The following is a 57,671-nucleotide window of genomic DNA, read 5'->3' as shown; positions in this document are numbered from 1 at the left end:
TCGAACGCGTCCGAGGTGACCGAGATGCCCTGGCTGGTGCTGCCGTCCACGGCCTTGCCGGCGGCCGCGTCGTCACGCAGCTTCTCGTACATCGGGCCGCCCGCGATGATGATGGTCAGCGCGGTCATGGTGCAGATGACGACGGTGTCGATGAACGGCTCGATCATGGCGACCAGCCCCTCCGTCGCCGGGTGCTTGGTCTTCACCGCCGCGTGCGCCGTGGGCGCCGAGCCGATGCCGGCCTCGTTGGAGAAGGCGGCCCGCTGGAATCCGACGATCAGTGCGCCGACCAGGCCGCCGGCCACGCCCTCGGGGTTGAAGGCCTCGCTGATGATGGTGCTGAAGGCACTGGGCACGTCACCGATGTTGAAGCCGATGACGGTCAGGCAGGCGATCACGTAGACGATGGCCATGGCGGGCACCAGGCGGGCGGTGACGGCACCGATGGAGCGGATCCCGCCGAGCAGGACGAGCGCGACCAGCACGGCGATGACCACGCCGTACACGAACCCGCCCGTGGACTCGTTGAAGAAGCTGTCGTCCTTGCCGGTCACGGCGACGAGCTGCTCCAGGGACTGGTTGACCTGGAAGAGGTTGCCGCCGAAGAAGGTGAAGAAGAGGAGCATGGCGCACGAGCCGATGGCCAGGACCTTGCCGAGGTTCGGCAGTCCGCGCTCCGCCATGCCCTTGCGCAGGTACTTCATCGGGCCGCCGGAGACGGTGCCGTCCTCGTGCACGTCCCGGTACTTCACGCCGAGAGTGCACTCCACGAACTTCGTGGCCATGCCCAGGAGTCCGCAGAGAATCATCCAGAACGTGGCGCCGGGACCGCCGATGGAGACGGCGATGGCCACACCGGCGATGTTGCCGAGCCCGACCGTGCCGGAGACGGCGGAGGTCAGCGCCTGGAAGTGGCTGATCTCACCGGGAGCGTCCTTCTGGTCGTACTTGCCGCGCACCAGGTTGAAGGCGGTCCTCAGATGACGTACCTGGGCGAATCCGAAGTACGTGGTGAAGATCGCGCCGGCCAGCACCAGCCAGCCCACGATGAGCGGGAAATCAGTGTCAAAGATGTGGACGTCGTAGAAGACGATCTCGCTCGCCTTCGTCGAGACGGGCTCGAAGAAGTCGTTGAGATTCTTGTCGACTTTGTCGGTCCAGGATTCACTCGCCATGGATTTCCTCTGGCTCTGCGGCTGCGGGGGAACGGTGAGCAGGAGACTCCCTGCCCGGATCAGCCAGGGCGACTTTTCCGGTGCCGGTCGGAGGACCCGGACACTGCGGTCCGGCTTGATGTCTCCGTGACTTTTCCTCGGGAGTTCCTATCACGCAGAGCTACCGGGGCCGTGTGTCGAAGTCCGCACAGTCCCATCACGTGGAAGTAACGGCAGTCGACCTTCCATGGCAATTCCGGCATTCCATCCGAAGAACGTGCGCCATGCACGATTAACGGGCACGGTGCTTTACGTACGGTGACGGGTGACCGGTCGGCCGGCTCAGTCCGCGAGCGTCTCGATCAGGGTCTCCTGGAGCGCGCCGAGCCACAGATACGCCATCACCATCGGCTTCCGCGGATCCTCGTTCGGCAGGTCGTACAGCCCGCCGCCGTTCTCGTCGTCCGTCACCTCGAGCCGGGTGCCGATGGCGAGCCGGAGGTCGTTGAGCGTGCCCAGCCACCGCTGCGAGTCGGGCCCGGTGAGCGTCAGCACGGCGCCGCCCTCGCCGCGCGCCGTGAGCCCGTCCAGCGCGCGGACGACCGCGAGGGCGTTCTCGCGCTTGCCGGTGCGCAGGTCGTTCTCCGTGTAGCGGCGGAAGTCCGCGGAGGCCGTACGGGCGTCCTCGTCCTCGTCGCCCGGCTTGGTGTCCGGATCGCGGTACGCGTCGGGGAACAGGCGGGCGAGCGCCGGATCGGACGGCGGCTCGCTCGGGCCCTCCGCGAACAGCGCGGCGAGCGGGTCGTCGCCCTCGGCGGGCTCCTCGCCCGGACCGATCAGTTCCAGCAGCTGGACGGCGAGGCTGCGCAGGATCGAGATCTCCACCTCGTCGAGGGCGATCGCCGCGCCCCCGTCCCCGGTGGGTTCGAAGTGCCCGGCCATCAGCGGTCCTGGGTGAGGGTCGCCCACAGGCCGTACCCGTGCATCGCCTGCACGTCTCGCTCCATCTCCTCGCGACTCCCGGTGGAGACGACCGCGCGGCCCTTGTGGTGGACGTCCATCATCAGCTTCTTCGCCTTTTCCTTCGGATAGCCGAAGTAGCTCTGGAAGACGTAGGTCACGTAACTCATCAGGTTCACGGGGTCGTTGTGCACGACCGTCGCCCAGGGGACGTCCGGCTCAGGCACCTCGACAGGCGCCTCGCTCGACTCCGGACGCTCGATCTCCGTGGGGGCAACACTCACGTGTTCCATGCTGCCACCCCGAGGGGCCCGGCGCGCAAACGGCTCCCGCGCGTCCCCTCCCGCCGGGCCGCCCGTGCGACCCCCGACGAATATCGTCACTCTGACGAGATCTGAGGTAGCATGCGCCGTATGAACACAGCGGATCTGGAACTGCCGGTGTCCGTGCCGTCCACGGCGCTCTTCACCGACCAGTACGAGCTCACGATGCTGCAGGCCGCGCTCCGTTCCGGTACGGCGCACCGGCGGTCCGTCTTCGAGGTCTTCACGCGGCGGCTCCCGGAAGGCCGCCGGTACGGCGTCGTGGCGGGCACCGGCCGGGTGCTGGACGCGGTGGAGAACTTCCGCTTCGACGCGAATGTGCTGGACTTCCTCCGCGCGCGCGACGTCGTGGACGAGGCCACCCTGCGCTGGCTCGCCGACTACCGCTTCAGCGGCGACATCCACGGCTACCCCGAGGGCGAGGTCTACTTCCCCGGCTCCCCGATCCTGCGCGTCGAGGGCAGCTTCGCGGAGTGCGTGCTGCTCGAGACCGTTGTCCTGTCGATCCTCAACCACGACTCGGCCGTCGCCGCCGCCGCGTCCCGCATGGCCGTCGCGGCCGGCGACCGGCCACTCGTCGAGATGGGCGCGCGGCGCACGCACGAGCTGGCGGCGGTGGCGGCGTCACGCGCGGCGTACGTCGGCGGGTTCACCAAGACCTCGGACCTGGCGGCCGGTTTCCGCTACGGCATCCCCACCGCGGGCACCAGCGCGCACGCGTTCACGCTGCTGCACGACAGCGAGCGGGACGCATTCACCGCCCAGGTCGAGTCGCTGGGCAGCGGCACCACGCTGCTGGTGGACACGTACGACATCGCCGAGGCCGTCCGTACGGCAGTGGAGGTCGCCGGCCCCGGACTGGGCGCCGTACGGATCGACTCCGGCGACCTGCTGCTCATCGCGCACCGGGTGCGGCAGCAGCTGGACGAACTGGGCGCCAAGAACACCCGGATCGTGGTGACGAGCGACCTGGACGAGTACGCCATCGCCTCGTTGGCGGCGGCACCCGTCGACTCGTACGGCGTGGGCACGCAGTTGGTGACCGGCAGCGGCCATCCGACCTGCTCGATGGTCTACAAGCTGGTGGCGCGTGGCGAGAACGGCGAAGGCGGTACGGAGGGCGCGGGCGACGGCCGTACGGAGGTGCTGCGGCCCGTCGCCAAGAAGGGCCTCGGGGGCAAGTCCACCGTGGGCGGCGCGAAATGGGCCGCGCGCCCGCGCGACGCGGACGGCATCGCGCAGGCGGAGATGATCGGCACGGGCCCCGTGCCGGACGAACTGGCCGACGCGCAGCTCCAGGTGCCGCTGGTGCTGGGCGGGCGCACGGTCGGCCGCGAACCGCTGGACACGGCCCGTGACCGGCACCGCAGGGCGCTGGCGGGGCTGCCGCTGTCCGCGACGCAGCTGTCTCGGGGCGAGCCGGTGCTGCCGACGGAGCAGGCGTGACGGGCGGCACGTGGTGGCCCGTGGCGCGACTCCTGGTGCGACCCGTGGTGCGGCGGATTCCGTTGGGGCCGCACGGGTGCCGCGGGGAGTCGTGGGGTACGGACTCCCGTAAGTGACATGGAGTGACTAGTCTCGGACACGGTGGCTGACCGAACCGCCCCTACCTCGGCCGAAAGGTGTGCACCATGCACCGGGCACTGATCATCGTCGACGTGCAGAACGACTTCTGCGAGGGCGGCAGCCTCGCGGTCGCGGGCGGCGCGGACGTCGCCGCGGCCATCACCGAGCTCATCGGCGACGCGACCGCGGGCTACCGCCACGTCGTGGCCACCCGCGACCTCCACATCGCGCCGGGCGACCACTTCTCCGACCGGCCGGACTTCGAGCACTCCTGGCCCCCGCACTGCGTCGCGGGCACGGAGGGCGTCGGATTCCACCCCAACTTCTCCCCGGCCGTGGCCTCGGGCGCCATCGACGCGGTCTTCGACAAGGGCGCGTACACGGCGGCGTACAGCGGCTTCGAGGGCGTCGACGAGAACGGCCTGCCGCTCGCCGACTGGCTGCGGGAGCGCGACGTACAGGAGGTGGACGTGGTGGGCATCGCCACGGACCACTGCGTACGGGCCACCGCGCAGGACGCGGCGGCCGAGGGCTTCCGCACGCACGTGCTCCTGGACCTCACGGCGGGGGTCGCACCGGCGACGACGGAGCGGGCGCTGGAAGGGTTGCGCGAGGCGGGTGTGGCCCTCACGGGCAAGCCGGTCCTGCGCTGACGGCTTTGCCTGCCGGCCCGTCCGCCACCTCAAGCCCGTCCGGCGTTCGTGGACGGCCCTTGCCCGTTCCCGGACCGCGGTTGAGGGCGGAACATCCGCCGCATCAAGCCCGTCCGGCGATTGAGGACGAACGCCCGCCCATTCCCGGGCGGCACCCCGGCACGATGGCGTGACCCGTGACCAGCATCTGCCGCCCGTCGCGGGCTGAGGGCCGTCCTCAAACGCCGGACGGGCTTGAGGTGCGGACGGCTTGAGGGTGCGGGCTCGTCAGAGCTGGGGGTGCGGGCCCGACGGGCCCGAGGGGGCCGGAGGGCCGGACTTCGCCGGCGTCCGCACGTGGTGGCGGAGCAGCGTGGCTATCGGGTGCCAGGCCTCCGTGTCGTCCCCCGGCGTCGCCCGCCACACCAGCCCCTCCGGGTGGTGCAGCACCGCCGTGATCTCGTCGGGCGTGGGCGGCTCCGTGTTCCCCCGGAGGTACACCGCGCGGAGGCCGAGGTTCCGGAGCCGGGTCAGGGCTCGGGCTCGGTTTCCGGCGTGTACGAGCACCCGTACGCGCGGCTCCTCGCCGCCGGGCGCTCCGGGCGCCCCCGTACGCGGCGCGGCGGCGCGCACCGTGTGGGCCTCGTCCGCGTGGGCGGACCAGCGGCGCCGTTCGGGCGCCCAGTGGTCGACCAGCGACGTACGCCGCCGCCACGGCCACGCGGCGCCCTGCTGTGCCCCGCCGGCGACCGTACGGCGGTCGCCGCGGGCGTGTGCGGCCGCCGTGACGGCGCGCACGTCGCCGCCGGAGCCGCCCGGGCCGCCCTGTGCGGGCGGACCGCCAGGGCCCCCGCCCGCGCCCGCCCAGGCGCCGCCAGAGGCGCCTGGGGCGGCAGGCGCCGCGCCCGCCGCACCCGTCGTGCCGCCGTGCGGCGCACCCGGACGCGGCAGCGACAGCGCGACGATCACACTGCCGTCCGGAAGCTGGGCGAAACCGCCTACAGCCATGATCAACAACTCCCCCGCGGACTGGTCGTCAGAAGAACCTCGTGAGGGCATCTAAACGTGATCGGCCGCTCCCCGCCAGGGGGTAACGGCCGATCATGTTTTGACCTGCAACGATGCAAATTAACTCGTCGAGGGCCCCACTCCGACTGTGATCGTCTTACCACTGAAGGGCTGCTTCAGGATCTTGATCCGGGTGTTTGTATCCGGCACCTTCACACCCGCCTGCGGGTTGCTCTCGTACCAGTACGTCCCCTTGTGGTCGTCGAATACCGGTGTGCCCCACTTCGGCCAGACAACTGTCTTCTTGCCGTCGTTGTGGAGCTTCATCCCGTTCGAGGGGTACCAGCTGAACGGCGAGTCGTACGCCTGGATGCGTCCGCGCATCAGACTGTCGTCGTTGCTCCAGCGCTCCGGCTTCGCGTGCGCGTCAACCGGCAGGATCAGCCCCTCACCTGGGTGAACGCCGACATTGTTGTCCGCCTGCGAGGTGTCCCAGAGCCAGATCAGCAGGCCCTTCTGGTAGTCGTAGCGCTCCACCCAGTCGGGCCGTGTCGAGGGCCAGCCGAAGTTGTACGGGCCGTGCGCGAGCGACTTGTCGTACCCCACGTGCTGCCGGTTCTCGGCGATGTAGAACTGCTCGTAGTCCTTCGTGAAGGACTCGCCGATGCGCGAAAACCCGTCCGCGGTCCAGCCGTTGTCGTCTCCCTCGGCGCCGTCCTCGAAGACCTTCTCGCCGTCCGCGGTGACCGAAACGGCGTCCGCGGCAAAGCCCTTCTGGGCCACTCCGCCGTCGGTGAGATAACGGAAGCGAAGATCAACCTTCTTGCCCGCGTACTCGTCCAGCGGGTACGAGAGGTCGCGGTACGACTCCGACACACCGCTCAGCGCGGGCCGGTCGCCGCCGTCCCGCGGAATGGGTTCGCCGTCCGCTGTGCCGTCCAGGGGCGTCCAGTTGGCGCCGCCGTCGGTGGAGACCTCGGTGTAGAGGTAGTCGTAGTTCTCCTCGATGTCCCACCAGCCCTTGAGATCCAGCGAGGCGCTGGACTTGCCGGTGAGATCGACGGAACGGCTCATCGTGTTCCGCAGGTTGTCGCCGCTGCCGCTCCACCACTGCTTGTCGCCCTCCGCGGGCTTGGTGATGGTGGTGGTGACCTTCTTCTTGGGCAACTCGACGATGAGCGCCTGCGGGTTCTTCGTCTGATAGCTCTGAGACCCCAGCGTGTGCGTGGACTTGGTGGCCGCCTTCGCGGTTTCGTAGTCCAGCCAGCCCAGCTGGAACTTGTCCCAGGCGTTCAGGTCGCCGGCCGAGTCGCCGATCGCGTCCTTGCCCTTGTTGAGCCAGGAGCCCGAGGACATCAGGGACCAGAAGCCGACGGAGTTCTCGCCGGTGCCCGTGGTGTCGTAGTGGTCCGGCAGGCCCAGGTCGTGACCGTACTCGTGGGCGAAGACGCCGAGTCCGCCGTTCTCCGGCTGCGCGGTGTAGTCGCCGACCCAGATGCCGGTGTCACCGATCTCGGTGCCGCCCGACTTGTTGCCGTCGGGGCCGGTGTGGCCCGCGTCGGTGCCGTACGCGTACCAGCGGTGCGCCCAGATCGCGTCCTCGCCCTGCTCGCCGCCGCCGGCGGACTCGTCCTCGCCGGCGTGGATGAACTGGAAGTGGTCGATGTAGCCGTCCGACTCGTTGAAGTCGCCGTCACCGTCGAAGTCGTAGCGGTCCCACTCGTCGTACTCGGAGATGAGCTGCGCTATCTCGTCGTCGGTCTTGCCGTCCGCCTTCTGGTCCGCGATCCAGGACTCGACGCCGTCGCGTATCGCGTCCCACACGGTCGGACAGGTGGTGTCGCCGCAGTAGTTGGAGCCGTAGCGGGCCTCGTTGTGGTCGACCTTCACCCAGTCGGAGACGGTGCCCTCGACGGAGTAGCGGCCGGAGGACTGCTTCTCGTAGTACGTCTTGAGCGAGTCCTCGGTGTCCTCGCCGAAGTAGAGGTCCGTGAAGTGCTCGCGGTTGAAGTCCTCCTTCCAGTACGTCGAGTTGTCGTCCTTGCGGTCCGGCTTCTTGATCTGGTTGTGCAGCGGGCCGGGGGTGCCGCCGTACTTGGGGTCGACCTTGTCGCCGAACTCCACCAGGATGGTGAAGATCTTGTCCGTCTTCTCCCGCGCCAGCTCGACGTACTTCTCGTCGCCGAGCTTCATCACCTTGGAGTCGTCCCGCGAGAAGGTGTCGGCCTGCCCCTTCTCACCGTCCCCTGAGGCGAGCTTCTGCAGTGCCGCCTGACGTTCCGTGCGCTGCTCCGCGCTGAACGGTCCGTCCAGATTGTGGCTGGGCTGCTGCTTCTCGGCCGGGTCGGCCTTGCCCCGTTCGGCCTGGGTGTCGGCCTGCTGCTTCGGCTGCGGATCCGGCTGGGCCTGCGCGCTGTTGGCGGGCAGCAGCACTGCCGCCCCGAGCGCCGCGACCGCGGTGGCCAGGGCTGCCGATCTGGATCTTATGGATCTCCGTCTGCTGTTCACTTGTCGGTGTCCTCCCCTGCAAGCGCAGTGACTTGACGGGAAGTATTCGACCGGAGTGACGCGGGAAAAGACAGACCTTGATTCGTTACGGAGCACAGCAGTAGGTTGCTGCGTCCATCTGTTGGGATCGCCGAGACCTCGTGCGCCCGTGCGCCCCCTGTGCAACAGCGGCGTGGGTTAGGTCACGCTTACCCCGCTACCGGGTGGGCAGTTCGCATCGTAGAGTCGTTCGACGGCGTGCACTTCATACCGACTCGTATGACTCCGCGTACCCCCGACAGCCCCCCGAGGACGGATCCCGCCATGCCGCGTCCGACCCCCGCACAGCTCGCTTACGGTTCGGTCACCGTCGTTTTCTCGACCTTCGCCATGCTGCTGCTCTCGGGGGTCACCTCGGGCGCCGGGATCATGGTGATAGCCGTGGCGGCGCTGGGACTGGGGCTGCTCGTCGCCCTCACCGCTCCCATGGCCCGTACGGCCCGTACAGCCCGTGCAGAGCACGGCCGCACGGCCGCCTCCGCTTCGGCCTCCACCCCCGCTTCCGCTTCGGCTTCCGCCGTCCCGGCGTCGTCGCCGGCCGCGGGCGCTTCCGGGAGTTGGACAACGGCCACGGAGCCGCTGGTACCGCTGCGCCGCGGGCGTCCCGCCGGGGCGCGGCCGCAGGTGTCGCTGCGCCGCTGACCGGTCAGCCGGCCCGAAGCGCCCTTCCCCTCGGGCTCCGCCCTGGGGAGACCCCACTCCTCGGGCTCCGCCCTGGGGAGGCCCCACTCCTCAGGCTTCGCCCTGGGGAGACCCGTCCCCTCGGGCTCCGCCCTGGGGAGGGCCCCACGGCCCGCTCCTCAACTCGCCGCCACGGCGACGGTCTTGGCCGCCTTGTCGTGGAGGCACTGCCGGTACGGCTGGTCCCAGGTGCAGAACAACACGTTCACCAGCCAGAAGAGCGACCCCAGACAGGGCACCAGCGTGGGCAGTTGGTAGACGGCTGCCCTCGACCAGCCCGGGGAGCCGGCGGGCACCGAGCCGTCGCGCAGCATCGCCACCCGGATGTTCATGACCTTCTTGCCGATGGTCTGGCCGGACTTGGACAGCAGCACGCCCTCGTAGAGGAAGTAGACGATGGTGTAGACGCCGCCCTGCCAGAAGTTGGCGCTGTTGTTGTCGTACTCGAAGCCCGCGATGAGCCCCATGACGACGCCGACCGGGATGCCGACGATCAGCGCGTCGATGATCCGGGCCAGCAGCCGCTTGCCGCGCGACGCCAGCGGCGGCATCCCGGCGAGCGGGTCGGTGGCACCGCCCGCGTGCCCGTACGGGCTGCCACCGTACGGATCGCCCCCGCCCGGCGGGGGCGGCGGTGGCGCGCCACCGTACGGGGAGCCGCTGCCGTACGGGGAGCCGCTGCCCGGCGCCGGTTCACCGTACGGTGAACCGGCGGACGGCTGCTGCGGCGGGGGCTCGGACGGCGGCGGTTTCCGGAACGGGTCGTTCTCCGGCTGTTCGGTGCTCATGCCATCGAGTGGAACGCGCCCCCCGGCGGGCCGCATCCCGCACCGTCCGTTGGAGGGACGCGGGATGCGTACGGGGCGTCCGTGCCGGGTGCGTACGGGGCGGCGCCGCGCGTGGTGCGGGGCGCCGCGTACCTGGTGCGGGGCGCCGCGTACGGCGGCCCGCCGTCACTTCCCCGCGACGAACGTACGGGCCGCCTTGTCGTGCCAGCACTGCCGCCACGGCCGGTCGAACAGACACCACACCGCGTTGACCACGCCGATCACCAGCACCATCAGCACGTTGTACGTCAGCCAGCGGACCACCGCCGCGCGACCGCCGGGGGTGTCCTGGCGCTCGACGTCCAGCACCCTGAGGCCGAACAGCCTCTTGCCGAGCGTGCGGCCCCAACGGGCGGTGGGCAGCGCTTCGTAGAGCAGCCCGAAGACCAGGAACGCGCCGAGGACGAGGGCCAGATAGCCGCCGGTCGTCCCGTCGATCAGCCAGACCTGGCGCGTCACGCCGGCCTGCTCGGCCGCGTCGATCTTCCCCTGGATGTGGTCGTCGGCCTTGCCGACGAACGGGAAGGCCACCGCGGCCGCCACCCCGAACACGAAGATGCCGTCGACCACCCGCGCGGCGAACCGCTTGCCGAGCCCCGCGGGCCGCGCCTGCTGCTGCGCGGCCTGCAGGAACGGGTCGGAGGCGGGCGGCCGCCAGGGCGCCACGGCGTCCGGGCCGCCGCTGTGCGGCTGCGCGGGCAGGCCGCCTGCGGCGGGCTGCTGCGCCAGGTCGTGCACCTGCTGGGCCCACGGAGGGCGCGCCGCGGGGTCCGGGGCGGGTTCCGGGCGTTCGGTTTCGGGCCGTTCGGGGTCCTGCGAGTCCGTCATGGGGGTGAGCGTACGGCCGCTGTGCGCACCCGCATACCCGGCGGTAACCAGTCTTCACCGCTCGTTTACAACTGCGCCAGCGATCACTGGCACGATCGGCGCCGAGCGGGGCCTCCTGGCGGTCGGCGGTAGATGTCGCAATCCACACCGAACCCAGAAGGCCCTCACCTGTTCAACAACCCGGCCCGCGTGTCACCAACGTCCCGAGACAACACACCTAGACCCGGGGGAAGCGCCCGCACCACCCCAAGCCGGTCCGGCGGGGCTTCAAGCCTGTCCGGCGTTTGAGGACGGCCCCCGGCCACGAGGCGCGTGCGCGTGGTCACGCGCACGCGCCACGCCCTCACCGCGCACTGAGATCAGTTTCGCCAATCACCCTTCCGATCTCTGTGCCCGCCCGTACCCTGAGCGTGATGCACACCACCGGTGGGGGTTCCGGTGTCGATCAGGGGGCGAGACAGCCGGGTGCGACGCCCGGGTCGGGGCAGCGGCGGAGCCGGCGGTGACCGGTCGGCGCAGGGAACCCGAGCCGGACGCCGTATCCCTCCGTGAGGGGGTGTCATGCAACGGATCCGGGTGCTGGTCGTCGACGACCACCGCATATTCGCCGAGTCGCTCGCCGCCGCGCTGGCGGCCGAACAGGACGTAGAGGTGGCGGCCGCCGGAAGCGGTCCGGCCGCCGTGCGCTGTCTGGAGCGGGCGGTCGCCGAGGGGCGCGACTTCGGCGTGCTGCTGATCGACGCGGACCTGGGCGAACCGCCCGGCCCCGCCGCGACCGTACCCGCGGCCCGGCCGCCGGCGGCGGCCGTCAACGGCGCGGCGCACAGCGCCCCTTCACCGGCCGCCTCCGCAACGGTCACCGCGCCCGCCGCCACCGTCACCGCCCCGGCCGTCCCCGAGCCGGCCGAGGTGGGCAGCCGGAACGGCTTCCTCGCGGCGCAGACGGGCGGCATCGCGCTCGTCGGCCGGGTCCGCGCCGAATACCCGGCGATGCGCACCGTGGTGCTCGCCGAACGCGACGACCCGCGCCACGCGGCCGCCGCGCTCCAGGCGGGGGCCGCGGGCTGGGTGGCGAAGGACTGCTCCCTCTCGCGTCTGCTCCAGGTCATCCGCGGCGTGCTGAAGGACGAGACGCATCTGCCTCCCGCGCTCCTCACGGGCGTCCTGCGCGAGCTGACGGCGACGCGCAAGCACCGTACGGAGAGCGAACGGCTCGTCGAGGCCCTGACGCCGCGCGAGCACGAGGTGCTCCGCTGCATGGTCGCGGGGCTGGGCCGCAAGGCGGTGGCCGAACGGCTCTACCTCTCCCCGCACACCGTCCGTACGCACATGCAGAACGTGCTGGGCAAGCTCGAAGTGCACTCGACGCTGGCGGCGGTGGCGCTGGCGCGGCGGGCGGGTGTGGGGCCGGTCGACCTGGACCGCGCGGAGCCGGTGCCGCCGCCCGCTCACTGAGGCCCGCCGTCGCCGTACGGAAGCTCATCGGCGGCGTGAGGGCTCGCCCTCCCCAGCCCGTCCGGCGTTTGAGGACGGCCGGGAGCGGCCACGGCCGTTACGGGACCAAGCCGCGCGGGCCAGCGCACGGGCTTCGTGGCCGAGGGCCGTCCTCAAATCGCCGGACGGGCTTGATTCGGCAGGGGCTCGTGCCCATGTGCCGGATGGGGCTCCGACGGCGCCGGCTGGACGCGGCCGGGCGCGTCAGATCGAGGCGTCAGATCGGGGTGTTGTCGAACGGCGCCGTCAACTGCCGTAGCAGACCCGCCAGTTCCCCCCGCTGCGCCGTCGACAGCTCGGCCAGGATCGCGCGTTCCTGGGCCAGCAGGCCGGCCAGTGTGCCGTCGGCGCGGCGGCGGCCCTCCGCGGTGAGGCGTACGAGGACGCCGCGCCGGTCGCTGGGGTCGGGCAGCCGCTCGACCAGGCCGCTCTTGGCCAGCCGGTCGATGCGGTTGGTCATGGTGCCGGACGTGACCAGGGTCTGGGTGAGCAGCTGGCCGGGCGACAGCTGGTACGGGGCGCCCGCGCGCCGCAGAGCCGTGAGGACGTCGAACTCCCACGGCTCCAGGCCGTGTTCCGCGAACGCGATCCGGCGTGCCCGGTCCAGATGCCGCGCCAGTCTGCTGACCCGGCTCAGGACCTCCAACGGCTCCACGTCGAGGTCCGGGCGCTCGCGGCGCCATGCTGCAACCAGTCGGTCGACCTCGTCCTCCATGCCGATCAGTGTAGTAGTTCTGTCGACATGAAGTCTCTTGACATCAAGATATACCTCTCGGGACCATACGCCCATGGATTCTCCCGAACCGTCACCGTCCTGGGCGCCGGACCAGTACCTCCGCTTCGAGGCCCTGCGCGCCCGCCCGCTGCGCGACCTGCTGGCCGGTGTGCCGGGCGTGCCCGGCGAGCCCGCGCCGCGCGTCGCCGACCTCGGCTGCGGGCCCGGCAACTCCACGGCGCTCCTCGCCGAGCGGTGGCCCGCCGCCCACATCACCGGCTACGACAACTCCCCGCACATGCTGGAGCAGGCGTACCGGCTCGAAGGCAGCGCGCGGCACGGCGGCCGGCTGGACTTCACGTACGCCGACCTGAACGACTGGCGCCCGCCCGACGCCGAGCACTTCGGCCTGGTCGTCGCCAACGCCGCCCTCCAGTGGGTGCCGGACCACCGCGCGTACTTCGGGGAGTGGCTCGGCACGCTCGCCGCACGCGGCGTCTTCGCCTTCCAGGTGCCGGGCAACTTCCGTTCGCCGAGCCACACCACGCTGGCCGGCCTGTGTACGGCGCCGCGCTGGCGCGACCGGCTCGGTGATCTCGCGGCACGGCCGGACACCGTCGCGGGCCCGGCCGGGTACATCGCGGACCTGGAGCGGCTGGACTGCGACGTGGACGCGTGGGAGACCACGTACCACCAGCTGCTGCCCGGCCCGGACGCCGTACTGGAGTGGGTGAAGGGCACCGCGCTGCGCCCCGTCCTGAGCCGCCTCGAGGGCGACGGCGCGGCGCGCGACGCCTTCCTGGAGGAGTACCGCGCCGCGCTCGCCGCCGCCTATCCGGCGACGGACCGAGGGACGCGGTTCCCGTTCCGCCGCGTCTTCGTCGTGGCGGTAAAGCGGTAACGCGGTACGCGCCGAAGCGTCGAAGCAGCACCCGTACGGCACCCGTACGGCGCCCGTTCGGCACCCGTACGGCGCCCGCTCACAGCCTCCGGTGCCCGATCAGCCGCGGCTTCTGCTCCAGCCCGTCCAGCCCGTGCCAGGCCAGGTTCACCAGGTGGGCGGCGACCTCGGCCTTCTTCGGCTTGCGCGCGTTGAGCCACCACTGCCCGGTGAGCGCGACCATGCCCACCAGGGCCTGGGCGTAGAGGGGCGAGAGCTTCGGGTCGAAGCCGCGGTTCTTGAACTCGCGGCCCAGGATGTCCTCGACCTGGGTCGCGATGTCGCTGATCAGCGAGGCGAAGGTGCCGGTCGACTGGGCCACCGGCGAGTCCCGTACGAGGATGCGGAACCCGTCCGTGTACTGCTCGATGTAGTCGAGCAGCGCGAACGCCGCCTGCTCCAGCAGCTCGCGCGGGTGGCCGCCGGTGAGCGCGCCGGTCACCATGTCCAGCAGCTGGCGCATCTCGCGGTCGACCACCACCGCGTACAGCCCTTCCTTGCCGCCGAAGTGCTCGTAGACGACCGGCTTGGAGACCCCGGCCTTCGCCGCGATCTCCTCCACCGAGGTGGCCTCGAAGCCGCGCTCGGCGAACAGTGTCCGGCCGATGTCCAGGAGCTGCTCCCGGCGTTCCTTGCCGGTCATACGGCGGCGGGCGCGCCGGGAGCCTGACGGAGCAGACGTAGGAGGTTTGTCCTTCTTACTCGTCGCGTTCGTTCGGTCATCGGTCGGCACGGGATCCATCATGCCGCGTCGGCGGGCTGCTCCTTGCGGCGGGCGTCGATCCGGTCACGCTTCGGCCAGCGTACGTCGTACGCCCAGCCCGCCTTCTCGAACCAGCGGATGATCCGGGCGCTGGAGTCCAGCTGCCCGCGCTCGACGCCGTGACGTGCGCACGTCGGGTCGGCGTGGTGCAGATTGTGCCAGGACTCGCCGCACGAGAGGACGGCCAGCCACCACACGTTCCCGGACTTGTCGCGGGACTGGAAGGGGCGCTTGCCGGCCGCGTGGCAGATGGAGTTGATCGACCACGTGACGTGGTGCAGCAACGCCACCCGGACGAGTGAACCCCAGAAGAACGCCGTCAGCGCCCCCTGCCAGGACATCGTGACCAGTCCGCCCACCAGCGGGGGGAGGGCCAGCGAGACGACCGTCCACAGCACGAACTGCCGCGAGACGGCGCGGATCGCCGGGTCCTTGATCAGGTCCGGCGCGTACTTGTGCTGCGGCGTCTGCTCCTCGTCGAACATCCAGCCCATGTGGGCCCACCACAGGCCCTTCAGCAGGGCCGGGACGCTCTCGCCGTACCGCCACGGCGAGTGCGGGTCGCCCTCGGCGTCCGAGAACTTGTGGTGCTTGCGGTGGTCGGCCACCCATCTGACCAGCGGTCCCTCGACGGCCAGCGAGCCCATGACGGCGAGCGCGATGCGCAGCGGGCGCTTCGCCTTGAACGAGCCGTGGGTGAAGTAGCGGTGGAAGCCGATCGTGATGCCGTGGCAGCCCACGTAGTACATGCCGACCAGGAGGCCCAGGTCGAGCCAGCTCACGCCCCATCCCCAGGCCAGCGGCACGGCCGCGACCAGGGCCAGGAACGGGACGGTGATGAAGAGCAGGAGCGTGATCTGCTCGAGTGAGCGGCGCTGCTCACCGCCCAGGGTGGCGGAGGGGAGTGGGGAGTCTTCGGATGCCTTGAGCGGGGTGCTCGCGTTCGTCTCGAGCACATCCTGGCTACGGGTCATGACGCTGTCCTCATCGGGACCGGGGGCGGGCGGGGACTGAGGCTACGGAACCGTAACCTACGGGGACGTAACTATCGCAGGCTCCCTCGCGGGAGCAAGAGGACAGGTACCCCGCCCCGGCGTGACCATCACCTGGACGCCGTGTCACGCGGGCAGTGCCTCGACCTATCCTGGGTCCGTCGGACAGCGCGGTCCGTGACCTGCCTCGAGCACCCCGGAGCCGAGCACCGGGATACCCAGCACCGGAAGCCAGAAGCCGCAAGGAGCCGCACCTGTGAGCAGCGCCGAGTCCGCCGCCGAGACCCGTACCGAGACCTCCGCCGGGCCGCCCGCCGGCCGCGGTGACCGGCCGGCGAGCGCGCCGGCGGACCGGGCGGCGGCCCCGCCCGCGGACCAGCCGGGCCAGGCGTCCCAGCCGGCGAGCCAGGCGGAGACCTCCGCGCTGCGGGCCGACATCCGGCGCCTCGGCGACCTCCTCGGCGAGACCCTCGTCCGCCAGGAGGGCCCCGAGCTCCTCGAACTCGTCGAGCGCGTGCGCGCGCTGACGCGCAGCGACGGCGAGGCCGCCGCCGCCCTGCTCGCGCGGACCGACCTGGAGACGGCGGCGAAGCTCGTACGGGCCTTCTCCACGTACTTCCACCTGGCGAACGTCACCGAACAGGTGCACCGCGGCCGCGAGTTCCGGGCCCGCCGCGCCGCCGAGGGCGGCAACCTGTCGCGTACGGCCGACATGCTGAAGGACGCCGACGAGCGGCACCTCGCCGAGACCGCCCGGAACCTCGGCGTCCGCCCGGTGTTCACCGCCCACCCGACGGAGGCCGCGCGCCGCTCGGTGCTCACCAAGCTGCGGAAGATCGCCGGGCTGCTGGAGCGTACGGAGACCGCCGACCGGCGCCGTACGGATCTGCGGCTCGCCGAGAACATCGACCTGGTGTGGCAGACCGACGAGCTCCGCGTCGTACGCCCCGAGCCCGCCGACGAGGCGCGGAACGCCGTCTACTACCTCGACGAGCTGCACCGCGGCGCCGTCGGCGACGTGCTGGAGGACCTGGCCGCGGAGCTGGAGCGGGCGGGCGCACCGCTGCCGTCCGGCACCCGGCCGCTGACGTTCGGCACCTGGATCGGCGGCGACCGCGACGGCAACCCGAACGTCACCCCGCAGGTCACCTGGGACGTGCTGCTGCTCCAGCACGAGCACGGCATCACCGACGCGCTGGAGCACGTCGACGAGCTGCGCGGCGCCCTCTCCAACTCCATCCGGAACTGCGGCGCCACCCCCGAGCTGCTCCAGTCGCTCGACGCCGACCTGGACCGGCTGCCCGAGATCAGCCCCCGCTACAAGCGCCTCAACGCCGAGGAGCCGTACCGCCTCAAGGCCACCTGCGTCCGGCAGAAGCTCCTCAACACCCGCGACCGGCTGGCCAACGACACCCCGCACGCCCCCGGCCGCGACTACCTCGGCACGGGCGAGCTGCTCGCCGATCTGACCCTGCTGCAGGACTCGCTGCGCGAGCACCGCGGCGGCCTCGTCGCCGACGGGCACCTGGAGCGCGTGCTGCGCACCCTGGCCGCGTTCGGGCTGCAGCTGGCCACCATGGACGTACGGGAGCACGCCGACGCGCACCACCACGCCCTCGGGCAGCTCTTCGACCGGCTCGGCGAGGAGTCGTGGCGCTACCTCGACATGCCGCGGGACTACCGGCAGCGGCTGCTCGCCAAGGAGCTGCGGTCGCGGCGCCCGCTGGCCCCGAGCCCGCCGCCGCTGGACGACGCGGGCGCGCGCACGCTCGGCGTCTTCCAGACGGTCCGCAAGGCGCTGGACACCTTCGGTCCGGAGGTCATCGAGTCGTACATCATCTCCATGTGCCAGGGTGCCGACGACGTGTTCGCGGCGGCCGTGCTCGCGCGCGAGGCCGGCCTGGTCGACCTGCACGGCGGCTGGGCGCGGATCGGCATCGTGCCGCTGCTGGAGACCACCGACGAGCTGCGGATCGCGGACGAGCTGCTGGACGCGATGCTGTCCGACCCGTCCTACCGGCGGCTGGTCGCGCTCCGCGGTGACCGGCAGGAGGTCATGCTCGGGTACTCGGACTCGTCGAAGTTCGGCGGCATCACCACCTCGCAGTGGGAGATCCACCGGGCGCAGCGGCGGCTGCGCGACGTGGCGCACCGGCACGGCGTACGGCTCCGGCTGTTCCACGGCCGCGGCGGCACCGTCGGGCGCGGTGGCGGCCCCACGCACGACGCGATCCTCGCGCAGCCCTGGGGCACCCTGGAGGGCGAGATCAAGCTGACCGAGCAGGGCGAGGTCATCTCCGACAAGTACCTGGTGCCGTCGCTGGCGCGGGAGAACCTCGAACTCACCGTCGCCGCCACCCTCCAGGCGTCCGCGCTGCACACCGCGCCCCGGCAGTCCGACGAGGCGCTGGCCCGCTGGGACGCCGCCATGGACACCGTGTCCGACGCGGCGCACGGCGCGTACCGGCGGCTGGTCGAGGACCCGGACCTGCCCGCGTACTTCTTCGCGTCCACGCCCGTCGACCAGCTCGCCGAGCTGCACCTCGGCTCGCGGCCCTCCCGCCGCCCGGACAGCGGCGCGGGCCTGGACGGGCTGCGGGCCATCCCGTGGGTGTTCGGCTGGACGCAGTCACGGCAGATCGTGCCCGGTTGGTACGGGGTGGGCTCGGGGCTGCGTGCGGCGCGCGAGGCCGGTCTGGACACGGTGCTCGAAGAGGCGTACGCGCACTGGCACTTCTTCCAGAACTTCCTGTCCAACGTCGAGATGACCCTCGCCAAGACCGACCTGCGGATCGCCCGGCACTACGTGGAGACGCTGGTGCCTCAGGAGCTGCGGCACGTCTTCGCGACGATCGAGGCGGAGCACGCGCTGACCGTCAGCGAGGTGCTGCGGATCACCGGCGAGGACGCGCTGCTGGACGCCAACCCGGCGCTCCGCCAGACGTTCCAGATCCGCGACGCGTACCTCGACCCGATCTCGTACCTCCAGGTCACCCTGCTGCACCGGCAGCGCGAGGCCGCGGCGCGCGGCGAGGCACCGGACCAACTCCTGTCCCGCGCCCTGCTGCTGACGGTCAACGGCGTGGCGGCGGGGCTGCGCAACACGGGCTGAGCGGGCCGTACGCCGGGCCCGCGGGCGTGCCGTACGCCGGCGGGCCCGCGTGCCGTACGGGCGCGGGTCCCGTACGCGCGCGGGTCCCGCGGGCCGTTCAGCGCCGGCGGCCGGGGGTGTTGCGACGGCGCAGCACCAGGTACGTGCCCGCGCCCAGGAGCGAGGCGGCGGCGGTGGCGAGGGCGCCCGTGGGGAGGCCGGAGCCGCTCTGGGCGAGGTCGCTGTCGCCGTTGGGGGAGGGCGCCGAGGGCTCGGAGGGGATGGGCTCCGGGACGGCCGTGGCGCTGGCGGGCGGTTCCGTTTCGGGCTCCGGTTCGGGGCCCGGTCCGGGCTCGGAGCCGTGGCCGGGGCCGGTGTCGTCTGGATTGTCTGAGCTGTCTGAGCTGTCTGAGCCCTGCCCGGGGGACGGCTCGGAGGGCTGGTCCCGCTCGGGGCCCGCCGGGCTGGAGGGCGCCGTACCGCCGGATCCGCCACGGCTGTCGCAGTCGACCGCGAACGGGGCGGTGTGGGTGGTCTCGCGCTCGCCGCCGAGGTTCCAGATCAGCTCGTAGGAGCCGTCCGCCAGGGACAGCCCGCCCGTACGCCCGTGCCCGTCGCCGTCGAGCACCAGCGTGCCCGTCTCGGCGACGGTGCCGCGCCCGCCGGACTCCGTGCGCTCGGCTATCTGCCAGCTGATGCGCCGGGAGCCGTCGAAGCCGTCGCCGTCGAGGTAGAAGGTGCAGACCTCGGGGCCGCCGGGGCGTACTTCCTCGCCGCTGGCGGCGTCGTGGATCCGCACGGTGCCGTAGTCGCCTTGGGGGGTCGCGTACGCGGCCGGGGCCAGCAGCAGGGAGACGGCTGCGGCAGCCGACAGGGCGGACGCCGGAGATGGGGCGCGCATGAGCCATCCAACTTCAGGGACTGGAAGGGGAATCGGGGGGTCAGACCGTGTCCAGGCACAGCTTGTTGTGCCGCGACGGGCCGGTCAAGAAGGGAATGTCGCATATGCGGCTTTGCATATGCCGTGCGGCAAATCGACTGGATAACGATGCAGTGACAACGCTCAGTTGCGAAACGTAGCCCGGCCGGGGTGATGGCCAACCCGGAGTGTCACCAAAGCGGAATGAGCCCTGTCTAGTGTGGTGAGCGCTAGAGCGTCAGGAACGACGCGCCCATCACGCCCGCGCCCAGCAGTCCCATCACCCACGCCGTACGCCGCAGCCGCAGCCCTCCCGCGACCACCACCGAGGCCAGCAGCAGCGCCCCGGCCAGCGGCACCCAGGCGTACAGCATGCCCGCGGGGCCGGTGCGCACGACCTCGTCCGTGCCCGGGCGCAGGGCCACGTCGAGGGTCTCGCCGCGCCCCTCGGCCACCGTCTTGGAGATCACCACGCCGTCCCGCGGCTTGCCCCCGCTGCCCGGCGTGAAGGCGCCGCGGCACTCGTCGTCGCCGCACTTCCCGACCGCGAGGGTGCCGCGCTCCCGCTCTCCCGAGAACATCGCGGGCTCCGCCGTGTCCCACGACGTCCACACGCCGGCGATCAGCAGCAGCATCGCCAGCAGGGCCATCAGGGCGGTCTTGGCGAGCAGCAGCATCCCGAACGCGCTCTCGCCGGCCCGGCGTATGCGGCTCCGTTTCGTGACGCTGCTCGGTGACATGGCGGCGATACTTCGCCATGGCGCGGCGCGTGGTCAACCTCCGCTGCCCGCTTGGTCCGTTACCGGCTCGTACGCGTTCTTCTTGACTTCTTCACACTCTTGGATGCCCCTGCACGCCCTTGCGGCTCAGGAGTTGTACGTGCTCTGGGCGCGCTCGAGGCCGTCCACGACGAGGGCTTCGACGGCGTCGGCGGCGCGGTCCACGAAGTAGTCCAGTTCCTTGCGTTCCACGGTGGAGAAGTCCCGCAGCACGTAGTCGGCGACGGTCATGCGGCCCGGCGGCCGTCCGACGCCGAAGCGGACGCGGTGGTAGTCGGGGCCGAGGGACTTGGTGATCGACTTGAGGCCGTTGTGGCCGTTGTCACCGCCGCCCTTCTTGAGGCGGAGGGCGCCGTAGTCGATGTCCAGCTCGTCGTGCACGGCGACGATGCGCTCGACCGGCACCCGGTAGAAGTCGCGCAGCGCGGTGACCGGTCCGCCCGAGACGTTCATGAACGACATCGGTTTGGCCAGGATGATCCGGTGGCTGGAGATCCCGGGCGTGCCGATGCGGCCCTCCAGGACCTGCGCGCGGGCGCGGTGCGTCTTGAACGAGCCGCCGATCCGGGACGCCAGCAGGTCGGCGACCATGAACCCGACGTTGTGCCGGTTCCCCGCGTACTGCGGCCCCGGGTTGCCGAGGCCCGCGATCAGCCACGGCTCCGCCCCGGCGCCGCTCGGCGAGGTGGCGTTGGTCGACATGTCCGGGACCTCCGGCGGCAGCTGGGAGACGGCACGCCGCCTCGCGGGCGACGCGGGGCGGCGGACGGAAACAGGGTGAGTGTCCCGTACGGGACCATCCGCATCCAGACGATCCCGTACGGCACAAGCTCGTACGGCATGAGCCCGTACGGCGGGAGTCCGTACGGCACGAGCCCCGTACGTACGGGGCCCCGTTCGCGACGGGGCCCCGTACGGCACGAGGCGGGCCGGGCCGGGAGATTACTCCCCGGAGCCCTCGCCGCCCTCGCCCTCGCCTTCCGCTTCTTCGCCCGTCGGCTCCTCGGCCTGCGCCGACAGCACCTGGATGACGATGGCGTCGCCGTCCGTGTCCAGCGTGGTCCCGGCCGGCAGCCTGATGTCCTTGGCCGCCACCGAGTCGCCCGCGCTGAGGCCCTCGACGGAGACGGTGACCGACTCCGGGATGTGCGTCGCCTCGGCCTCGACCGGCAGGGCGTTCATGCCGTGCTCCAGCACGTGCTGGCCCGGCGCGAGTTCGCCCTCGACGTGGATCGGGATCTCGACGCTGACCTTCTCGCCCTTCTTCACGGTGAGCAGGTCGATGTGCACCAGGAAGCCGCGGATCGCCTCGCGCTGCACGGCCTTCGGGATGACCAGTTCCTTCTTGCCCTCGACATCCAGGTTGATCAGGACGTTGGAGGTCTTCAGCGCCATCATCAGGTCGTAGCTCGGCAGCGCGACGTGCACCGGGTCGGCGCCGTGGCCGTAGATCACGCCGGGGACGAGCTCCTCGCGGCGCAGCCGACGGGACGCACCCTTTCCGAACTCGCTGCGGACGGTGGCCTTGAGATTCACGTCAGCCATGAGGCGCTCCTCGTATCGTGCGTATCGGTGTCAACGGGCGGTCACCCGGCACCCGACAGGCGGCCCACGGGGGGCCTGCTACGAAGAGCGCGTCGATTACGGACAGCCGTCCGCACGCCTGACGCGTACGGCGTGGCCTCCCTCGCCGAGCAACTCTGTGAGTCTACTCGGCGCGGAAGGCCGTACAGAAATCGATCTTGCAGGATCGATCCGGCGGAACCGGAACGCCCGCGTCCGCTACGCCTGTTCCTCGAAGAGGCTCGTCACCGAGCCGTCCTCGAACACCTCGCGCACCGCGCGCGCGATCGTCGGCGCCATCGACAGCACCGTGATCTTGTCGATGTCCAGCTCGCCCGGCGTCGGCAGCGTGTTAGTGAAGATGAACTCGCTGACCTTGGAGTTCTTCAACCGGTCGCCCGCCGGGCCGGAGAGGATGCCGTGCGTCGCCGTCACGATCACGTCCTCCGCGCCGTGCGCGAACAGCGCGTCTGCCGCCGCGCAGATCGTGCCGCCGGTGTCGATCATGTCGTCGACCAGCACGCACACCCGGCCCTCGACGTCGCCGACCACCTCGTGCACCGTGACCTGGTTCGCGACGTCCTTGTCCCGCCGCTTGTGCACGATCGCCAGCGGCGCGCCCAGCCGGTCGCACCAGCGGTCGGCGACCCGTACGCGACCCGCGTCCGGCGAGACGACCGTCAGCTTGTCCCGGTCCACCTTCTTGCCCACGTAGTCCGCGAGCACCGGCAGCGCCGAGAGGTGGTCGACCGGGCCGTCGAAGAAGCCCTGGATCTGGTCTGTGTGCAGGTCGACGGTGAGGATGCGGTCCGCACCCGCCGTACGCAGCAGGTCCGCGATGAGCCGGGCGGAGATGGGCTCGCGGCCGCGGTGCTTCTTGTCCTGCCGCGCGTAGCCGTACGAGGGCACGATCACCGTGATGCTGCGGGCCGAGGCCCGCTTCAGCGCGTCGATCATGATCAGCTGCTCCATGATCCACTTGTTGATCGGCGTCGTGTGGCTCTGGATCAAAAAGGAGTCGGCGCCACGCGCCGACTCCTGGAAGCGGACATAGATCTCACCGTTGGCGAAATCATAGGCTTTGGTCGGGACCACGCCGATGCCAAGCTGCTGCGCGACCTCCTCCGCCAGCTCGGGGTGAGCGCGGCCGGAGAAGAGCATCAGTTTCTTCTCGCCGGTCGTCTTGATCCCGGTCACAGCACATTCTCCTTGCGTTCCGCTTCGCGTGGGTGCCTCTTCACGGTAAACCCCGCCCGTATCGCGCGCTTACCCAGCCGCAGCGGTCATGCCTCCTGTCCGGGCCCCTCCCCGCCCTCCTCCGGCGGCTCCTCGGCACGCGCCGCGGCCGCCTGCGCCGCCGCGCTCCCGGGCCGCTTACGCGCCACCCAGCCCGGAATATTGCGCTGTTGGCCGCGTGCGACGGCGAGCGATCCGGGCGGCACATCCTTGGTGATCACCGAGCCCGCCGCGGTGTAGGCGCCGTCCCCGACCGTGACAGGCGCCACAAACATATTGTCCGCGCCGGTGCGGCAGTGCGAGCCGATCGTGCTGCGGTGCTTGTTGACCCCGTCGTAGTTGACGAAGACGCTCGCCGCCCCGATGTTGCTGTGCTCACCGATCGTCGCGTCGCCCACGTACGACAGGTGCGGCACCTTCGTGCCCTCGCCGAGCGTCGCGCTCTTCATCTCCACGAAGCTGCCCGCCTTGACCTTCGCACCCAGGCTGGTGCCGGGACGGAGGTACGTGTACGGGCCGACCTGCGCGTGCGGGCCGATCTCGGCGCCGTCCGCCACCGTGTTGCTCACGACCGCGCCCGCGCCGACCGCCGTGTCCGTCAGCCGTGAGTTGGGCCCGACCTCGGCGTCCGCGGCGACGTGCGTGCCGCCGAGCAGCTGGGTGCCGGGGTGGACGACGGCGTCCGGCTCGTACGACACCGTCACGTCGATCCACGTCGTCGCCGGGTCCACCACGGTCACGCCGTCCAGCATGGCGCGCTCCAGGAGCCGCTCGTTGAGCAGCCGGCGCGCCTGCGCGAGCTGTACGCGGTTGTTGATGCCGAGGATCTCGCGGTGGTCCGCCGCGACGGCCGCGCCCACCCGGTGCCCGGCCTCGCGCACGATGCCGAGCACGTCGGTGAGGTACTCCTCGCCCTGGCTGTTGTCCGTACGCACCTTCGCCAGCGCGTCGGTCAGCAGCTGCGCGTCGAAGGCGAAGACACCGGAGTTGATCTCGCGGAGTGCGCGCTGCGCGTCCGTCGCGTCCTTGTGCTCGACGATCGCGGTGACGGCGTCGGTGGCCGGGTCGCGGACGATACGGCCGTACCCGTCCGCGTCGGGCACCTCGGCGGTCAGCACGGTCACGGCGTTCCCCTCCGCCGTGTGCGCACCGGTGAGCGCCCGCAGCGTCTCCCCGGTCAGCAGGGGGGTGTCGCCGCAGGTCACGACGACGGTGCCGGTGAGGGTCACGCCCTCGCGGGTGAGGGCTTCGAGGCCCGTGCGCACGGCGTGGCCGGTGCCGTTCTGCTCGTGCTGCACGGCGGTGCGCACGTCCGCGTCGATGTCGGCGAGATGCGCCGTGACCTGCTCGCGCGCGTGCCCGACGACCACGACCAGATGCTCGGGGTCCAGCGCGCGGGACGAGTCGACGACGTGTCCGAGGAGGGTGCGTCCGCAGATCTCGTGCAGGACCTTGGGAGTCGCCGACTTCATGCGGGTGCCCTCACCCGCTGCGAGAACGACGACGGCGGCCGGGCGATTGGCGCTCACGGGTGTGCCCTTCGGCTTCGGGTGGGGATGACACCCGCAGGATACCGGGGGGACACGAGAACCGGTGAATTCCTTTCTCGCCTCACGAGAAAACCGGGTTCTGCGATTGACCGCAGAACCCGGGCCTGACTAGAAATCAGGGCAGCGGAATTAATGCGGTCTTCGGTCCGAATTCCAGGAATGGTCCACAGCCGCGCCGCACCGGCGCGCTCCACTGCCCCGGGCCCGGAAATTCTTCCCCCACGCCGGGCCCGGGGCCCCTCTGCCAGCCGTGCCCGGCACCCGGGGGACCAGCCCTCCGCCTGCCGCCCTTCACCGTCCGTCCCGGAGATGCCCCGTGTCCCTGCCCTACACCCTGCGCACCCGCACCGAGCTGCGCGTGAGCGAGCCCGAGCTGCTGCTCGCCCGCGCCCGGCTGATCGCGGCCGGCGCCGACACTCCGGTGCCCGAGACGGAGACCGACGCCGTGCGTGTCGTCGTCACGGAGGTCGACCTGGCCGACCTGCTCGCCGACACCGCCGAGTACGGCCTCGCCACCACGGCGTCGGTCACGGTCCTCACCGCCGAGTCGGCCGCGGACGGCCTGTCAGCCCAGGGCGGCAAGCGGCACAGCCTCAAAAGCTGCTGACCTGCGGCTCCGAGCGCGCCCGGCGGCGTGCCCGCCTCGTCGCCGGCCGCCACCCGGCAGAATCGAACGAGTATCGTATTCCGGGTGACCTTCGACTTCCCCGACGAACTCCTCCACACGCAGAACACGAGAACCGGTGAATTCCTTTCTCGCCTCACGAGAAAACCGGGTTCTGCGATTGACCGCAGAACCCGGGCCTGACTAGAAATCAGGGCAGCGGAATTAATGCGGTCTTCGGTCCGAATTCCAGGAATGGTCCACAGCCGCGCCGCACCGGCGCGCTCCACTGCCCCGGGCCCGGAAATTCTTCCCCCACGCCGGGCCCGGGGCCCCTCTGCCAGCCGTGCCCGGCACCCGGGGGACCAGCCCTCCGCCTGCCGCCCTTCACCGTCCGTCCCGGAGATGCCCCGTGTCCCTGCCCTACACCCTGCGCACCCGCACCGAGCTGCGCGTGAGCGAGCCCGAGCTGCTGCTCGCCCGCGCCCGGCTGATCGCGGCCGGCGCCGACACTCCGGTGCCCGAGACGGAGACCGACGCCGTGCGTGTCGTCGTCACGGAGGTCGACCTGGCCGACCTGCTCGCCGACACCGCCGAGTACGGCCTCGCCACCACGGCGTCGGTCACGGTCCTCACCGCCGAGTCGGCCGCGGACGGCCTGTCAGCCCAGGGCGGCAAGCGGCACAGCCTCAAAAGCTGCTGACCTGCGGCTCCGAGCGCGCCCGGCGGCGTGCCCGCCTCGTCGCCGGCCGCCACCCGGCAGAATCGAACGAGTATCGTATTCCGGGTGACCTTCGACTTCCCCGACGAACTCCTCCACACGCAGAAGGAGCTGTGCCGCGTCCGTAGTGAACGCAGCCGGCTCCTCGCTGCCCTCCCGAGTTTCGCGGAAGCCTCCGCCCAGTCCGGCGCGGCCCACTGGGCGCCAGGTGACCCGCCGTTGGGCCGCAGCCGCGAACAGGCCGAGCAGGAGCATCAGCTGCGCGGGCAGGAGACCGAGCTTGCCGCCGCGATACAGGCGCATCCCTTCTGGGCCACGCTCAGCGGCCCTGCTCTCGTCGATGCCCGCAGCGCCCTCAAGTACGCCGCCTGCCAGGCCGAGTAGTCCGTACGGGTACGCCCCGCGGGCGGGGAGCAGACGCCTGGCTCAGGACGTGTCGCCCGTGTCGTCCGGTAGCGCCCGCGTCCGGTCTGTCTGAGGCCGACCGGCGCGTCGCTGATCTTCCTCCGTCACGTCGTCCGTAGAGCTGCCCGCCCGCTTCTGCTCGGGCGCGGCATCTTCTCCCCCGCGGCTGTCAGCGGGGTTCGGCGCCGCGGGGAGCCGGGCTTCGACTGCTCTCCACAGCGGGAGGAAGTAGTCGGGGTTCCCACCCAGCGCGTGGACGAGCCGCTCCAGGCTGCGCCATTCGGCGAGGCGGCCACCGAGCATCCGGGTGACGTCGTCGGGAGTGAAGTACCAGTACGCGGATGCGGCGACAGCGGCGGCAGTGGGCCGCCCGGCTCGGATGTGCAGGGTGCGCAGAGCGGACATCAGCCGGGCTATGGACTGGCCGGAGGTGTCTTTGGTCAGGACGGGCTCGCCGCAGGGCTGCGCCGGCTGATCGCGGGGCGTCCGGTCACGCAGCTGCTCGGATTCCCAGACGTCCCGCAGAACAGCGGTGTCGGCGCCGCAGACGACGGCGAAGCGCTCGGTGATGGGCCAGGACGGAACGCGCTCGCCGTTGAGGATTCGGGACATGTACGACGGCGAGCAGCCGCACCGGTCACCGAGTTCTTGCAGGGGAAGCTGGGAGGCGCGGGCGAGCATGGAGAGCACGGGAGCGAGCCGGTTGTAGGCGGCGCTGGCAGGCGTACGAGGAAGGGGCGGCCCTTCCTCGTTAGGACCGGCCGTGGATGACTTCGCGGGAGGCGGCGCGCCGGCGTAGAGCGCGCCCAAGCTCGGGGGCACCGTTCGCGCGCCGGAGAGATGTCGAAGGCGGCGCTGGATGTGCGCGTCGGTGAAGCGGTGGCGGGCGGTGTCCTCTCTGATGCTGAGGAGGGCGCCGATGCGGGACCAGGTGATGCGGTGGTGACGCGCGCGGCCGACCAGGCCGGCGGTGAGGTTGTCCAGGTGGTTGCGGAGCTTCAGGGTGCGGCGCAGGGGATCCGAAGGGAATCCGCTCTCCACGCTCCGCAGCAGCTGCCGGGTCTCCTCGTGGAGATCTCTGATGATTTCGATGATGACGTCCTCGCTCGGGGCAACCGCGGGCTGCGGCTTCTTCCCCGGCGCTTCGGCCCGCGGGCCGGTCGTGCCGGCGTTCCTGCAGGCGGCGTCGCGGCCCTTCTTGCGGGAGCGGTGAGCGGCCTGCCGGCAGGAGGTGCCGCAGTACTTCTGCGGACGACCGACCTTCTGGCCCTCGGAGTCCAGAGCTGCTCCGCAGTAGGCGCACAGAGTCATGTGTGATGTTCCGTCCTGGGGTGCGGAAAGGGGCAGTGCGAGTTCCGTTATGAACACGGACGGCAGTGACCGGAATAGCGGGCTGTTTCGTTACCGGCACCGGATTTGGCGCCGGTAAGCCGCCTTTCGTCGCCGACCGGCAAGGGGTGGCAGGCCGTTCAGGCCTTGCCACCCCTCCTCGGCTATCGCCGCAGGCGTGCTCGCCAGCGGCCGCTTCCGACAGCGCCGGCTCCCGCAGCCCCTGCATACAGCGCTTCCGGAGGCACCTGGAGGTACGGCAGCAGCTCCGGATGCGGGGTCCAGATCACGCAGACCAGCGCTGCGGGGATGAAGACGACCCAGTAAAGGACGGGGATGTACCAAGCAAACGCACTCTTGCCCAGCGGGGCATCCAGCGATCGAGTTTCGTCGCCGCTGTTAAGCTCTGTTCTGGCAGCTACACAGCTGTGCAGCTGTTTACTGCGGCGACGATGCGGGGATCGTTCCATGCGAGCTCCTAATTTAGTGCTGGCAGTGCAGTGTGCGGACAGGACTTCATGTTGGTTTGTCGACCCTTCGAAGTCCTGTCCGCATCCGAGCGTGACCCTAATAGCACGCAGAGCGAAAATACGAATCGTACTATTCGACGCATCCGTGGCGTATCACTGATTTCTGCAGGTGTACTTCCGGTTCCGTAGCGGCAAACTGTCAGAACGACACCGCATTCGCCGGAACGCGCCCCTCACGCGCCCTCTCGTGGTAGCAACCCGCTGCACGCTGCACGCAATTGACCAGCTGATCCCCGAGTGCCCGGTCAGCCGTCGACCGCCGGCTCGGGGCGCGGCCGTGCGGGCAGGAAGGTCGGCTGCCGATCAATGTGTGTCTGAACCCCCATACCAGAGCAGTTCCGGACGTGGGGAGCTGGACGAGGACAAGGGCGGCGAGGGGCAGTAAGCCCGGTTCAGGAGTCGCGTGCGTCCATGCAGGCGGTGATCCGATCCGGATCGTTGTGCATCAGGGCGGCCAACTGCGAGCCCGCCCACAGGGCGAAGGTCAACGCGACCTCTCGGGCGTCTTCGACCTCGTGGTCAGCTCGGAGGTAGTGCAGGTATGGGGTAGCGATCCGTACCACGTGCTCGGCTCCGCCGGGCCCTTCGGGACGGTCAGCCGCGTTGCCGGTGACGGCCGACAGGATCTCGATCGCAGTGGGCCCGGCTGGGTGGGCGTGCTGCTGGGTTCGGCACACCTCGTCGCCGAAGTCGCGCAGCCACCGCTCCACCTGGGTCTGGGTGCCGAGCCGGTGAAGAAGGAAGGCGCACAGTTCGGTCGCCAGCCATTCCGTGAGCAGCAGGGAGTCCTCGCGCAGCGTGCCGCGTGCGTGCCAATCCCCAAGGGCGGCTGTCAGGTCGTGGTGCATCTCCCAGTTGGGGGCGGGCTGATTGTCCGGCCTTTGTGCGTGGCGGGCCGCTTCGTCGAGCGCGGTCTGCCGGATCAGGAAGAGTGCGACCGTGCGTGGTTCGGGCCGGGCGGTGATCTCAGGCATCGCAGTTCTCTTTCACGCAGATCATGCGTAAGGGTCGGCGTACGGCTTCACGGAGGCGCGGATCTGCTCCTGGGCGGCGGCGAGGCGCGGTCCGGGGCCATAGTGGCGGGCGCGGGCTTTGGCGTGCGCGGTGAGCCAGCCGATGCGGACGAGATCGCGCAGGTCTCGGATGGCCTGCTGGTCGGAGAGGTCGGCGTCCTGCTGGTAGACGGCACGCCGCACCTTGGCACCCCAGAAGGCGGGGAGGAGGGCGTAGACGACGCGCTCGTCCAGGCCGTCGGCATGTGCCTGGTCGGTGAGGTGGATCCAAGCGCGCGAGAACAGGTCGAGGCGGCGCTGGGCTTGCTGGGCCTGTCGGTGGTGAGCGTCGAGGCAGAAGCGGACCCACGGATGGGTGTCGCGTCCGGGTTCCCACGCGGGGCCGCCGACGTGCTGCAGGACGCGGTAGTAGGCGTAGGTGTTCTGGCCGCGGCCGAGCCATTCCTCGATGGAAGAGAACTCAGGGGGGACGACGCCGTCGCGGGCGAAGACGAGCGTGGACAGAGCGCGGGACATGCGGCCGTTGCCGTCGGCCCAGGGGTGGATGTTGACCAGGTTCAGGTGCGCCATCGACGCCCGTACGTGCACCGGCGTGCCGAGGTCGCCGCTGTTGAGCCACTCCAGGAGCTCGCCGATCAGGTCGGGTACCTGGTCCGCGGCGGGCGCGGTGTAGGCGGGTACGGCCGGGTCGTCGGGGCTGGTGACGTACACGGGGCCGTCTCGCCACCGGCCGGGCCGTTTGGTCAGGTGATGGCCTTGCATCATGAAGTGCAGCCCGCCCAGGAGTCCGGCGTCGTAGCGGAAGGCGGTGCCGGCGTCCGCGAGGGCCTGGATGTAGGTCATCGCCCGCTGGTAGCCCTCCAGTTCGACGCGGGTGGTCTCGCCGGTCTCCAGCGGTTCCTCGCCGGTCATCAGTGCCTCGACGTCGTCGACGGTCGCAGCGTAGCCCTCGATGGTGTTCGATCCGGCGATCGCCCGCGCGGTCAGGTTCCGTCGCAGCTGCCCGGACCACTGCGGGGCGGCGCGGAGTGCGTGGCGCAGGGCGTGCCGCATCTCCTCGATCTCTTCCAGGACGCGGTGGTCGGCGGCGTCCAGCGCAGGCGTCTCGTACAGCATGACTCAATAACACCATGACTGGAACATCGTGTCAAAGTGTTATGGTGTGGGTGTTCGCCTGCGGCGCGCACGCCCGAGCTGCGCCGTACCGCGTCAGACCAGGAAGAGAGCCCGGCTGGTGAAGGATCGAACCGTCACGCCGCTTCCGCTGCCGGACCAGGAGCATCAGAGCATCCTCACGACGGGCATCCTGCCGGCCTGGACGAAGAACGCGGTGCGGCAGGAGCGGCCCGTGGTGGTGTTCGTCGCCGGGCAGCCGGGCAGCGGCAAGTCCGCCGCCGCTGACTTGATCCACGGCGTTCTGGATCGGCGCGGCGGCGCGGTCCGTATCGGCAGCGACCTCTACAAGGCCCACCACCCCTGGTACCGGGCGCTGCTCGCCGAGGACGACCGGAGCGCGGGAGTGAAGATCCGCCCGGACACCCGGCGCTGGCAGGCAGAAGTCGAGCAGCATGCCCGCCGGAGCCGGTTCGACGCCGTGGTGGAGACCGCCCTGGGCGATGTGGAGGAGTTCCGTGCCGCGTCCCGCGCCTACCGCGAGGCCGGTTACCGCATCGAGGTGGCAGCGCTGGCCACGCCGGAGGCGTGGAGCCAGCTGCGTGTGCTGGACCGCTACGTGCGGCAGGTCCACGCCACCGGCGCCGGCCGGTACGTCTCCTGGGAGAACCACGACGGCTGCTCGGACAGCATGCTCGAAACGCTCTCGGCCATCGAATCCGAGGTCCTGGCCGACCGGGTCACCATCCTGCGGCGCAGCCACGAAGTGCTGTACGGCGCCGAGCTGGCCCCCACGGCCCGAGGCGGTGCCCCGGCGGGCGCGGTGTCCGCCGAGCGGGTACGGCCGTGGTCGGCCCGGGAGACGCTGCACTTCCGCCGGGAGCTGTCCGGCGCGGAGCAGCGGCTGCACGACGAGCGGATCTCCGACGAGCGCAGGCGTCTCGTACGGGGCGATGTGGAGCGGGCCTGGGCGCTGGCCGAGCCGGTGCGCCGGATCGCCCAGGCGCGGCGGGAGCCGCCCGGCGTCGACTTCCACCGCCTCTCGGCCGCAGAGCACCGGTGGATCTTCGACGAGCTGATCGTTCCGTCGTACCTGGGCGGCATCGTGCCGCAGGAACGGCCGGTCGCCGTGTACGTACTGGGCCAGCCCGGCGCCGGCAAGTCACAGGCCGCCGACCTGGTGCAGCATGCGATGGCCGGCCGCGGCGCGACCCGGATCGCCGGAGACGACCTCAAACCGATGCACCCCGACTACCACCAGTTACTGCGGGAGCAGCCGCGTACGGCCGGAGAGGCGATCCGTGCCGACTACCGTGCCTGGCGCGCCGAGGCCGAAGCGTACGTACGCGCCCGGCGCGGCGATGTGGTCGTCGAGGCCGCTCCCGGCAGCGGGGAGGAGTTCCGGCTCAGCGCCGCCCGCTTCGCCGCGGCCGGCTACCGAATCGAGGTGGTGGCGCTGGCGGTGCGTGCGGCGGACAGCCGTCAGGGGACCGCACGCCGGTTCGTGCGTGCGCAGCAGCTCGGCGTACCAGCCCGCTTCACCACCCGGTCGGGGCACGATGCCTGCTACGCGGGCGTGGCCGCGGCCGTCCGGAGCGCCGAGGGACTCCCGGCGGTCGGGTCGCTGCTGATCCTGCACCGGGATCTCCGAACGCTCTACCGCAACGAGCGGGCCCGGGACGGCAGTTGGCGCTGCGCGGCGCGCGGCGCCGCAGCCCTCGATGCGGAGCGGACCCGGCCCTACACGGCGCGGGAGGCCGCGTCCTTCCTGTCCGCGCACCGGGCCCTGCGGGCCGCGCTTCCGCAGTACCGGGCCGAACTGGAGGAGATCGCCTCCCTGGCCCGTGCCACGCTGCCGACCGCTTGGCAGCCGAGGCGCCTTCCCCGCCCGCGGCCGGCCGTACCGCTTCTGCCGGCCCGGTACGCCGCGGCCGGCTACGGCCCGGTCAGCTCCCGGTAGCGGGCCGCGTAGTCGGCCGCGATACGGGCGCGCTCCTGCGGGCCGGCCTCGCGCAGTGCCTGCTGGTCGGCCGCGCACGCCCGGTGCTCGGCCAGCAGGCGCTCCAGCCGCGCCGGATCCGGCTCGGTGGAACGGCGCTCGGTGATGATCTGCTCGGTGTACCAGGCGAGTACCGCCCGCACCGTGTCCAGGGCTTCCTCGCATCCCGCCGACCGGGCGGCATCGTCCCGGCCTGCCGTGGAGGCGTCGCGGGAACCTGCCGGGCGTGCAGGGTCATCAGGCACGGGACCACCTTGGTGTCGGAGCGGTCCGGCTATCTTCCCGGGAGGAGGAACAGCGCATCAAGCAGGGGCCCGCGGCCCGGGGACCGCACCACGGCCCCAGCCGGTCAACAGGCCAACCGCCGAAGGTGGTTGGCGGGGTGTAGGCAGGACGCGCCGGGCGCCTCTAGATTGACTACAGATGATCATTGGGGGGTGTCGTGGCAGGCCGGGATCTTCGTGCGCTGTTCCACTCGAACGACCGCGAGCTCGAGGTGTCCGAAGCCTTCACGAACCGGCTCGCGCAGTGGCATGCCGTCGCCGCAGCCCTCACCGCCCACGCGCAGCACCTCTCCAGCCCCGGCTTCGACGTCGAAGACCTCGAAAGCGGCCGCCGCAACGTGCTCGTCTTCCACGGCGTCGGCGGCATCGGCAAGTCCACCCTCTCCCGCAAGCTCGAGGCCGCCCTCGGCGGGCAGCGCCCCGCCCAGTGGGGCGAACTCCCCTTTCCCACGGAGCACCTCCTGCCCGTACGGATCGATCTCGCGCGCGCGGCGGGCATCGACTTCGAACGTGTCGTCCTCGCCATCCGGCTCGCCCTCGCAGGTCTCGGCCGTCCCATGCCCGCCTTCGACCTGGCCCTGCGCAGGCACTGGGAGCACCACCACCCCGGTGAACCGCTGGAGGACTACCTGCAGCGAGGCGGGATGCTGGCCCGGTTCAGCGGCGCGTTGAACCTGCCGCAGCAGATGCAGTCCGCGCTCGCCGACGCCGCCCAGGCCCTCGCCCTGCCCGGCACCGTCGGCGGCGCCATCGGTCAGATCGCTCAGTCGCTCGTCAGCGCGCTCCGCGAGCGCCGCCAGACCGTCCGGGCGCTGGCCGGCTGCTCGCGCCTCGCCGACGTCCTGGACGCCGAACCGGACCTGGAGACCCTCAGCTTCGCCACCCATCTGCTGGCCTGGGATCTGGCCCAGCTTCCCCCGGACAGAGCAGTCCTCCCGGTGGTCCTGTTCGACGCCTTCGAGGACACCGGCGACCGGACCCACCGTGACCTCGAACGCCTCCTGCAGCGCATCGTGTGGCTGATGCCCAACGCGTTCTTCGTCATCACCGGACGCAACCGCCTCCAGTGGGCCGACACCGGCTTGCACGGGCAGCTCGACTGGGCCGGACCCGCCGCCTGGCCGGAGCTGGTCCCCCATGAAGCACCCGGTCCGCAGTCCGCCGTACGGCAGGTCCTCATCGGCGACTTCTCCCCGCAGGACTGCGAGGACTACCTCGCCCGCAGGCTCGCCGACAGCGGGGGCAGGCCGCTCATCGGCGGGCCGCTGCGCCGCACCATCGCCGCACGCTCCGGCGGCCTGCCCCTCTACCTCGACCTGTCGATCATGCGGTTTCTGGAGATCCGGCGCAGCCGACAGCCGGAGGCGGAGGACTTCGGTGACTTCCCTGCCCTGATCGCCCGCACCCTCAGCGACCTCACCCCCGGCGAGCGGCACGTGCTGCGCTCCGTCTCCCTCCTCGACGCCTTCTCCGTCTCCCTGGCCGCCCGGGCCGCGGGCCTGGACCAGGAGGCCGCCGCGCTACGGCTGAGCGAACGGCCCTTCGTCCGCCACGACCAGGACCTCCTGTGGCCCTTCCACCTCCACCAAGTCGTCCGATCCGCCATCCGCAACGCCGACGACCACACCGACGACCGCTGGTCCCCGGCCGACTGGCGCCGCGCCGCCGAGCGCGCCTTCGACGCGCTGGGCAGCGAGTGGCACAGCTGCCCACGCGACCGCGCCGTGCTGGTGGCCTGCCTGCGTCAAGGCCTGGCGCTCGCCCGCGACTTCAGCCTGGAGCTCGGTTGGCTCACCGACGCGGCCTTCCAGTACGTAGGCGACTCCGTCTGGGAACCCCTCACACCCGCCGCCCGCACCATCCCCGGCCGAGCTCCCCGGACAGCCGCCGACACCCTGGTGGAGACTCTCAGTGCGCTGGCCCGCCGCCAGCACGAACACCGCGAACGTACCGCCGAACGGCTCGCCGCCGTCACCACCACCGGCCTGCTGCCCGCTGAACTGGAGGAGATGGCCCTCTACTACCTGGCCAAGGCCCAGCGCGACCTCGGCCGCACCGCGGAATCACGCCGCGGCATGCAGCAGATCGCCGCTCGCGGCGGCCGTCTCGCGCCGGCCGCGAAGCGGGGCCTGGCCCACCTGAGCCGTCTCGCCGGCGACTTCCCCACGGCCATGGACACCGCCCGCACCCTCGGCTGGGAAGGCCGGCACCACCGCGTCACGGGCGACGTGTGGTGGCTCCACGCCCGTATGGACGAAGCCGCCGACGCCTACGAGGCCGGCCGCCTTGAAGCCGAGCAACACGGCAAGGCCGGGGAAGCAGCCACCACCCAGGCACTCCGCGCCTTCGCGCTCGCCTTCGCCGACCCCGACCAGGCCGACGACGCGCTCGACCTCGCCGCCGAGCTCCTGGCCCGCGTCGACCTCCGCGCGACCACGATCAATGCCCAGCTCGCCGCCCTCGTGCGCGACGCCGGCCACCCCGGAGTCGAAGACCGCGCCCGCCACTTGCGCACCGAAATCAGCACCGCCGGACTCGCCTCCGTCCACGCCACCCTCGAGCTCGTGCTCTGTTTCCACCACGCCGTGCTCGACAACCAGACCGAACTGGCGGCCGCGCTCGCCCGGCTCCGCGAACTCACTCGCGGCGGCGACTACGCCTACTACACCGACATCGCCCATTTCATGGCCGCCCTCCCCGTCGAGCCGTCGACCCGAGCCCGCTGGCTCGACGGAGAAGACCCCACCCGCCGCCGCTGGCGCGCCCTGGTCAACAACCGCCGCCAGCACCTGCGACGCACCGAGCCCTGAGCACCCGAGCCCACGGGAGGTCTCAATCCGTCGACGTCACCGTGGGCACGGACACCATCTGCGTGATCCGGAGCCGAGGCGCGGAGGCTCGTGACCGAGTCGGCCCGCACGGACATGCTCCGTACGGGCCGAGCTTCCCGCCATGTGCCGTCGCGTTCGAGGACCTGGTCCGGCCCTTCAGTCACTGGCGGATGTTCACGGTCACCTGGACTCCACCGGCGGCGCTCACTGCACCGCCGATCACCGCGACAGCAGCTGCGGCTTCGGTATGGCCGGTCAGAGCCAGGACGACCACGGCGACGATGGACACCAGCCCGGTCATGGTCGTTAACCAACCGAGACGGACGTTGGGCGGGGCATCGGCCGGGGTACCTTCAGGAGGCGTCAAGGGTTCCCTTCTCCTCACACTGGACGGGCAGCCCGACGTCAGCGAGAGGGAGATCCCGGCGAGGCCGGCCGTCCAAAGCATCGGCCTCGAGAGTGGGGTCTCCCTTCTCCGTTCCGAAGGGCCTTCGGCAACAACAACTCTATTGACGCCTGTGACATTCGGAGGCGCCCGCCCGCGGAGCCCGTGCTCGTCCGGCTACCCGGGAGCAGAGCTTCGGCTTTCCCACAGCCGTCTGCGCTGGAGGTAACGCAGTCGGCCCTCGGCGGCAGCTTTCGCCTTTGGGCGAGACCGGCGAGAGGTCATCACCGCTGTCAGCAGCCAGCCGAAAGGGCGGCGTGGCGGCGCATGCTCCCGTACGCCGCCGCACGCCCCCTTTACGTGGTGCATCGGTGAACTCACCATGTGTGACAGGGGTGTTGGTGGGGTCTGGGGGGTGGTGGAGATGGCCACGGGAGCGGGCGGCGCCTACTGGGATGAGCCTGGGCTGCCGAGCGTGTTCAAGCACAGCCTGCTCGGCCGGTACATCCCGCAGTTCGGGGGGATGACCGGGTCGCGGGAGGGCCGGGTGGTGTACCTGGATGGGTACGCCGGCGAAGGCCGGTACGAAAGCGGCGAGGCAGGCTCCGCCGAGATCGCGATGCGGGTCGCCTCTCAGCACCTGTCCCGGCACCAGCTGCGATGGACGTGCTTCTTCACCGAGCGGGAGCGCAAATCGGTGGACCGCCTGGAGAAAGTGGCCGCGCTCTACCAGCCGCAGGGCGTGGACGCACGGGTGCATCACGGTGATGTCGACGGCGTCCTGGAGGAGGTGCTGCATGCGGCTGCCGGGCTGCCGCTGTTCCTCTTCCTCGACCCGTGCGGGCTGGGGCTGCCGTGGCATCGGCTGACGGGCGCCATGGCCCAGCGTCAGTCGGCGAACCGGTGGCCGCCTACGGAGTTCATGCTGAACTTCAGCATGATGGCGGTGCGCCGGCTGGGCGGCAACGCACGGTCCACGAAGGGCGTGGAGCGCTCCTCACAGCGGTTCGATGAGGTGTGCGGCGGCGAGTGGTGGCGGGACTTCTTCCCCCAGGGGGCGGACTCGCCGCCGGACGCGGATGAGGCCGTGGCCGCGGAGTACGCCCGGCGGCTGGAGGCCGCCACCGGCATGCTGGTGCGCTCCGTTCCCGTGGCCAAAGCCCCGGGGCACAAGCCGGTGTACCACCTGGTGTTCGGCACGTGGCGGCAGCACGGCCTGTGGGTCTTCGGCGACTCGGCGGCCCGTGCCCGGAACGCGTGGTGGGAGAAGCTGGAGTGGGTGGAGGAGAAGAACGACCCGGACACGCTGTTCTCCACCACCTCGCTGATCCGCCCGAAGCCGGAGGTGGTCACCAAGGCCGCCGTACCGGTCATCGCCGAGAACCTGGAGCGCCTGGTGCGCCGGGGCCGGCCGGTGAAGCTCGTCGACCACACCCTCGAGGTCTTCGGCGACTACTACGGGCAGGTGACCGAGGTCGCGGCACGGGCGGCCGTCAAGCACCTGCACCAGCAGGGCAAGACCCCCAGCAACGGTGTCGGCAAGAAGGTCCGGGACCTGGTCGTCGAACCCACCAGATGACGCCCGGTCACCACACCCGAGGACCGGGCGGCCCGGCGCTCACGCACGTGACTGCTCCTGCGGGAAGTCCCGGACGCGCAGCGCCGCGGGGAACTGCTCGATGTCCTTGTGCTGACGCATCTGCCGGATGCCGAGCTGCTTGACGAACGCGGGCACACCCGCCGCTTCGCATTGGGAGACCAGCCGTTCCGCCCAGTCCAGGTCCATTACCCGCGCGCGCGGCCCGGACTCGCCGCCGACAATGACCCAGTCAATACCGCGCAGATCTAAGCCGTTCAGCGGACCGAGCAGCGGCTCGCAGGACAGGAACCGTACGGCTGCCGGCACCCGCTGCAAGTCCTCCGCGCGCGGCAGGTCGTCCTCGGTCTCGACGGAGACGCCCATCCAGAGGTTCTCCGGCCACTCCAGCTTGTGGGCGACCTGCCGCAGGCGCCGGGCCCGCTTGGTCAGCACCTGGTAGGTGTGCTGCGGAGTCTCCGCCATGACCTGGAAGACCTGCCGGACGAAGTCCAGCGGCACGCGGGCATGGAAGAGATCGGACATGGAGTTCACGAACACTGTCCGGGGGCTCTTCCACCCGTACGGCACGCTCAGCGCCTCGGGATGCAGCGTGACGCCGAACCCCGGGCCGGAAGTGCGGGGGTCGCCGTCGTTCTGGTACTTCGGCGCGCCCATCGCCTTCAGTCGTTTCGCGAGTGCCAGCGCGTAGCAGTTGTCGCAGCCGACCGAGACGCGGTCGCAGCCGGTCGTCGGGTTCCACGTCGCCTCGGTCCACTCGATCGCGCTGCGGTCACTCACCGGGCACCCCTCTGTACGCCACGGCCGCTCATTCCGGCGCCCGCGGACTGCTGCGTGTCCAACGAGCTGTCACAACACCGGACACCACCATCCAACCACCGTGCCCTCCGTGCCGTACCCGAACCCCTTGAATAGAACATTCGTACGCCTTTCCGGTAGTTACAGCAATGGGACAAAAGCAAATGCACTGGCACAGATGCCAGTTCCGGCGGTCCGGTGCGATGTGCGGTACGGATCCGTGCCGCCATCGACCTGACCTGGAAGCAGTCGGCCGACGAGCGCGCCGCAGGGCCGCACTCTGCGGTGCCCCGTACGCCTGCTGCTTCCCCGACGGCGACGCGCATCGTCATAGCGGCCTCCGCTTCCGGGCGGATCGGCGGCCGAGGGTCATCAGCGGACTGCGTGCTCCGCCGGTCAGCGCGAGAGCGCGCCGTACCAACGCGGCACCGTACAGCTGCTCTGCGCAGGCCCGGCCCATGAGGTCGACCGCGGAGGTGATGAGGGTGGGGTCGCCGGTCATGAAGGAGCCCCATGCAGTGTTCCTCAGGTCCTGGAGCTCTTGCTGGGTCAGGTCCTGCGGGCCCGACGATGCGTCCGTGGTCCAGACGGCGCCGGCGGCGTGGCGGTCGCGGGGGTGCTCGCGTACCTGGGCGAAGGCTTCGGCTACGTGGCGCTGCACGGCGCGGCTGCGCGGCGGCTGCCAGTCCTGGGTGCCCCAGCCGGCGGTGTGGTCGTGCCGGGCGCGTTCCGCACGCCGGGAGTCCCGCCACTCCTGCACGGCCTGGGACCGCTGGGCGGGAGTCCGCCAACCGGGCGTGCCGGTGACACCGCGCAGCCGGAACGCCAGCAGCCCGGACGGCCGCCTGGCACCGTCAGTCGGAGCCGCAGTGGTCCCCAGCCAGGCAGTGACCTCGGCTGCGGTCCATCCGGCGTCGGAGACCTCCCGCACAGCCCAGGCGACGCGCGGCACGTCGGCACGCCGCAGCCAGGGCACCTGCCGCACCAGCTCCGCCGCCAGCTGGTAGCGGCGGCCGACCTTGTTCAGCTTCCCGCGGGCGCCGGAGGACTTCCGGGTCTTCTTCCCGGTGGCTGAGGTGCGCTCCCCGTCATCGAGCTTGCTCTCAGGGGGATTGGGGCCGCCCCGCTGCCCCGCCGCCCGGCCGACAGGAGAGACCCCGTGCGCGTGCTGTTCATCCCGCTGTCCGTGCCCACCCACTACTTCCACCAGGTGTCCATGGCCTGGGCGTTCCGCGCAGCCGGGCGGCGGCCGTACGGGCGGTGTCCTCGGTGAGGACCCGGGCCATGGCCGACTTGACGGCGGCGGCGTCCGGTTCCCGGGGCGGCAGGGCCAGGCCGATGCCGGCGGCGGCGATGTGCTCGCCGTTCAGCGCCTGGTCGGTGCTCTGCGCGCAGACGACCTGGGGTACGCCCAGCGCGGCGGCGGTCAGCATGGCGCCGCCGCCCCCGTGGTGGAGGATCGCGTCGCAGCCGGGCAGCAGCAGGTGCAGCGGCAGCTGCTCCGCGACGCGTACGCCCGCGGGCGGTTCGCCCAGCAGCTCGCGGTCGGACGCGCTGAGCGCCGCCACCACGTCGACGTCCAGCGCGGTCAGCGCCTCCAGGACGCCGCGCAGCTGGCCCTGTGCGTCCTCGGCGCCGCGCAGCGTGGTGTTGACGGTGCCCCAGGTGACGCAGACGCGGGGCCGCCCGGGGTCCTCGCGCAGCCAGCCGGGTGTGACGCCGGGCCCGTTGTACGGCACGTAGCGCATCGGCAGCCGGTTCGGCACGCCGGGCAGCTGCAGCACCGCGGGGCAGGAGTCGACGGTGCGCACGGCGAAGTCGGGGCGCGGCTCGACGCCGTACCGGTCGTAGATCCCGACCAGCGGCGCCGGCCACGCCTCGCGGATGTCGCCGTCCACGGGCGCGCCGCTCGCGGGGAAGCCGAGTTTGCGGATCAGGTCGGGCCCGAAGAGGTGGCGTACGAGCGGCACGCCCAGCGGCTCGGACACGACGGGCGCGAACGTCACCATGGGGTCGGCCACCACCAGGTCGGGCCGCCACGCGCCGGCGAAGGCCACCAGGTCGTCGGCGATCGCGGTGACGGCCTCGGCGTACTCCTTCAGCGCCTCCGCGTTGCGGCGCCGGAACTCCCCCGGCGCCTGCTGCTCCACGGGCTGTTCCTGGGTGGCGGTGGCCATCCGCGCCAGCAGGTCGTAGTCGCCGCCGACGGGCACGGCGACCATGCCGGAGCGTGTGACCGCGTCGGCGACACCGGGCTGCCCGGCGGCGACCCGCACCTCGTGCCCGGCGGCGCGGAACGCCCAGGCGGTGGCGGCCTGGTGGAGGTAGTGGCTCGGGATGAAGTACGGGATGAACAGGACGCGCATGACTCCCCGCCTCAGCCGATCAGCTTCTCGAGGGTGCCGACCACCTCGGCCGGCGCGGGCTGCGCCCGTACCTCGTCGCGCAGCTTCCCCGCGGCGGCGCGTACGGCGTCGTCGTCGAGCAGCTTCCGCACGCCCGCGCGTACGTCGTCCACGCCGAACTCCTCGGGCAGCAGGACGGCGGCCCGCGCACCGGACAGGGCGCGCGCCATGGGGTAGTCGTCGGCCTCGGGGTGGAGCAGCTGCGGCACGCCGTCGTACAGGGAGGTGAGCACGGTGCTGGCGCCGCCGTGGTGGATGACGGCGTCGCAGCTGGGCAGCAGCAGGTGCAGCGGCAGTTGCTCCACGATCCGTACACCCGCGGGCGGTTCGCCCAGCTGCTCGCGGTCGGCCGCGCCGACGGCGGCGACGATCTCCACGTCGAGTCCGGCCAGCGCCTCCAGCAGATCGCGGCCCAGCACTCCGCCGCCGTCCCGTACGCCGGTCACGACGGTGCCCATGGTCAGGCAGACGCGGGGCCGTTCGGCGGGCTGTGCCAGCCAGTCGGGCACGAGGCCGGAGCCGTTGTACGGGACGGGGCGCACGGGGATGCGGTCGCGCACCTCGGGCAGCTGGAGGCTGCCGGGGCAGGGGTCGATGTTGCCGGCGGCGAAGTCGGCGCGCGGGGTGACGCCGTGCCGGTCGAACAGCTCGCGGAACTGGGGCGGCCAGATCTCCGGCGGCACTCCGGCGCCGGGCGCGCCCAGGCCCCACAGGTGGCGCAGCAGCGGGGCGCCGACGACCTCGGAGGCCAGCGGCGCGGCCAGCGCGAGCGGGTCGGTGACGACCAGGTCGGGGCGCCACCAGCGGGAGAACTCGGCGAGGTCGTCGGCCATCGCGGCGGCGGTGCTGATGAGGACGCCGAACCGCTCCATGTTCAGCCAGGTCAGGTCCTCGGCCGAGAGCCCGGTGTCCTCGCCGGTGTCGATGTTCAGCGGGATGCGTCCGAGCCGTTCCTCGATCCGCTGCTGGGAGGCGGTGGCGTTCGGCATGAAGTGGTAGCCGTCGCCGACGGCCACGGCGGTCATGCCGGACTGCGTCACCGCGTCGACGGCGGGCGCCTGGGTGGCCACCCGCACCTCGTGCCCCGCGGTGCGCAGCGCCCAGGCGAGCGGCACCATGTGGAAGTAGTGCGTGGGGGCGAGCGGGATGAACAGGACTCTCATGACGGGCTCCTCGGTTCGTGGGTGCGCCGGTACGCGGGCGCGGTGGGGTCGGCGGGCCGGAACGGTTCTCAGGCCGGTTCCCGGACCGGCGCTCGGACCAGTTCCAGGAGGGTGCGGGCGACCCGCGCGGGCGCCGGCTGCGCGAGGATCTCCGTACGCAGCCGGGCCGCCGCCGCGCCCGTCCCCTCCTCCAGCAGCACCGTCGCCGCCGCTGCCTTGAGGGCGTCGGCGTCGGCACGGTCCGCGCGCAGCGAGACGCCCGCGCCGGTGGCCGCCATGGACTCCGACTCGAAGGTGTTGTCGGGGACTTGGGTGACGCCGATCTGCGGTACGGCGTGGTAGGCGGCGGTCATGACGTTGCCTGCGCCGCCGTGGTGGATGATCGCGGCGCAGCTGGGCAGCAGCAGGTGCAGCGGCAGGTCGTGGACGACGCGCGCGTTCGCGGGCAGGGTGCCGACGCTGCCGCCCGCGGAGCTGCGGGCGGCGATGACGATCTCCACGTCGAAGCCGGCGAGCGCCGCGATGATCCGCTGGATCAGCGTCTCGGTCGAGCCCGCCACCGACTTCTCGGTGAGGGTGCCGAGGGTGACGCACACCCGGGGCCTGGCGGGCGGCTCGCGGAGCCAGCCGGGCAGGGGGCCGGAGTCGTTGTACGGCACGTGCCGTACGGGGACGCGCCGCGCGATGCCGGGCACCTGCATGGTCTCGGGGCAGGGGTCGACGGTCGCCGCGGTGTAGTCCTCGCGCACCTCGACGCCGCACCGCTCGAACAGCCGCCGTACGACGTCCGGCCAGTCGCCGACGGGCATGCCGCGGCCCGGGTACGGCACGGTGGCGCCGGTCCACGGCCCGTACAGGTTCCGTACGAGCGGTGCGCCCGCCCGTTCCGCCACCAGCGGCCCGGTGAGCGCGGCGTGGTCGGCGACCACGAGGTCGGGGCGCCAGCCGCGGGTGAACTCGAGGAGGTCGGCGGCCATCGCCTCGGCGGCGGCGGCCTGCGGCAGGTACTTCGCCTCGTCGAGCTCCCGCAGCACTTCGGGCGGCAGCGTCGCTGCGATCTCCCGTGCCTCCTCGATGCTGGACGGCAGCCGTCCGAGGTGCCGCTGGACCACCGCGGGCAGGTCGGTGGCGTGTTCGGCGAAGTCGTAGCCGCGGCCCACCTCGACGGCCGTCATGCCGGAGCGGGCGACGACGCCGGTCAGCGACGGCTGGGCGGCGACGCGCACGTCGTGACCGGCCGCGCGGAACGCCCAGGCGAGCACCACCTGCGGGTAGTAGTGCGTGGCGCCGGAGAGCGGGACGAACAGGATGCGCATGGTGACCTCTCAGACCTCTCGAACCAGCTGCTCGAGGGTGCGGACGAGTGCGGCGGGCGCGGGCGCGGCGTGGATCTCGTCGCGCAGCCGGGCGGCGGCTTCGCGCGGCCCGTCCTCGTACAGCGCCTGCGCGACGGCCGACTTGATCTCGTCGGTGCCGGTGCGGTCGGCGTGCAGGGAGAATCCCGCGCCGGTGGCGGCCAGCTGGTCGGCGTTGAGGATCTGGTCGGTGACGGGCGGGACGACGATCTGCGGCACGCCGTAGTAGGCCGCGGTGAGGGTGGTGCCGGCGCCGCCGTGGTGGATCACCGCGTCGCAGTGCGGCAGCAGCAGGTTCAGCGGTACGGGGTCGATGAGGCGTACGCCGTCCGGCACGTCGCCGAGCAGTCTGCGGTCCGACTCCGAGACGGTGGCGAGGACTTCGACGTCGAGGCTGGCCAGCGCCTGGATGACGGCGGGCACCATGTACCCCTGGGTACCGGTCAGCTGCTTGTTCATCACGCTCCAGCTGACGCACACGCGGGGCCGCCCCGGGGTGAGTTCGCGCAGCCAGTCCGGCGCCCGGCCCGAGCCGTTGTACGGGAGGTACCGCATCGGCACCCGGTTGGGCACGCCGGGCAGCTGCATGCTGTCGGGGCACGGGTCGAGGTTGCGTACGGCGTGGTCGGGGCGCGGTTCGACGCCGTGACGCTCGTAGAGCCGCACCAGTTCGCCCGGCCAGCCCTCGACGGGCGCGCCGAGTCCGGGGAAGCCGGCCTGCCGGGAGATGTCGGGGCCCCACAGGTGGCGTACGAGCGGCGCGCCCGCCGCCGCGGCGGCCAGCGGCCCGGCCAGCACGATGGGCACGGTCACCACGAGGTCGGGCCGCCAGTCCCGGACGAACGGCACGAGGTCGGCGCTCATCGCCTCGGCCGCCCGTACGTGCGGCAGCACCCGCGTCTCGCGGAACCGCGCCAGCACGTCGGGCGGCAGCTGCCGCAGGTCGTCGGGGGTGGGCGCGCGGCCGAGCTCGCTCTGGATGGCCTGGTGGGCGTCGGCGAGGCCGGCGGAGAAGTCGTAACCGGCGCCCACGGGCGTCACGTTGAGCCCCGAGGCGGTGATCACGTCGTGCGGCGGGCGGGCGGCGACCCGTACGTCGTGCCCGGCGGCGCGGCAGGCCCAGGCCAGCGGCACGAGGAAGAAGTAGTGGGTGATGCCGGCCAGCGGCGCGAACAGAATCTTCATCGGTCTCTCTCCTCGTGCGGGCCGCTAAAGCGCGGTGCTTTCTCCGCCGGGACCCGCGGGACCGACGAGTTCCGCGGCATACCGGTCGATGACCGTGCGGTGGTAACCGGGACCGAAGCCCATCGTGGAAACGGCGGGCACCAGCCGGCGCAGTTTCTCGATCGAGACCGCCTGCCGGGACGGCGCGTCGAGCATCCGCCGTTCGGCGGGCGGGCCGCCGAGGCGGGTTTCCAGATGGTCGATGATGTCCTCGACCGGCGCCGCGAATCCGGAGGCGATGTTCACGACTTCGCCGTTGACGCCGCGGCGCAGGAGTTCGTCGATGAGGGTCACGGCGTCGGCGACGTCGATCAGGTCGCGGCACGCGCCTTTGTAGACCTCGACGGTGCCCGAGCGGAGCTGCCGTACGAGCCCCAGCAGCAGCTGCCCTGTCTGGTGCGGGCCGACCGCGTGCGTGAGCCGTACGATCAGGTGCCGCACCCCGGAGGCCCTGATGTCCGCCTCCAGGCCCAGCTTGTGGCGGCCGAACGGCTCGGTGGGCGCCAGCTCGTCGCTCTCCTCGCCGGGCCGCCCGCCGTCGCCGTACAGGCTGGCGGACGCGGTCGACAGGAAGAGCAGCGTACGGCCGCGGCGTACGCAGTCGCGGATCGTGTCGTGTACGAGCGCGGCCTCGCGCAGGTACTCGGAGTTCGGCACCGTACGCGTCCTGGACACCCCGGCGGCGAGAGCCGTCACGTCCGGGTGCGCGGATGCGATCGGCTCCAGATTGGCGGCGAAGAAACCTCGCCCGATAATCTCCATTGCCTGGAATGCCCATTCCTCGTGTGCGGGTTCCTCGTTACGGGTCCCTGTTTGTCCGAGCGTTTGCCTGAGCGTTTGTGTGAGCGAGCGTCACAGTGGCTGCTGAAGGCGGGTTAAAGAGTGGCCAAAGGCCGGTGCCCGCGGTGCCGGCCTGATTTCGCGGGCCGTTTCCGCGGGCCGTTTCCACGGATCGTTTCGCGGACCGTTTCGCGGACCGTTTCGCGGACCGCTTTAGCGCCGCACAGCCACCGGAAAACCGGGCGTGTTTACCGTTCGGAGCGCAGTTATTCGGCAGCCGAACGCGATCACCGAATGCGCCCCTGCCGGCTGCCCGGTGGAAGCGGACGAACAGGAGAGGTCCGGAGATGAGCGCGAGCGACAGTGCACGGCAGGTCGTCGAGTGCCGGGTGTGCGGAGCGGCCGACTGGCAGGAGGTCGTCTCCTTCGGTCCCGTCCCCCTGGCGAACAGCTACCTCGATCCGGCCGACTCGTACGACGACGAGCCGCGGTATCCGCTGGACGTCGTGTCCTGCCGGTCCTGCCGGCTGATGACCCTGACCCACGTGGTCGACCCGGAAGTCCTGTACCGCGACTACTCGTACGTCACCTCCGACTCCGAGACGATGGACCGCCACATGCGGCTCGTCGCGAAGCTGTGCCGCGAGCGCTTCGACGTGCCCGAGGGCAGCTTCGTGGTGGAGCTGGGCAGCAACACCGGCGAGCAGCTGATGATCTTCCGCGACGCGGGGATGCGTACGCTCGGCATCGACCCGGCCCGCAGCATCGCCGCGGTCGCCGAGGAGCAGGGCATCGAGACGCTGCCCGAGTTCTTCTCGGCGAGCACCGCCAAGTCCGTCGCGGAGAGCCACGGGCAGGCCCGGGTGATCCTCGGCCGGCACGTCTTCGCGCACATCGACCACGTGGCGGGCATCGCCGTCGGGGTGCGCAACCTGCTGGAGCCGGAGGGCGTGTTCGCCATCGAGGTGCCGTACGCGCTGGACATGCTGGAGCGGACCGAGTTCGACACGATCTACCACGAGCACCTCTCGTACTACGCCGTCGGCACCCTGGCCACCCTGTTCGAGCGGCACGGGCTGCGCGTGATCGACGTCGAGCGGATCTCCGTACACGGCGGCTCGATCCTCGTGTTCGTCGGGCACGGCGACGGCCCGTGGCAGCAGCGCCCGGCCGTCAAGGAGCTCATCGCCCTGGAGGAGCGGGCGGGGCTGCACGACGACGCCACGTACCGGGAGTTCGCCGCGAAGGTGCGGAACGTCACCGAATCGCTCACCGCACTCGTACGCGGACTGCGCGCCGACGGCAAGCGCATCGCGGGCTACGGCGCCCCGGCGAAGGGCAACACGCTGCTCACGGTCTGCGGACTCGGCCCTGACGACCTGGAGTTCTGCAGCGACACGACGGACCTGAAGCAGGGCAAGGTACTGCCGGGCAGCCACGTCCCGGTGCGCACGCCGGAGTACGCACGGGAGCACGCCCCGGACCACTACCTGCTGCTGGCGTGGAACTACACGGAGGAGATCCTCCGCAAGGAGCGCGCGTTCCTGGAGAGCGGCGGCAAGTTCATCGTGCTGCACCCCGAACCGTCCGTGGTGTCCGCCGAGTCCCTCGCCGCGGCCGAGTCGGTCGCCGCGGCCCGCCGGTCATGACGGCCCCGCCCGCGTCGAGGAGGGCGCCGGCACCACGTGAGGGCGCGCTGCGCGGCCGTACGGTCATCGTGACCGGCGCCGGTACGGGCATCGGGCGGGCGGCCGCGCACCAGTTCGCCGACGAGGGCGCCGACGTGCTGGCGGTCGGCAGGTCCGAGGGGCCGCTGAAGGAGACGGCGGACGGCCGTACGGGCATCCGGGTCCTCACCGCCGACGTCGCCGCCCAGGACGGCCCGGCCACCATCGTGGACGCCGCGCTGCAAAGCGCCGGGCGCGTCGACGTACTGGTGAACAACGCGGGCATCACCCGTCCCGCGAAGCTCGGCGGGATCGACCCCGCGCTGGCGCGCGAGCAGATCGCGACCAATCTGCTGGGGCCGCTGTTCCTCGCCCAGGTGGCGGTGGAGCACATGCGGGAGGGCGGCGTCATCGTCAACGTGACGTCCAATCCGCCGCAGCGCGGCTGGCCGGGCAACTCGGTGTACGGCGCCACCAAGGTCGGCCTGGACTTCCTCACCCACACCTGGGCCAGGGAGCTGGCGCCGTCGGGCATCCGCGTGGTCTCCGTGGCCCCCGGGCCGACCGAGACACCCGTACTCCTGCACGCCGGCTACACCCCGCAGCAGGTCGAGGCGCGGCGGAGCACCAGCGGCAAGGCCATCCCCCTCGGCCGGATGGGCACCCCCGACGAGATCGCCTGGTGGATCGTCAACGCGGCGCGGCCCGAGGCCGCGTACCTCACCGGCGCCGTGATCCGCGTGGACGGCGGCACGAGCATCTGCTGACGGCCGGACCTCCCGCGCGCGAAACGGGACGCGCGGGACAGTGGAAAGGAATGGGCACCATGAAACTGCTCGCATCACGCTCGCGGCGGAGCCTCGCGCTCGCCGTGGCGCTCACTGCGGCACTGGCCGGCACGACGGCGGCGGCCTCGTCGTCGTCCGGGGATTCCGCCCCGCGGCACGGGCGCGAATGCTTCACGCAGGACAACGTGACCGAGGCGACGATCGCCAAGGACTCGTTCTACACCGGCGGCATGTCCATGCAGCCGGGTGCCGCGCTCACCTACCGCGACGAGATCTACGACAAGAACGAGAAGGTCGTCGGCGAACTCGTCGGCATCGCGCGGGTCATCAAGAAGCGGCACCACGACGGCCACATCATCACCCAGTACCACGAGTCGGTGAAACTCGCCGACGGCACATTCCGCGCCGAGGGCTATGTCGACCGGAACGAGTTCCTGTACGGCGCGACCAACAGGCTCAAAGCGGTCGGTACGAGCGGCAAGTTCGAGGGCTGGAAGGGCTACCGGCAGTGGAAGCTGCTGCCTCCCTACCCGCCGCAGGGTCTGGACTCCCGGCTGGCCGTGAAGATCGTCCTGTGCAACAGGTGACGGAGGTGACGGACCCCGGTCCGTTCTGAGTGTCCCGGCGGGTGGCCGGGCCGCGGCGACCGCGCCGTGGCCCGGCCACTGCCACGCGCGGCCCGCGGACCGGCCCCGGGCGCTCTGCACCGCTTCCCCGCAGGTCAGGCGTGCCTGCGTTTTAGAGGGCGGCTAGGGCCTCGTTAGCTGTTCCGGAGACCCTGGCCAGGACGTCAATTCAGCGACAACTCCCCGAAACTGCCCGCACCACCGCAGTTTTGCCCACTTTGAAGAATATGAGAGGGCGGCACACGACGATGCACGGTGATATCGAGCCCAGGCCCCTGGAAACACCGGAACCCCGGCGCGCCGTCGCCATCGTCGGACTGTCCTGCCGCCTGCCGTCGGCGAACGGCCCCGAGGAGCTGTGGCGGCTTCTCGCGGAGGGCGCCAGCGGAATTTCGGCACCGGCCGTTGAACCGGCGGACGGTGAATTAGCGTACGGCGAATCGGCGGACGGTGAATTGACGGAGGGCGCCGAATCGGCGGGCCGCAGGGGCGCGCTCCCCGGCGGATTCCTGGACCGTATCGACGAGTTCGACGCCGCCTTCTTCGGCATATCGCCGCGCGAGGCCGTCGAGATGGACCCGCAGCAGCGGCTGATGCTCGAACTCGGCTGGGAGGCCCTGGAGGACGCGGCCATCCTGCCCGGCGCGCTCCGCGACACCCGTACCGGCGTGTTCGTCGGCGCCTTCGCCGACGACTACGCGACGCTGCTCGCCCGCTCCGGACGCCCGTACACGCAGCACTCCCTGACAGGCACCAGCCGCGGCATCATCGCCAACCGGATCTCGTACACGCTGGGCCTGCGCGGCCCCAGCATGACCGTCGACGCCGCCCAGGCCTCGTCGCTCGTCGCCGTCCACCTGGCGTGCGAGAGCCTGCGCAAGGGCGAGTCCACGCTCGCGCTCGCGGGCGGCGTGAACCTGATCGCGGACCCCGAAAGCACCGCCAGGACCGTCGAGTTCGGCGCGCTGTCCCCGGACGGCCGCTGCTACACCTTCGACGCGCGCGCCAACGGCTACGTACGGGGCGAGGGCGGCGGCTTCGTCGTACTCAAGCCGCTGGACCGGGCCCTGGCCGACGGCGACCCCGTGTACGCCGTGATCCGCGGCGGCGCCGTCAACAACGACGGAGCGACCGACGGCCTGACCGTCCCCCGCGCGGAGTCGCAGGCCGAGGTGGTGCGCGCGGCGTGCGCGCACGCGGGCGTGGACCCGCACGCCGTGCAGTACGTGGAGCTGCACGGCACCGGCACCCGCGTGGGCGACCCCGTGGAGGCCGCCGCGCTCGGCGCCGCCCTGGGCGACGGCCGGCCGGACGCGTCGGAACTGGTCGTGGGGTCCGCCAAGACCAACGTCGGTCATCTGGAGGGTGCGGCCGGGATCGTCGGGCTGCTCAAGACGGCGCTGGCGATCCGCCACCGGCGCATACCGGCCAGCCTGAACTTCGCGACGCCCCACCCCGACATCCCGCTGGAGGCGCTGAACCTGCGCGTCCAGACGGCGCCGGGCCCGTGGCCGTACGAGGACCGGCCGCTGCTGGCGGGCATCAGCTCGTTCGGCATGGGCGGCACGAACTGCCACCTCGTACTGGCCGAGCCGGACTCCGTACCGGCCCCCGTACGGGACCCCGGGCGCGCTGTGGACCGGCCTGCCCGCGTGGACGCACCCGGTGCGCGGCCTTGGCCGTGGCTCGTCTCCGGGCGGGACGCCGCCGCCCTGTCCGCCCAGGCTGCGCGCCTGCGCGCGCACCTGGAGGGGCACCCGGACCTGTCGCCCGTCGACGTGGGCTGGTCGCTGGCGACGACGCGCAGCACGTTCGCGGAGCGGGCGGTCGTCGTGGGCCGCGACCGGCGCTCGCTGCTGGACGGGCTCGCCGCCCTGGAGCGGGGCGACGCCGCGGCGGGGCTCGTACGGGGCCGCCGCAGCGGCACGGACGCCGCAGGCAGCGGCGGGCTGACGGCGCTGTTCACCGGGCAGGGCAGCCAGTTCGCGGGGATGGGGCGCGAGGCGTACGGGTCGTTCCCCCGGTTCGCGGCGGAGTTCGACGCCGTGTGCGACGCGCTGGACGCGCATCTGGACGGCCATGTGGGCCGCCCGCTGCGGGAAGTCGTGTTCGCGGACGAGGGCACGCCGGAGGCCGGGCTGCTGTCGCAGACCGCGTACACGCAGGCCGCGCTGTTCGCGCTGGAGACCGCGCTGTACCGCCTGTTCGAGCACTGGGGCCTGCGCCCGGACGCCCTCGCGGGCCACTCCATCGGCGAACTCACGGCCGCCCACGTCGCCGGCGTGCTGTCACTGGACGACGCCGCGAAGCTCGTCGCCGCACGCGGCCGGCTCATGCAGGCGCTGCCGGTCGCGGGTGCCTCCTCGGGCGGCGCGATGGCCTCCCTCGAGGCGTCGGAGGGCGAAGTCCTCGAGGCACTGGCCGTACGCGGCGGGCAGCTGGGCGTCGCCGCCGTCAACGGCCCGGAGTCGGTGGTCGTCTCCGGCGCCGAGGACGCCGTGCTGGAACTGCTCTCCGAGTGGCGGCGGCGCGGCCGCAAGGCCAAGCGGCTGCGGGTCAGCCACGCGTTCCACTCCCCGCTCATGGACCCCATGCTGGCGGACTTCGAACGGGTCGCCCGCGAACTGTCGTACGCGCCGCCCCGTGTCCCGGTCATCTCCAACGTGACGGGCGCGGTCGCCGCCGCGGAGGAGCTGTGCTCGCCCGCGTACTGGGTGCGGCACGTGCGCAGCACCGTCCGCTTCCAGGACGCGGTCCGCACGGCGTGGGAGCGCGGCACGACGGCGTTCCTGGAGGTGGGGCCCGGCGGCGTGCTGACGGGGATGGCGGAGGACTGCGTGGCGGCCGCGGCGGACACGGGCGCCGAGCCCGTGCTCGTACCGACGCTGCTGCCCGGACGGCCCGAGCCCGAGGCGCTGTTCACGGCCCTCGCGAGGCTGCACGTACGCGGGACGCACGTCGGCTGGGACGCCGTGTACGGGGAGCAGGCGCCGCGTACGGTGCCGCTGCCCCGCTACGCCTTCCAGCGGCAGAGCTTCTGGCCGTCGGCCGCCGAACTCGCCCCGGGCGGGCGGCCGTCCGCCGAACCGCTTCCGGCGGAGCCGGATACCTCCGAGGAGAGCTCCGCCGGTGGCGGTACGACGTGGGCCACCCGGCTCGCCGGGCGCCCGGCCGCCGAGCAGCGGGACGAGCTGCTGGAGCTGGTCCGTACGCACGTCGCCATCGTGCTGGGCCACGTGACACCGGACACGGTGGACACGGGCCTGGCCTTCAAGGACCTCGGCTTCGAGTCCGCCTCTGCGGTCGAGCTGCGCAACCGCCTCAACGAGGCGACGGGCCTGCGCCTGCCGCCGAGCCTCACGTACAACCACCCCACCCCGGCCGCGCTCGTCTCGTACCTGCTCACCGAGCTGGGCGACGAGGCGGGCTCCCCGGGAGCCGGGGAGCCCGGCCCGGCCGCCGGGGAGCGGGCGCGCGGGCCGCTCCACGCCGACGAGCCCATCGCCGTCGTCGGCATGGCCTGCCGCTACCCGGGCGGCGTCACCGCCCCCGCCGACCTGTGGCGCCTGGTCACGGACGAGGGCGACGCCATCGGCCCGTTCCCCGCGAACCGCGACTGGGACGTGGACGGGCTCTACGACCCCGACCCCGAGACGCCGGGCACCTCGTACGCGCGAGAGGGTGGATTCCTCTACGACGCCGACGAGTTCGACCCCGCGTTCTTCGGCATCAGCCCCCGCGAGGCCCTGGCCATGGACCCGCAGCAGAGGCTGCTGCTGGAGACCGCGTGGGAGGCGTTCGAACGTGCGGGCATCGCACCGGAGACGCTGCGCGGCGAACGGGCGGGCGTGTTCGTCGGCGCCACGACACAGGACTACGGCCCCCGGCTGCACGAGGCGCCGGAAGGGCTCGACGGCTACCTGCTGACGGGCAACACGGTCAGCGTCGTCTCGGGCCGCGTCGCGTACACCTTCGGGCTCGAGGGCCCGGCCGTCACCGTCGACACGGCGTGCTCGTCGTCGCTGGTCGCCCTGCACCTGGCCGCGCAGGCACTGCGCGGCGGCGAGTGCGACATGGCGCTGGCCGGCGGCGTCAACGTCATGGCGGGACCGGGCATGTTCACGGAGTTCAGCCGCCAGCGCGGGCTGGCGGCGAACGGACGGTGCAAGGCCTTCGCGGGCGCGGCGGACGGTACGGGGTGGGGCGAGGGCGTCGGGATGCTCCTCGTGGAGCGGCTGTCGGACGCGCGGCGTCGCGGGCATCCGGTGCTGGCCGTCGTACGCGGCTCCGCCGTCAACCAGGACGGCGCCTCGAACGGACTGGCGGCCCCGAACGGCCTCTCGCAGCAGCGCGTCATCCGCCAGGCCCTCACCAACGCCCGCCTGACGGCGGCGGACGTGGACGCCGTAGAGGCGCACGGCACGGGCACGTCGCTCGGTGACCCGATCGAGGCAGAAGCGCTGCTGGCGACGTACGGGCAGGAGCGGGCGGCAGACCGGCCGCTGTGGCTCGGGTCGGTCAAGTCGAACATCGGGCACGCGCAGGCGGCGGCGGGGGTCGCGGGCGTCATCAAGATGGTCGAGGCGATGCGGCACGGTCAGCTGCCCCGGACGCTGCATGTGGACGAGCCGTCTCCGCACGTGGACTGGGACGCGGGTGCGGTCTCGCTCCTGACCGAGCCGGTGGCATGGCCGGAGGCGGACCGGCCGCGGCGGGCGGCGGTGTCGTCGTTCGGGATCAGCGGCACGAACGCGCACGTGATCCTGGAGGCCGCTGCACCAACGGAGGCTGTGGAGCCGCCGGTTGAGCCGGTGGACTCCCCCGTGCCGTGGGTGCTGTCGGGGAAGTCGGAGCAGGCGCTACGGGATCAGGCCGCGCGTCTGCACGCACATGTGAGTGCCAACCCGGAACTGGGAGTGGCCGAGATCGGCCACGTGCTGGCGACGGGCCGTACACACTTCGAGCACCGGGCCGCGGTCGTCGGCCAGGACCGCGAGACGTTCCTGACGGGTATGCACGCCCTCGCGGAGGGCGGGACCGGTGCCGGTCTCGTGACCCCCGGCACACCTGTGCGTGACTCGGGCAAGACGGTGTTCGTCTTCCCCGGCCAGGGCTCGCAATGGCCGGGCATGGCACGCGAACTCCTGCACTCCTCACCGGTATTCGCCCAGCACCTGCACGCCTGCGCCGACGCCCTCGCCCCGCACACCGACTGGTCACTGATCGACGTACTGACCCGTCCGGAGGAGCACGCGGAGACCCTGGAACGGGTCGAAGTCATCCAGCCCGTCCTGTTCGCGGTGATGGTCTCCCTCGCCCGCCTCTGGCAACACCACGGCATCCAGCCGGATGCGGTGATCGGCCACTCCCAAGGCGAGATCGCCGCAGCCCACATCGCCGGAGCCCTCACGCTGGACGATGCCGCCAAGACAGTCGCCCTGCGCTCCCGCGCGCTGGTCGCCCTGGCCGGTACGGGAACCATGGCCTCCATCCCGCTGCCCGCAACGGACGTCGACCTCACAGACTGGGGCGAGCGGATCACCATCGCCGCACACAACGGACCGAACTCCACCGTCATCGCCGGAGAGACGGCGGCCGTGGAGGAGTACGTCACCGCCTGCCGCACCGAGGGCATACGGGCCCGCACCATCCCCGTCGACTACGCCTCCCACTCCCCCCACGTCGAACCCATCCGCGAACACATCCTCACCGAACTCGCGGACCTCACCCCCACCACCAGCACGGTGCCCTTCTACTCCACCGTCACCGGAGCCCTTCACCAGACGGACCGGTTGAACGCCGACTACTGGTACACCAACCTCCGCAGCACCGTCCGCTTCCACGACACCCTCACCGCACTGAATGCCGACGGGCACCAGGTCTACATCGAAACCAGCCCACACCCCGTCCTCACCACCGCCATCCAAGACACCCTCGAAGAACTGGACACCCAGGCCACCATCACCGGCACCCTCCGCCGCGACCACCACAGCCCCACCCAATTCCTCACCGCACTCACCACCACCTGGACCCAGAACAGCAACACCACCCCCACCTGCACCCTGTCTCTTCCACAACTCCGATACAGCACCCCAAAGCCTCAACTAAGATAGGGGTCCGGCTCGTGGGCTCGGGGATGTGTATAAGGGACAGGGGGGTGGTGGTGGCGTTCTGCTCGGCGAACGTGTCCAGTTCGCGGGTCAGCCGCCGGGTCCACTCGGGCATGCGGGAGGCGCGGTGGCGGGCGGCGGGCCAGCCGGCGGCGTCGCCGGCGGCGATGCCGAGGAGGAGGCCCTCGATACGGCGGGGGTCGCCGCCGGCGCCTTCACCACCGGACGTTCCGCCGTCTGGTGTTCCGTTGGGCGGTCGTCCTGCGCCGGACGTTCGGCCGCTGGACCGTCCGGCTGCGGATGGTCCGGAAGCAGACGGTCCGGAAGCAGACGGTCCGGAAGCAGACGGTCCCGCGTCGGACGTTCCGCCGCCGGATGCGCCGTCACCCGGGGCGTCGCGCGCGGTCACGAGGCCGCCCGCCCGTTCGCCGTCGGGGCGAGCAGGTCCGCGATGTCCAGCACGTGGTAGCCCGCCATCGACGGCAGGCAACTGCCTCGCGCCGGGCCGATGGCCGACGCCCACTCCTCCGGTACGGCCCCGGCCCCGCCGAGCGCGCCCGCCAGCGCACCTGCCACGGCCGCTGTCGTATCGGCGTCGCGCCCCATGTTGACCGCCGTCAGCACGGAGTCCGCGAAGTCGCCGCGCGCCGCCGCGAAGGCGCCGAAGGCGAGGCCGACGGCCTCCGGGGCGAGGTCCATCCACGGGTAGCCGCCGATGACGACGGCCGAGCGGACCGTACGTTCCCGGCTCAGCCGGGTGGCGTCGGGGTCGAAGCGGGCGCGTTGCGCGGCCGAGACGGCGCGGCGCAGGGAGCGGGCGGTCCAGGAGTCCTCCGGTACGACGGACAGCGCGGCCGCGATCACCGCGTCCGTGCCGCGCCCGACCATCGCCGCGGCCACTCCTGCCGCGACCGCCTGGCCGCCGTAGATGCCCTCGCCGTCGTGGCTGACGGTGCCGTCGACCGCGACGAGGCGGGCGGCCTCGGCGGGGCGCCCGGCGGCGTAGATGCCGAACGGGGCGGCGCGCATGGCGAGTCCGTCGCTCCACGCGTGCCGGTGCTGGGCGGAGATGGGGGCGGCGAGGCCGCGGCGGAGGTTCTCCAGGGTGCCGCGTTCGCTGAACCCGGCGCCGCGGAAGGGGCCTTCGTCCAGGTTCGCGATCCACTGGTGCCAGGCGGCCTCGACGTGCGCGACGGTCAGCCCGGAGCCGTGCTCGGCGAGCATGAGCCCGGAGAAGATGGCGTACTCGGTGTCGTCCGTGCCCGCCGGGTCGTCGTCGACGAAGCCCTCGATACGGCCCCAGCGCTGCCGTATCTGCGAGGGCTTCATGTTCTCGGCGGGCGCGCCGAGGGCGTCGCCGACGGCGAGTCCGAGCATTCCGCCGCGGGCGCGCTCCAGGAGGGGGGTCATGTTCTCCGACGCTGTGGCAGGGACGGTACGGAGCCGGGGCCGCGGCTGTGGCCGTGACTGCGGCTGCGGACCGGGCCGGGGCCGCGGCCCCTGGCTCTGGCGGCGCCCGGGGGCGGGCCCCTGGGCGGGTGAGGCGTGAACTGCGCTCATGGTGCGTGCCGTTCTGTGCGGGTCGTGCGGGTGGTGCGGGTCGTGCGGGTCGTGTGAGTCGTGCCGGGCGGGCGGGTCGTACGGGCGGTGCAGGTCGTAGCGGTCGTGCGGGCCGTGCAGGTCGTAGCCGTCGTGCCGGTGGTGCGCGCGGCAGGAGCGGTGGTCATCGCTGGTACCGCGCGAGAATCCGGTTGCCGTCCTCGACGAGCTTGTCGCGCAGCTCGCCGAGGCCGATGCCGCCGCTGTAGAACTCCTGGAACGCCGGCGTCGCGATCTTGTCCATCCACTCCGCGTAGCCGCGTACGCCCAGCACCGGCGAGGCGCGCAGGTCCGAGGACATGTGGACGCCCGTACGCCAGCCGTGGCGCGCCGTGTTGAGTTCCGGATCGCGCAGGGCCTCGGTGCCGGTCGGGACCATCCAGTCGCCCTTGGCGAGCCGCGCCATGTGGTCCGGGCGGGTCATGAAGGCGATGAAGGCCATGGCGTCCTCCTTCCGCTCCGTGTCCTGTGCGATGGACAGCGTCTGCGGGCTGACGCCCTGGACGGCCGCGCGCCCCGTACCCGAGCCGCCACCCGCGTCCGTACCGGCGCCCCCGCCGCGCCCCGCGGGCATCGGCAGCGTCACCCACTCGAAGCCGTCCGGTGCCTGCTGCTGCACCTGCTGCCGGAACGAGAAGTTCAGCGGCACCATCGCGTACCGCCCGCTGAAGAAGCCGGGCAGCGTGTCCGAACCGCCCATGCCGAGGCTGCCCTCCGGGGCCGTACGGGTCTTGTTGACCTGCCGGTGGATGACCTCCGAGACGTACGAGTCGGCCTCGTCGAAGCGGACGACGTTCTTCCCGTCCTCCTGGTAGAAGACGGCGCCTCCCGTCGTGAGGGAGAGGTTGACCGACTGGTTGACGGGTTCCTTCATCGACCAGGCGACACCGAACGTACGACCGCCCCGCAGCTCCTTCGCCGCCTCCTCGAACTCCGGCCAGCTCCACGGCCGTTCCGGCTCCGGGGCCCGTATGCCGGCCTGGTCCAGCAGCTTCCGGTTGGCGATCAGTACGCGCGGCTCCTGCACGAACGGCACGCCGTACACGCCGTCGTCGGGGAAGGTCGCCATGTCCCAGGAGCGCTGCGGGATCTGCTGCTTGAGCCCGGCGGGGAGCAGCCCGCGCAGGTCGGCGAGGTAGCCGCCGTGGGCGAAGTCGGTGAGGTCGTTGGCCTCGTCGTGGATGATGTCGGGCGCCTCGCCGCCCTCGAACGACGTGAGCAGCTGGTCGTGGACGGTGTCCCAACTGCCCTGTACGTAGCGCACCTTCCGGTTCGGGTTCCGCTTGTTCCACTCGGCGACCAGCGCCTTGTTGGCCTCCATCGACTCCTTCTGCCAGGCGAGGCTGAGGTAGTCGAGGGTGCCGTCGTCGCCGGAGCCGGCGCAGCCGCCGAGCAGGGCGGCCGCGGACGGGGCGGCCAGCGCCGCGGACGCGGCGGCGAGGAAGCGTCGGCGCCGCATCAGCCCTTCACCGCCCCGGACACCATGCCGCTGACCAGCCGGCGCTGGAGCAGGGCGAAGAAGAGGAGGCTCGGAAGGGTCGCCAGGAAGGCGGCCGCGGCGAGCGGCCCGAGGTCGGCGGCGCCCTCGTCGCCGAGGAAGTGGGTGAGAATGACGGACATCGTCTGTTTCTCCGGGGACTTGAGCAGGACGAGGGCGAAGAAGAACTCGTTCCAGGCGGTGACGAACGAGAACATCAGCGTCGCCACCAGACCCGGCGTGAGCAGCGGGAAGACCACGCTGACGAGCGTCCGGAAGCGGCTGCACCCGTCGATCGCG

Annotated in this window: 47 protein-coding genes (2 of these 47 cut by a window edge); 16 read left to right on the top strand and 31 right to left on the bottom strand. The window is 71.7% G+C overall.

Features of this window, described 5'->3' with window-relative positions; all coding sequences use genetic code 11:
- From DVA86_RS31815 to clpS, 3 genes are all read right to left on the bottom strand, one after another.
- On the bottom strand, positions 1-1,175 hold the 5' portion of the coding sequence (locus DVA86_RS31815; RefSeq protein ID WP_208883495.1) for an alanine/glycine:cation symporter family protein. It extends 412 nt beyond the left edge of the window; 1,175 of the gene's 1,587 nt are visible here — the first part of the coding sequence; its start codon is at positions 1,173-1,175; the stop codon falls past the left edge of the window.
- A 321-nt stretch (positions 1,176-1,496) separates the two neighbouring features.
- Positions 1,497-2,096 (bottom strand): DUF2017 domain-containing protein, encoded by a 600-nt coding sequence (locus DVA86_RS31810; protein ID WP_208883493.1) that lies wholly within the window; start codon positions 2,094-2,096, stop codon positions 1,497-1,499.
- The gene (gene clpS / locus DVA86_RS31805; RefSeq protein ID WP_208883491.1) at positions 2,096-2,407 is read right to left on the bottom strand and encodes an ATP-dependent Clp protease adapter ClpS; all 312 of its coding nucleotides are present in this window, start codon (positions 2,405-2,407) and stop codon (positions 2,096-2,098) included. Before clpS ends, DVA86_RS31810 begins: the two co-directional genes overlap by 1 nt.
- Positions 2,408-2,527: 120 nt before the next feature.
- On the opposite strand from clpS, the gene DVA86_RS31800 reads away from it, so the two are divergent.
- Positions 2,528-3,883 carry a nicotinate phosphoribosyltransferase gene (locus DVA86_RS31800; protein WP_208883489.1) on the top strand — a complete coding sequence of 452 codons (1,356 nt, stop codon included), beginning with the start codon at positions 2,528-2,530 and terminating at the stop codon, positions 3,881-3,883.
- 185 nt (positions 3,884-4,068) lie between these two features.
- Positions 4,069-4,656: an isochorismatase family protein gene (locus DVA86_RS31795; protein WP_208883487.1), complete on the top strand. Its 588-nt coding sequence runs from the start codon at positions 4,069-4,071 to the stop codon at positions 4,654-4,656.
- A gap of 267 nt (positions 4,657-4,923) precedes the next feature.
- Here DVA86_RS31795 and DVA86_RS31790 read toward each other — a convergent pair whose 3' ends face one another.
- The gene (locus DVA86_RS31790) at positions 4,924-5,268 is read right to left on the bottom strand and encodes a hypothetical protein (protein WP_245997803.1); all 345 of its coding nucleotides are present in this window, start codon (positions 5,266-5,268) and stop codon (positions 4,924-4,926) included.
- Between the two features lie 495 nt (positions 5,269-5,763).
- Complete coding sequence (locus tag DVA86_RS31785; RefSeq protein ID WP_208883485.1) at positions 5,764-8,151, bottom strand: immune inhibitor A domain-containing protein; 2,388 nt, start codon at positions 8,149-8,151, stop codon at positions 5,764-5,766.
- Between the two features lie 303 nt (positions 8,152-8,454).
- Between DVA86_RS31785 and DVA86_RS31780 the strand changes: the two genes are divergently transcribed.
- Positions 8,455-8,832: a hypothetical protein gene (locus DVA86_RS31780; RefSeq protein ID WP_208885638.1), complete on the top strand. Its 378-nt coding sequence runs from the start codon at positions 8,455-8,457 to the stop codon at positions 8,830-8,832.
- Between the two features lie 158 nt (positions 8,833-8,990).
- On the opposite strand, the gene DVA86_RS31775 is transcribed toward DVA86_RS31780, so the two are convergent.
- Together DVA86_RS31775 and DVA86_RS31770 are read right to left on the bottom strand one after the other, a co-directional pair.
- Positions 8,991-9,659, bottom strand: coding sequence for an RDD family protein (locus tag DVA86_RS31775; protein WP_208883484.1), 669 nt, complete (start codon positions 9,657-9,659; stop codon positions 8,991-8,993).
- Between the two features lie 165 nt (positions 9,660-9,824).
- Positions 9,825-10,526 (bottom strand): RDD family protein, encoded by a 702-nt coding sequence (locus tag DVA86_RS31770; RefSeq protein ID WP_208883482.1) that lies wholly within the window; start codon positions 10,524-10,526, stop codon positions 9,825-9,827.
- A 561-nt stretch (positions 10,527-11,087) separates the two neighbouring features.
- Here DVA86_RS31770 and DVA86_RS31765 point away from each other — a divergent pair.
- Positions 11,088-11,981 carry a response regulator transcription factor gene (locus DVA86_RS31765; protein ID WP_208883480.1) on the top strand — a complete coding sequence of 298 codons (894 nt, stop codon included), beginning with the start codon at positions 11,088-11,090 and terminating at the stop codon, positions 11,979-11,981.
- A gap of 256 nt (positions 11,982-12,237) precedes the next feature.
- On the opposite strand, the gene DVA86_RS31760 is transcribed toward DVA86_RS31765, so the two are convergent.
- Positions 12,238-12,735 (bottom strand): MarR family winged helix-turn-helix transcriptional regulator, encoded by a 498-nt coding sequence (locus tag DVA86_RS31760; protein ID WP_208883478.1) that lies wholly within the window; start codon positions 12,733-12,735, stop codon positions 12,238-12,240.
- A 73-nt stretch (positions 12,736-12,808) separates the two neighbouring features.
- Between DVA86_RS31760 and DVA86_RS31755 the strand changes: the two genes are divergently transcribed.
- On the top strand, positions 12,809-13,636 hold the full coding sequence (locus DVA86_RS31755; RefSeq protein WP_208883477.1) for a methyltransferase domain-containing protein: 828 nt from the start codon (positions 12,809-12,811) through the stop codon (positions 13,634-13,636).
- Positions 13,637-13,715: 79 nt separating this feature from the next.
- Here the strand turns inward: DVA86_RS31755 and DVA86_RS31750 are convergent, their stop codons facing one another.
- Both DVA86_RS31750 and DVA86_RS31745 read right to left on the bottom strand, forming a co-directional pair.
- Positions 13,716-14,417: a TetR/AcrR family transcriptional regulator gene (locus DVA86_RS31750; RefSeq protein WP_208885443.1), complete on the bottom strand. Its 702-nt coding sequence runs from the start codon at positions 14,415-14,417 to the stop codon at positions 13,716-13,718.
- Positions 14,417-15,412 (bottom strand): acyl-CoA desaturase, encoded by a 996-nt coding sequence (locus DVA86_RS31745; protein ID WP_208883475.1) that lies wholly within the window; start codon positions 15,410-15,412, stop codon positions 14,417-14,419. The genes DVA86_RS31750 and DVA86_RS31745 overlap by 1 nt, the downstream gene beginning before the upstream one ends.
- 442 nt (positions 15,413-15,854) lie before the next feature.
- Here DVA86_RS31745 and ppc point away from each other — a divergent pair, with 442 nt between their 5' ends.
- The gene (ppc, locus tag DVA86_RS31740) at positions 15,855-18,542 is read left to right on the top strand and encodes a phosphoenolpyruvate carboxylase (protein WP_245997802.1); all 2,688 of its coding nucleotides are present in this window, start codon (positions 15,855-15,857) and stop codon (positions 18,540-18,542) included.
- A 97-nt stretch (positions 18,543-18,639) separates the two neighbouring features.
- On the opposite strand, the gene DVA86_RS31735 is transcribed toward ppc, so the two are convergent.
- The 6 genes from DVA86_RS31735 to glmU form a co-directional block, all read right to left on the bottom strand.
- Positions 18,640-19,422 carry a hypothetical protein gene (locus tag DVA86_RS31735; protein ID WP_208883472.1) on the bottom strand — a complete coding sequence of 261 codons (783 nt, stop codon included), beginning with the start codon at positions 19,420-19,422 and terminating at the stop codon, positions 18,640-18,642.
- A 248-nt stretch (positions 19,423-19,670) separates the two neighbouring features.
- Entirely contained in the window at positions 19,671-20,180 is a 510-nt protein-coding gene (locus DVA86_RS31730) for a hypothetical protein (RefSeq protein WP_208883470.1), read from the bottom strand.
- 126 nt (positions 20,181-20,306) lie between these two features.
- On the bottom strand, positions 20,307-20,921 hold the full coding sequence (gene pth / locus DVA86_RS31725) for an aminoacyl-tRNA hydrolase (RefSeq protein WP_208883469.1): 615 nt from the start codon (positions 20,919-20,921) through the stop codon (positions 20,307-20,309).
- Positions 20,922-21,161: 240 nt separating this feature from the next.
- Positions 21,162-21,764 carry a 50S ribosomal protein L25/general stress protein Ctc gene (locus DVA86_RS31720; protein ID WP_208883467.1) on the bottom strand — a complete coding sequence of 201 codons (603 nt, stop codon included), beginning with the start codon at positions 21,762-21,764 and terminating at the stop codon, positions 21,162-21,164.
- Positions 21,765-22,001: 237 nt separating this feature from the next.
- Complete coding sequence (locus tag DVA86_RS31715; RefSeq protein ID WP_208883465.1) at positions 22,002-22,979, bottom strand: ribose-phosphate diphosphokinase; 978 nt, start codon at positions 22,977-22,979, stop codon at positions 22,002-22,004.
- Between the two features lie 86 nt (positions 22,980-23,065).
- Positions 23,066-24,547, bottom strand: coding sequence for a bifunctional UDP-N-acetylglucosamine diphosphorylase/glucosamine-1-phosphate N-acetyltransferase GlmU (glmU, locus tag DVA86_RS31710; protein ID WP_208883462.1), 1,482 nt, complete (start codon positions 24,545-24,547; stop codon positions 23,066-23,068).
- A gap of 337 nt (positions 24,548-24,884) precedes the next feature.
- Between glmU and DVA86_RS31705 the strand changes: the two genes are divergently transcribed.
- The 3 genes from DVA86_RS31705 to DVA86_RS31695 all read left to right on the top strand — a co-directional run bounded on the left by DVA86_RS31705 (position 24,885) and on the right by DVA86_RS31695 (position 26,277).
- Complete coding sequence (locus DVA86_RS31705; RefSeq protein WP_208883461.1) at positions 24,885-25,175, top strand: hypothetical protein; 291 nt, start codon at positions 24,885-24,887, stop codon at positions 25,173-25,175.
- A gap of 409 nt (positions 25,176-25,584) precedes the next feature.
- The gene (locus DVA86_RS31700) at positions 25,585-25,875 is read left to right on the top strand and encodes a hypothetical protein (protein ID WP_208883461.1); all 291 of its coding nucleotides are present in this window, start codon (positions 25,585-25,587) and stop codon (positions 25,873-25,875) included.
- A gap of 84 nt (positions 25,876-25,959) precedes the next feature.
- Complete coding sequence (locus tag DVA86_RS31695) at positions 25,960-26,277, top strand: hypothetical protein (RefSeq protein WP_208883459.1); 318 nt, start codon at positions 25,960-25,962, stop codon at positions 26,275-26,277.
- Between the two features lie 42 nt (positions 26,278-26,319).
- Here the strand turns inward: DVA86_RS31695 and DVA86_RS31690 are convergent, their stop codons facing one another.
- The 3 genes from DVA86_RS31690 to DVA86_RS31680 form a co-directional block, all read right to left on the bottom strand.
- Positions 26,320-27,609 (bottom strand): helix-turn-helix domain-containing protein, encoded by a 1,290-nt coding sequence (locus tag DVA86_RS31690; RefSeq protein WP_208883457.1) that lies wholly within the window; start codon positions 27,607-27,609, stop codon positions 26,320-26,322.
- Between the two features lie 940 nt (positions 27,610-28,549).
- Positions 28,550-29,131 carry a hypothetical protein gene (locus tag DVA86_RS31685; protein ID WP_208883456.1) on the bottom strand — a complete coding sequence of 194 codons (582 nt, stop codon included), beginning with the start codon at positions 29,129-29,131 and terminating at the stop codon, positions 28,550-28,552.
- A gap of 21 nt (positions 29,132-29,152) precedes the next feature.
- Positions 29,153-30,286 (bottom strand): Fic family protein, encoded by a 1,134-nt coding sequence (locus DVA86_RS31680; RefSeq protein ID WP_208883455.1) that lies wholly within the window; start codon positions 30,284-30,286, stop codon positions 29,153-29,155.
- A 118-nt stretch (positions 30,287-30,404) separates the two neighbouring features.
- Between DVA86_RS31680 and DVA86_RS31675 the strand changes: the two genes are divergently transcribed.
- On the top strand, positions 30,405-32,243 hold the full coding sequence (locus DVA86_RS31675) for a zeta toxin family protein (RefSeq protein ID WP_245997415.1): 1,839 nt from the start codon (positions 30,405-30,407) through the stop codon (positions 32,241-32,243).
- Here DVA86_RS31675 and DVA86_RS31670 read toward each other — a convergent pair.
- Positions 32,219-32,527 (bottom strand): hypothetical protein, encoded by a 309-nt coding sequence (locus tag DVA86_RS31670; RefSeq protein ID WP_245997413.1) that lies wholly within the window; start codon positions 32,525-32,527, stop codon positions 32,219-32,221. The two genes, DVA86_RS31675 and DVA86_RS31670, sit on opposite strands and share 25 nt — an antisense overlap.
- A 197-nt stretch (positions 32,528-32,724) precedes the next feature.
- On the opposite strand from DVA86_RS31670, the gene DVA86_RS31665 reads away from it, so the two are divergent.
- Complete coding sequence (locus DVA86_RS31665) at positions 32,725-35,376, top strand: ATP/GTP-binding protein (protein WP_208883454.1); 2,652 nt, start codon at positions 32,725-32,727, stop codon at positions 35,374-35,376.
- 181 nt (positions 35,377-35,557) lie between these two features.
- Here the strand turns inward: DVA86_RS31665 and DVA86_RS31660 are convergent, their stop codons facing one another.
- Positions 35,558-35,698, bottom strand: coding sequence for a hypothetical protein (locus tag DVA86_RS31660; protein WP_208883453.1), 141 nt, complete (start codon positions 35,696-35,698; stop codon positions 35,558-35,560).
- A 508-nt stretch (positions 35,699-36,206) separates the two neighbouring features.
- Between DVA86_RS31660 and tcmP the strand changes: the two genes are divergently transcribed.
- Positions 36,207-37,361 carry a three-Cys-motif partner protein TcmP gene (gene tcmP, locus DVA86_RS31655; protein ID WP_208883452.1) on the top strand — a complete coding sequence of 385 codons (1,155 nt, stop codon included), beginning with the start codon at positions 36,207-36,209 and terminating at the stop codon, positions 37,359-37,361.
- Positions 37,362-37,400: 39 nt separating this feature from the next.
- Here the strand turns inward: tcmP and DVA86_RS31650 are convergent, their stop codons facing one another.
- The 7 genes from DVA86_RS31650 to DVA86_RS31620 all read right to left on the bottom strand — a co-directional run bounded on the left by DVA86_RS31650 (position 37,401) and on the right by DVA86_RS31620 (position 45,086).
- On the bottom strand, positions 37,401-38,159 hold the full coding sequence (locus DVA86_RS31650; RefSeq protein ID WP_208883451.1) for a DUF5131 family protein: 759 nt from the start codon (positions 38,157-38,159) through the stop codon (positions 37,401-37,403).
- Between the two features lie 346 nt (positions 38,160-38,505).
- Complete coding sequence (locus DVA86_RS31645; protein WP_208883449.1) at positions 38,506-39,384, bottom strand: serine/threonine-protein kinase; 879 nt, start codon at positions 39,382-39,384, stop codon at positions 38,506-38,508.
- Complete coding sequence (locus DVA86_RS36045; protein WP_208883448.1) at positions 39,350-40,543, bottom strand: nucleotide disphospho-sugar-binding domain-containing protein; 1,194 nt, start codon at positions 40,541-40,543, stop codon at positions 39,350-39,352. Before DVA86_RS36045 ends, DVA86_RS31645 begins: the two co-directional genes overlap by 35 nt.
- An 11-nt stretch (positions 40,544-40,554) precedes the next feature.
- Entirely contained in the window at positions 40,555-41,745 is a 1,191-nt protein-coding gene (locus tag DVA86_RS31635; RefSeq protein ID WP_208883446.1) for a nucleotide disphospho-sugar-binding domain-containing protein, read from the bottom strand.
- Positions 41,746-41,813: 68 nt separating this feature from the next.
- A complete protein-coding gene (locus DVA86_RS31630) occupies positions 41,814-43,061 on the bottom strand; it encodes a nucleotide disphospho-sugar-binding domain-containing protein (RefSeq protein ID WP_208883445.1) in 1,248 nt (415 codons plus the stop codon).
- 9 nt (positions 43,062-43,070) lie between these two features.
- On the bottom strand, positions 43,071-44,285 hold the full coding sequence (locus DVA86_RS31625; RefSeq protein ID WP_208883444.1) for a nucleotide disphospho-sugar-binding domain-containing protein: 1,215 nt from the start codon (positions 44,283-44,285) through the stop codon (positions 43,071-43,073).
- A 24-nt stretch (positions 44,286-44,309) separates the two neighbouring features.
- Positions 44,310-45,086, bottom strand: a complete 777-nt coding sequence (locus DVA86_RS31620) for an NAD-dependent epimerase/dehydratase family protein (RefSeq protein ID WP_208883443.1) — start codon at positions 45,084-45,086, stop codon at positions 44,310-44,312.
- A gap of 365 nt (positions 45,087-45,451) precedes the next feature.
- Between DVA86_RS31620 and DVA86_RS31615 the strand changes: the two genes are divergently transcribed.
- The 4 genes from DVA86_RS31615 (at position 45,452) to DVA86_RS31600 (ending at position 54,298) form a co-directional block, all read left to right on the top strand.
- Positions 45,452-46,753 carry a class I SAM-dependent methyltransferase gene (locus DVA86_RS31615; protein WP_208883442.1) on the top strand — a complete coding sequence of 434 codons (1,302 nt, stop codon included), beginning with the start codon at positions 45,452-45,454 and terminating at the stop codon, positions 46,751-46,753.
- Complete coding sequence (locus DVA86_RS31610; RefSeq protein WP_208883441.1) at positions 46,750-47,538, top strand: SDR family NAD(P)-dependent oxidoreductase; 789 nt, start codon at positions 46,750-46,752, stop codon at positions 47,536-47,538. Before DVA86_RS31615 ends, DVA86_RS31610 begins: the two co-directional genes overlap by 4 nt.
- A 59-nt stretch (positions 47,539-47,597) precedes the next feature.
- Complete coding sequence (locus tag DVA86_RS31605; protein WP_208883440.1) at positions 47,598-48,146, top strand: allene oxide cyclase barrel-like domain-containing protein; 549 nt, start codon at positions 47,598-47,600, stop codon at positions 48,144-48,146.
- 266 nt (positions 48,147-48,412) lie between these two features.
- On the top strand, positions 48,413-54,298 hold the full coding sequence (locus DVA86_RS31600) for a type I polyketide synthase (protein WP_245997411.1): 5,886 nt from the start codon (positions 48,413-48,415) through the stop codon (positions 54,296-54,298).
- Positions 54,299-54,700: 402 nt separating this feature from the next.
- On the opposite strand, the gene DVA86_RS31595 is transcribed toward DVA86_RS31600, so the two are convergent.
- The 3 genes from DVA86_RS31595 to DVA86_RS31585 form a co-directional block, all read right to left on the bottom strand.
- Positions 54,701-55,705: an ADP-ribosylglycohydrolase family protein gene (locus tag DVA86_RS31595; RefSeq protein WP_245997409.1), complete on the bottom strand. Its 1,005-nt coding sequence runs from the start codon at positions 55,703-55,705 to the stop codon at positions 54,701-54,703.
- A gap of 313 nt (positions 55,706-56,018) precedes the next feature.
- Positions 56,019-57,353, bottom strand: coding sequence for an ABC transporter substrate-binding protein (locus tag DVA86_RS31590; protein ID WP_208883439.1), 1,335 nt, complete (start codon positions 57,351-57,353; stop codon positions 56,019-56,021).
- Positions 57,353-57,671: the end of a carbohydrate ABC transporter permease gene (locus DVA86_RS31585; RefSeq protein ID WP_245997799.1), read on the bottom strand. Its footprint extends 500 nt past the window's final position; only the last 319 of its 819 coding nucleotides appear in the window; its start codon lies beyond the right edge, outside the window — the gene reads right to left on this strand; the stop codon is at positions 57,353-57,355. Before DVA86_RS31585 ends, DVA86_RS31590 begins: the two co-directional genes overlap by 1 nt.

This window comes from Streptomyces armeniacus (genome assembly GCF_003355155.1).
GTDB classification, from domain to species: domain Bacteria; phylum Actinomycetota; class Actinomycetes; order Streptomycetales; family Streptomycetaceae; genus Streptomyces; species Streptomyces armeniacus.
The sequence above is the reverse complement of the archived record's forward strand: the minus strand, read 5'-3'. Positions and strand labels throughout refer to the sequence as shown.

Coding starts and splice junctions, on each gene's coding strand:
- DVA86_RS31810 (WP_208883493.1), bottom strand. CDS start 2,096: ATGGCCGGGCACTTCGAACCCACCGGGGACGGGGGCGCGGCGATCGCC.
- clpS (WP_208883491.1), bottom strand. CDS start 2,407: ATGGAACACGTGAGTGTTGCCCCCACGGAGATCGAGCGTCCGGAGTCG.
- DVA86_RS31800 (WP_208883489.1), top strand. CDS start 2,528: ATGAACACAGCGGATCTGGAACTGCCGGTGTCCGTGCCGTCCACGGCG.
- DVA86_RS31795 (WP_208883487.1), top strand. CDS start 4,069: ATGCACCGGGCACTGATCATCGTCGACGTGCAGAACGACTTCTGCGAG.
- DVA86_RS31780 (WP_208885638.1), top strand. CDS start 8,455: ATGCCGCGTCCGACCCCCGCACAGCTCGCTTACGGTTCGGTCACCGTC.
- DVA86_RS31775 (WP_208883484.1), bottom strand. CDS start 9,659: ATGAGCACCGAACAGCCGGAGAACGACCCGTTCCGGAAACCGCCGCCG.
- DVA86_RS31770 (WP_208883482.1), bottom strand. CDS start 10,526: ATGACGGACTCGCAGGACCCCGAACGGCCCGAAACCGAACGCCCGGAA.
- DVA86_RS31765 (WP_208883480.1), top strand. CDS start 11,088: ATGCAACGGATCCGGGTGCTGGTCGTCGACGACCACCGCATATTCGCC.
- DVA86_RS31760 (WP_208883478.1), bottom strand. CDS start 12,735: ATGGAGGACGAGGTCGACCGACTGGTTGCAGCATGGCGCCGCGAGCGC.
- DVA86_RS31755 (WP_208883477.1), top strand. CDS start 12,809: ATGGATTCTCCCGAACCGTCACCGTCCTGGGCGCCGGACCAGTACCTC.
- DVA86_RS31750 (WP_208885443.1), bottom strand. CDS start 14,417: ATGGATCCCGTGCCGACCGATGACCGAACGAACGCGACGAGTAAGAAG.
- DVA86_RS31745 (WP_208883475.1), bottom strand. CDS start 15,412: ATGACCCGTAGCCAGGATGTGCTCGAGACGAACGCGAGCACCCCGCTC.
- DVA86_RS31735 (WP_208883472.1), bottom strand. CDS start 19,422: ATGCGCGCCCCATCTCCGGCGTCCGCCCTGTCGGCTGCCGCAGCCGTC.
- DVA86_RS31730 (WP_208883470.1), bottom strand. CDS start 20,180: ATGTCACCGAGCAGCGTCACGAAACGGAGCCGCATACGCCGGGCCGGC.
- pth (WP_208883469.1), bottom strand. CDS start 20,921: ATGTCGACCAACGCCACCTCGCCGAGCGGCGCCGGGGCGGAGCCGTGG.
- DVA86_RS31720 (WP_208883467.1), bottom strand. CDS start 21,764: ATGGCTGACGTGAATCTCAAGGCCACCGTCCGCAGCGAGTTCGGAAAG.
- DVA86_RS31690 (WP_208883457.1), bottom strand. CDS start 27,609: ATGACTCTGTGCGCCTACTGCGGAGCAGCTCTGGACTCCGAGGGCCAG.
- DVA86_RS31685 (WP_208883456.1), bottom strand. CDS start 29,131: ATGCCTGAGATCACCGCCCGGCCCGAACCACGCACGGTCGCACTCTTC.
- DVA86_RS31680 (WP_208883455.1), bottom strand. CDS start 30,286: ATGCTGTACGAGACGCCTGCGCTGGACGCCGCCGACCACCGCGTCCTG.
- DVA86_RS31660 (WP_208883453.1), bottom strand. CDS start 35,698: ATGACCGGGCTGGTGTCCATCGTCGCCGTGGTCGTCCTGGCTCTGACC.
- tcmP (WP_208883452.1), top strand. CDS start 36,207: ATGGCCACGGGAGCGGGCGGCGCCTACTGGGATGAGCCTGGGCTGCCG.
- DVA86_RS36045 (WP_208883448.1), bottom strand. CDS start 40,543: ATGCGCGTCCTGTTCATCCCGTACTTCATCCCGAGCCACTACCTCCAC.
- DVA86_RS31635 (WP_208883446.1), bottom strand. CDS start 41,745: ATGAGAGTCCTGTTCATCCCGCTCGCCCCCACGCACTACTTCCACATG.
- DVA86_RS31630 (WP_208883445.1), bottom strand. CDS start 43,061: ATGCGCATCCTGTTCGTCCCGCTCTCCGGCGCCACGCACTACTACCCG.
- DVA86_RS31625 (WP_208883444.1), bottom strand. CDS start 44,285: ATGAAGATTCTGTTCGCGCCGCTGGCCGGCATCACCCACTACTTCTTC.
- DVA86_RS31620 (WP_208883443.1), bottom strand. CDS start 45,086: ATGGAGATTATCGGGCGAGGTTTCTTCGCCGCCAATCTGGAGCCGATC.
- DVA86_RS31615 (WP_208883442.1), top strand. CDS start 45,452: ATGAGCGCGAGCGACAGTGCACGGCAGGTCGTCGAGTGCCGGGTGTGC.
- DVA86_RS31610 (WP_208883441.1), top strand. CDS start 46,750: ATGACGGCCCCGCCCGCGTCGAGGAGGGCGCCGGCACCACGTGAGGGC.
- DVA86_RS31605 (WP_208883440.1), top strand. CDS start 47,598: ATGAAACTGCTCGCATCACGCTCGCGGCGGAGCCTCGCGCTCGCCGTG.
- DVA86_RS31600 (WP_245997411.1), top strand. CDS start 48,413: ATGAGAGGGCGGCACACGACGATGCACGGTGATATCGAGCCCAGGCCC.
- DVA86_RS31595 (WP_245997409.1), bottom strand. CDS start 55,705: ATGACCCCCCTCCTGGAGCGCGCCCGCGGCGGAATGCTCGGACTCGCC.
- DVA86_RS31590 (WP_208883439.1), bottom strand. CDS start 57,353: ATGCGGCGCCGACGCTTCCTCGCCGCCGCGTCCGCGGCGCTGGCCGCC.